Below are 57,671 nucleotides of genomic sequence, written 5' to 3' on the forward strand. Positions count from 1 at the left end.
CTTGAATCACCCCACTTTGCGAATCAACCGTAGGTTCGATTGTGGTAATTTTTCCTTTAAACCACTGTTCAGGGTAAGCGTCGGTATTCAGCTCAACTTCAGTCCCCACATCAATCAGCGAAATCTCTTTTTGTGGGACAATAAAGCGTAACAACATGCGATTCAGGTTTTCTAAGCGCGCGATGTCATTCCCTGGCTGCAAATACTCACCAAGGTTGATTTGGCGGATCCCCATCACCCCATCAAAGGGAGCGCGAATTTCACGAAGCTCAATGGTCGCTTTTAAAGATGCTATCTCACTCACCAAAGCTAAATAAGTCGCTTCCGAGTCATCGAACTGGGTTTGCGACACCGAACCTTTGGTTAACAACGTTTTATTACGCTCCATTTGTCGCTTAATCGCAGGTAATTTCGCTTCGGCACTAGCTAAGTTAGCTCTTTCTACATCCGCCTCTAAGCTCACCAAGCGTTGGCCCGATTTCACGGTATCACCCGATGAAAAATGAATGTCAGTCACCAAGCCCGATACCGAACTAGAAATATTAACGCCCTGATAAGGTTCAATAAAACCGATCGATTCAATTGCTGGATGCCAATCTTGCGCCTTAGCTGAAGCCACCTCAACAGGCAATTCAGGTATCGGTCTATTCGCCATAAATTGAGCAATCATTTTTTGTTTAAACAAGTAAAAACCAAACACACTACCAAACAGTACCACTGCGATAAGTAGCATGATCGCCATCCATTTCTTCATTTCCCAACTCCAGTCACTAAGGATGTAAAATAATAGCGTCCCAGCTAGCTAATTGAGCAGCATCCATATTTTGCTCACTAAATTGCACTTGCCGAAGCATCATAAAACGACAGATTTCATTAATTTGACCAAAGGCCAAAGCGTATAACAACTCTCCAGGTAAAGGTTTAAAGTAGCCTTGTTCGACACCTGAACTTAAAAAATGTTTCACCGGCTGAAACAAATCTTCAACCAATTGTTGATGACGATGACCCCTGGGTAAGGTCTCTAAGTGAACCCATAAACGATGTATCGTTGGATTCAGCTTATGATAATTTAGCGCATTTCGCCAAAGACGACGATGCTGACCCAGCAAGTCAGACTCATCTTCAACCCCCGCAACAAAAGCCTCGGCATACAAACGTAAGTTACGTTCATGCAGTTCAGCCATCAGGGTTTCTTTATTTTTGAAGTATAAATAAATCGTTCCGGTAGCCACCCCCGCCTGCTTTGCCACGCGATGGATAGAACAAGCGTCAACCCCAGAGCGACTAATTAAGACGCCAGCTGCGCTCAAAATACGCACACGTTTATCACTAGTCATAAAATGAACACTGATTCATAAAGTCGAAAAGTATAAAACAATGAACAATTTAATCAATGAATATGTGTTCAGTTCACAGTTTTTTCGTTCTCAATTCTAAAAACCACACGAACAGCAGCATAGATTGCCTTACGTCAATCAGCTAAAATAGTCGGCCAATTATTGAAGGACCTCCTTGTGAAGTTAAACCCCGCTCAATCAAAAGCTGTCAGTTATGTCTCGGGCCCCTGTTTAGTATTAGCTGGCGCAGGTAGCGGAAAAACACGAGTCATTACCAACAAAATTGCCCATTTAATTCAAAACTGTGGCTATAAGCCGAAACACATTGCAGCGGTGACATTCACCAATAAAGCGGCGAGAGAGATGAAGGAGCGAGTGGGGCAGACCCTAGGGCGCAAAGAAAGCCGCGGCTTACGAGTGTCGACTTTTCATACCTTAGGTTTAGATATTATTCGTCGTGAATATAAAAGTTTAAAACTAAAACCCAACTTCTCGCTATTTGATGATCAAGACCAAATGTCTTTACTCAAAGAGTTAACGGAACAACAGCTAGAAGGCGATAAAGATTTACTTAAACAACTGATTACCAGCATTTCCAACTGGAAAAATGACCTCATTTTGCCCACTCAGGCGCTACGCCACGCGCAAGGTGAACAACAGCAATTATTTGCCAGTCTATATGAAACTTACCAACGCCAACTCACCGCTTATAATGCCTTGGATTTTGATGACTTAATTTTAATGCCAACTCTGCTACTCACCCACGATTCAGCAGTTCGCCAACGTTGGCAAGACAGCATTCAATACCTACTGGTAGATGAGTACCAAGATACCAATACCAGCCAGTATCAACTGGTCAAGCTACTCGCCGGCAGCCGGGCTTGTTTTACCGTGGTTGGAGATGATGACCAAAGCATTTATTCTTGGCGCGGTGCACAACCGAAAAACTTGATGCAACTGCAAACCGACTTCCCGGCATTACAGGTCATCAAGTTAGAGCAAAACTATCGTTCAACTCAGCGGATCCTAAAATGTGCCAATATTCTGATCGAAAATAACGAACATATATTTGATAAAACCTTATTCTCCGAACTCGATTATGGTGAAGCGGTCAAAATATTGTTCGCCAAGAACGAAGAGCAAGAAGCTGAGCGTGTGGTCGCCGAATTAATCGGCCATCGCTTTATGAATGGTGCCAGCCATAAAGACTACGCTATTCTCTATCGAGGCAATCACCAGTCACGCTTATTAGAAAAGGTTCTGATGAACAACCGCGTGCCCTACAAAATTAGTGGTGGCACGTCATTTTTCTCTCGCGCCGAAATCAAAGATATCATGGCCTACCTACGCGTTTTAGTAAATCAGGAAGATGACAATGCCTTGCTGCGAGTGATTAATACCCCCCGCCGTGAAATTGGCCCAAGCACCTTGGAAAAAGTAGGCAGCTTTGCCAACCAGCAACAAATCAGTTTGTTTGCTGCAGCCAAACATTCTGAAATGGAAGGCATTTTACCCACCCGAGCACTCAAATCTGTCGGCCAGTTCAGCCACTGGTTACTCAGCCTCGCACAGCGGGTAGAACAGGGAGATGCACTGCAAGCGGTGCGTGATTTAATCCGTGATATTCACTACGAAGACTTCCTTTACGAAACCAGTCCCAGCCCTAAAGCCGCAGAAATGCGGATGAAAAACGTGTCTGAGCTGTTTCGCTGGGTGAGCGGAATGTTAGAAGGAGATGACGACAACGAGGCGATGAACCTGCCGCAAGTTGTGAATCGCCTAATGTTACGAGACATGATGGAACGAGGCGAAGACGATGAAGAAAGTGATCAAGTGCAATTGATGACCTTACATGCCTCAAAAGGTTTGGAATTTCCTTATGTTTACTTAATCGGAATGGAAGAAGGTCTGCTCCCCCACCAAAGCAGTATCGATGAGGAAAATGTTGATGAAGAGCGGCGCCTAGCTTATGTGGGGATCACTCGAGCGCAACGAGAACTCACCTTTACCTTAACCAAAGAACGCCGTCAGTTTGGTGAATTAATTAAGCCTGAGCCAAGCCGCTTTCTCTATGAATTACCTCAAAACGATCTCATTTGGGAACAAAGACGCCAAAAAGAAAGTGTAGAGCAACGCCAAGAAAAAGGCTCAATTGGTATTGCGGCACTTCGTGCAGCGCTAAACAAAGATAAATAAATCTTTATTTTTTAATCAATTAAAGGTCACTTATTGGACAAACCTCAAGCCTAAATTAGGTCGTAGATGTGATCCCAAGCGAATAATTTCTGCTGCTAGTGGAAGTTCTGTGACCGAAAAGGTTTTCATCTCTAAATTTTACCTTACTTGCTTCTGCGATCGGCATAGACTCAGCAAATTAGGATCAATGGATGTGAGGTCAATACGATGAACCCACTCGTGAAGCAACGCCAACAGACGCAGTTAAACTTTCAGCAGGGTGAAGCAAACATTATTGTTGGGCAAGCAGAGGCCTGCCCATTGCCCGTCGAAGAGTTAGCAAGCTTAAGGCTTGATTCCCCCTATGTCGTCGAAACCTTTGAAGACGGCTTAACCGCCATTGTGCTCCACTTGTATATTCATGGCCGTCACTACAATCTAAAGCGAAAGCGAGCGCAGGCTTTAGTGCATAATGTGGATGGTGAAACTTCATTTTTAAATGAAGTGCAACGCCGCCGAGACATCCAAGCCTTAAAAGATTCCCCCCGAACCGCTAAAGCTTTTGCACCTCTGGTAAGTACGCTCTACGCAAATTATCGGCTGGGATTCATTTTATCACCGTGGATCGACGGTAAACCTCTCGCCAGTTTTAGCCGGGAGATATTCCGTCAGATATTTGCCACGCTGTTCGCTCTGGAGCAAGCAGGTCTGATGGAATGGGATCTATGCCCAGGGAATATTTTATACGATGGCCGTAATATTCACTTATTCGATTTTGGCTATATGTATGCTTATAACCCCCTCGAACACTACAATAGTGACGGTCTCGCCTCACCCGCTTTTCATGCGGCAGAACGTCTAGAAACCCGTAACGTATTCGGTTACTTATTGCGTTATCAGGATGTGATGAGCCCAGCCGATCAACTGGCGCTATTTCGTGAATTGAAGGAAACCGCTCTCGACAGCTATACCCAAAAGCTCATTTGGCTAAAGCAAAACTACGCACAACCGCTTATTATTCAATGGCAAACTGAAATTATCGAGCGCTGGGAATATGCCTTAGATAACGAACGCTCCTTAAAAAACTTATTTATTAGCGAAAGTTTTCGCTCGCATTGTCTTGATATTGCCGATGACATTCACGGTAAGAGCTGCACGACAATGACCTTAAAGCGGATCGACAAAGTCATTACCATGTTAGCGACGGTGTTTCTGCAACTAGAAAACAACGGTGCCTTACTATTCGATAATGCTACACTCAGCCAAATCGAATTGATCAAAAAATATCAAGCTTATCGGCATTTAGCGAAGCAGTACCAACAGTCATAGCAGATCCAATGAAATGCTCAGCGCTCTGCTGGTTTACTGTTAGTTTTTTTGCAAATTTGCAAATGTTGATTAAAAGCAGCCATAAACCCAGGATGCTCTGCCAACCAAGTGTGACTGATATACACACCGATCGGTATGTATTTCATTAATTGGCTATATAACTTCTGACGAATATGCTGATCCGATAGCTCTTGCTGATATACATCTTCTGGTGCTAATACCGAATCGATACGCCCACGATCTAACATTTCAAACAAAATATGGTAGTTATAACGTGATTTAATATGAGGAAACTGCTGATCTAACAACCAGCGGTGCATCGCCGAACCATGCAATACACCCACCGTTAATTGTCTTATTTGAGCATCATTCATCGTTGGCAAGTGTTCATTGAGACCATATAACATCCGTCTGGCATAGGCAACTGGCTGACTAAACGCCGCCACCGCACTCCTTGCCGAAGTTTCACTTGCGATAAAAAACATGTCCATCAATCCCAGCTCCAGCTGCTGTTCAGCGCGAGACACTGGACGAACAGTCACCGAATAAGGTTGATTAAGAGAATTTAAAGTGCAATAAACCAAATCGACAGATGAACCACTAAGCCGTTGGTCTTCCAACACAGTGTAAGGGGGCAATACATGGGTGACCACCCGTAATTCATCAGCCAACAAGCAAGGGGTTAGATTCAAAAGAATAAGACTGAGCCATAACCGCAGCCAAACATAAAATTGCAAACAGCCTCCAATCTAAATCCAACAGGTCGTGGTTAAACTATAGCCAAGTCCCAGCAAACAACTAAATCTTGGCAGTCAAGTTATCTTTTCTAGCTGTCTACCCGTCGTTTAATACACAAGCGACAATTGGAGCAATTCGCTGCAGATTTTCTACAGCGAAGTCCACAATGAAAGATAGCCAGCAACTGACCCTTTGTATTGAATGCGTGACTCAATTAACAATTCGCTAAAATTTGCTGACGAGTTAATAGATAAGTGACTATTTTTAATACATAAATTATTATTGCAGGCCATCATTGCATGAAGAAAGTGACTGAAACTGAGTTGATCCGAGCCGCTAACCGTCGAGATATTTTGCGGACACTTCGCCAACATCAGGAACTAGCAAGAGTTGATATAGGTTCTTACAGTAAGCTAAGTCCAGCGACCATCACCGCAATTACTGCCGAATTACTTCAACAAGGTTTACTCAGCGAACAAAGAAGCGAATTAGATCCATCCGCAAGCCGGGGTCGCCCCAAAGTTAAACTAAAAATTGTAAGTGATGCTGCTTTTTATATTGGTCTTAAGCTATCCATCAATGAAATCCGACTATTCCTCGGTGACGCAACTGGAAAAATTGTTGGGCAAACAAAGTTGAATCCAGCCACTCTAGAATTCAATCAAATACAACTTCTTAACTGGTTGCATGATGTGGTTGAAGACTTCATTCAACAACAAGGTCTCGACCGCAGTAAGATCCGTGGACTCGGCATTGCTCAGCAAGGCGTCGTAAGAAGTGATGCTCGGGGAATTTTATGGAGCCCAGCGGTATGTGGTGAACATCCACAACTACTCGATCAACTCGAACAACGCTTGGAACTCCCTGTTTTTATGGCAAATGACGCCTATTGCTTAGCCGTTGCCATCAAGAATCAAGAGCAATACCGAGCAACAGATAACTTAGTTGCTATTCAACTCGGCTACGGGGTTGGCATGGGACTAATTGTGAACAATCCAAGCTATCAACCATCGATGATCGCTTCAACGGAATTTGGCCACACCAAATTCAGTCTCAATGGGCCACAATGCCGTTGCGGTAAACGCGGCTGTATCGAGGCTTACCTAGGCGATTACGCCATCTATCGAGATGCTTGCGCTATCTATAAATTACCACAAGATGATTTACTCCATCCTAGCGAACAACAAATGCAGCATTTAAATCAGTTAGCCAGCAATCCCAATGAGCCCATGACCCAAATATTTAATCAAGCAGGCATGGTGTTAGGTCTAGGTTTAGCCAATATCATGGCACTATTTAACCCACAGAAAATTGTTATCTCTGGCCCTGGGATCAGAGCATTTAGCCACATGCAAAGCGCCATGAATAACACTTTAGAAGCCAGTGTATTGCCTTATCATCATGTTGAAAACGTGGTTGAAACTTGCAATTGGAATGAAGACTTATCGGGGCTAGGGATCATTGCCATCATTCAGCAACACACCGACTAATCCCGCTCACCGAGCAAGCCATAAGAGGAAGCCCTGCTTCCTCCTGGTTTCTGGTTTCTGGTTTAAGTCTTAGCAAAAATCCACTGACTCGCGTAATGGCCAAACAACATGCTGGCAATAAACCAATAAATCATCATATCTCCACGTAACAGACCCGCGACAGCAGGACCCGGACAGATACCAACCATGCCCCAGCCAATACCAAATAACACGGAGCCTACAACCAGACGCCCAGTAATCGCTTGTTTAACCGATACACAGCGATACTCATCGCCATTTATAGCCAGCCGGCGAGGCTTGATAATTAAATGGTAAAAAGGAATGAAGACCAGCAAAGCACCGCCAATCACAAAGGCTAAACTCGGATCCCAAGCGCCAAATATATCTAAAAAATTAAGCACCTTATTCGGGTCAACCATTTGCGATATATTCATCCCCAGACCAAATAATAAACCGGTGACTAAACCCACGATAACTTTATACATGGACGAGTCCAAAATGGGCATTCAAGCCCACCACCAACACCGCAGTAAACATAAATATCGATGTGGCTAAAATAGACCGAGTGGAAAATCGGCCAATCCCACAGATCCCATGGCCACTTGTACAGCCATTAGCCAATTGTGTCCCCACGCCCACCGCCAAGCCAGCGATAATGGTCCAAGCCAAGGAATAATTAGGCAGCATCGGTAAACTCACCCCCAATGGCTGGGTAATCAATACGCTGACAGCCATCGCTGCAATGAAAGCAACCCGCCATGGCCATTCACTCTTAGCCGCGCCAAAAATGCCACCTAATACACCGCTAATCCCTGCAGTTCTACCCGTCAACAGTAATAACAAAGACGCAGACAGGCCCAATAACATGCCCCCCAACAGGGCGCTCCAAGGGGTAAAGTGACTCATAAATAACTCCAAGAAAAGAATAGAAAATGATGGCTGTAGGTGGGCTGTTAAAAATTAACCGCAGAAATTTTGTCGTAAACTACTAAGTAACTGCTTAATCCGAGGATCGGCTAAAGAGTAATAAACATTTTGAGACTCTTTACGCACCGACACCAACTGACTTTCTCTTAATACCTTTAAATGTTGAGAAAACGCAGACTGACTATTTTGACTATATTGGCGTAGTTCTGTCACCCCCATTTCACCATCACTAAGCAAACAAAGTACGACTAGGCGATCGGGATGAGCAATCGTTTTAAGCAACTCACTGACTAATAAAACATTGTTACGTAGCGCCAATACATCTTGCATAGTTCCCCCTATCAACATGGCGAAATTATACAAAAACACCTTATTTAGTCAAATCTAATTTAGAATATTTTAATTTAGACAGTTGCGAATTAGATAAAGCTAATATAAAGTTACTACAGTTTTTCAGGAGGTCGATTATGTCTTTAGAAAATGTGGTTCGGATTTTTGCTGGCAGTATGGTGTTGTGCTCACTGCTATTAACTTACTGGGTTCATCCTAACTTTGTTTGGTTTACCGTATTCATCGGAGTGAACCTAATCCAAAGTGCAGTGACTGGCTTTTGCCCAGCGGCAATGGTGTTTAAACGTCTAGGTTTTAAATAAACGGCGTTTGATATTTATCAATTTAGTCTTGAGTTTCAAGAGCGGTATTTGCCGATACCGCTATAGTTTAATTTTTGGAGAGAGTTATGCGTAAGATTGTTATTGTGGGGGGAGTTGCAGGCGGAGCTTCAGCTGCAGCGAGGGCGCGGCGTTTAAGTGAAAGCGCTGAAATTATTATGTTGGAACGCGGCCCCTATATTTCTTTTGCAAACTGTGGCCTGCCCTATCATATTGGTGGCGACATCGAACAACGTGATGCGCTGTTATTGCAAACTCCCGCAAGCTTTAAAGCCCGCTTCAATGTTGATGTCAGAGTGATGCATGAAGTACTGAGCATTGACCGAGAACACAAAACGGTAACGATCCGCGACTTACTGACTCAGCAAGATTATCAAGAAAGTTACGATGCTCTGGTGCTTAGTCCAGGAGCAGCACCAATTGTCCCCCCATTACCCGGTATTGATAATCAGCGCACCTTTTCACTGCGCAATATTCCTGATATGGACAAAATCATCGCCAGTATCGATATCAATCAACCCAAACATGCCACCGTAGTTGGCGGTGGCTTTATTGGCATCGAAATGGCTGAAGCATTGGTGCAACGTGGAATCAATACCAGCCTGATTGAACTCTCTTCTCAGATCATGGCACCGGTCGACCCAGAAATGGCCAGCCCACTTCACCAAGAGCTACGCCATCACGGTGTTGATTTACATTTAGGCGTCGCCTTAGAAGCGGTATTCCCCCCCGCGGCGGAACAAAAAGAAGAGCTGGCAAACCTCAATTCCGACGCGCTTTCTTTGCGCCTCAGCAATGGTGAGATGCTCGAAACAGAACTCCTCATCATGGCTATCGGGGTAAAACCAGAAACGAGCTTAGCCAAGCTTGCAGGGCTTGAGTTAGGAAAGCTCGGCGGGATTCAAGTGAATAGCCAACTACAAACTTCCGACCCATCTATTTATGCGGTGGGAGATGCCATTGAAGACCCTGAATTTGTCACCGGAGATGCCGCATTAATCCCACTTGCGGGGCCAGCGAATCGTCAAGGACGAATGGTTGCAAATAACATCTTTGGAGCCAACGAGCACTACCAACGCAGTCAGGGTACGGCTATCTGTAAAGTCTTCGATTTAGCCGTGGCCTCCACCGGCTTAAATGAAAAAAGCTTGCAAGCTAAGGGGCTTGAGTATCAAAAAGTATACCTGCACGCAGCAAGCCACGCCGGCTATTATCCGGGTGCTCAGCCAATAAATTTAAAACTATTATTTCATCCTCAAAGTGGCTTGATCTATGGCGCACAAGCGATAGGTAAAGAGGGGATCGACAAGCGAATTGATATCCTTGCGGTCGCCCAGCGAGCCGGTATGACCGTCTTCGACTTACAGCACCTTGAGCTAACTTATGCGCCACCTTTTGGCAGCGCGAAGGATATCATTAACCAAGCAGGCTTTGTCGCAGCGAATAGTATTGAAGGGCATACCCACCTTTGTCATAGCGATGAAATCAACCAAGCCTCCGAGCAACAACTTATCTTAGACGTGCGCAATCCCAACGAATTAGAGCAACTCGGTACGATCCCCGGAGCAATCAATATTCCAGTGGATCAACTTCGTGAACGCATTGATGAGCTCCCGAAAGACAAGGAAATACTCATTTATTGCATGGTTGGTTTACGTGGCAACGTTGCCTATCGTCAATTAGCCAATCTTGGTTTTAAGGCCAAAAATCTTACCGGAGGCTATAAAACTTGGCTCGCAGAGCAAGCTTGTCTTTAGCAGACTAGGACTATGGCGCTAGTACTAGCGCCTTCTTTACAAGGGAGATGTCAGATGCAAAGCTTAGCCACTGTTTTTTTCACCGGACTGCTAACGTTTGCAGCCAACACTGTTGATGCCGCTCCTGCAGACCTAGAAACGGTTACGGTCAGCTCGGCAATGACCCCCATTCATGTTGAACTCGACGCGGTCATCGAAGCTGTCGATGCGGCAACCTTAGCAGCACAGACCTCGGGGCGAGTATTAAGCCTTTATTATGATGTGAATGATTTTGTCGAGAAAGACGCCATCATTCTCGAAATCACCAGCACTCAGCAATCAGCCGCCTACGCCGCGGCGAACGCCCAACTCAGCAGTGCCATTGCGCAAAACAACGAAGCGCAACGCCAATGGTTACGCCTGCAAAAGCTCTATCCCCAAGGCGCGGTCTCTAAGGGTCAACTGGATCTGGCCGAAACAGAGGCAAAGGCAGCAACCAGTGCGGTAAAAGCCGCCAAGGCCGCCCTAGTACAAGCAAAAGAAACGCTTGATTACACCGTTGTTAAAGCACCTTTCTCTGGCGTTGTAACCGAACGCCATGTGCAATTGGGTGAGACAATTTCACAAGGCCAAGCACTTTATTCTGGCTACTCACTCGAACATATGCGTGCGGTGGCCAATGTGCCACAGCGTTATTTAGATGTGATTAATAATCAAACCTTGTTCTCGCTGATTATCGATGGACAAAATCCAATACAGTCCAAGGACTTTATTCTGTTTAGCCACGCCGATCAACAATCTCACACGTTCAAGATCCGGCTTAATCTACCCGCTGAACGCGCCAACATTTATCCCGGTAGCTGGGCGAAGTTAAGTTTTAGTTACGGCTGGCGAGAGCAAATCTGGATCCCTCAGTCTGCGGTATTACAGCTCAATGAACTCAGTGCGGTCTATTTAAAGACTGCCAAGGGCTTTAGCCTGAACCAAGTTCGCCTTGGAGAACGCAAACAACAACAGGTACAAGTGCTTTCTGGCTTACAAGAAAATGACCAAATCGCACTATCGGCTTACCAAGCGATGTTAGATGGGGAGCAGTAGTCATGGGAATTGCAGGACGCATTGGCGAGCGCTTCTTAAACTCACCGATTACCCCTTTATTAGCCTTAATTGGTCTATTACTTGGAATATTTTCGGTACTGATCACCCCCAAAGAAGAAGAACCACAAATTGATGTGACCTTTGCTGATGTCTATATTCCCTTCCCCGGAGCAAGTCCCAAAGAAGTCGAGAATTTAGTTACGCTACCAGCAGAAAAAATCATCTCCGAGCTGAATGGTATCGATACTCTGTATTCATTCTCACAACCTAATGGTGCGATGATTATTGTGGTGTTTGATGTCGGTGTAAAACGCAATGACGCCATCGTAAACTTATACAACCAAATCTATGCAAACTTAGACAAGCTCCCCAGTGGTGCGGGCGTCGGACAACCCTTAATTAAACCCAGAGCAATTGACGATGTGCCCATCGTAAGCCTGTCCTTATGGGATGAGAGTCTCACACTGAGTCCCTTCGACCTAACTAAAATCGCTCGCACTTTAGAAACTGAATTAAAACGGATCCCCGGCACCAAAGATGTCTACACCTTAGGTGAGCAAGCGACGGTCGCTTCAATCCGAGTTGATCCAGTGAAACTCAACGCCTATGGGGTCGAATTTGACCAGATCGCCCAGCAGTTACAAAGCAATAACCAACAATCAGGATTAGCCGATCTGATCCAAGATAACCGAGTCATCAAGGTGCAAAGCGGGCAATTCTTACGATCCGCCAGCGAATTAGAGAACTTGGTGATAGCAACCCACAATCAAAAACCGGTATTCTTGGCTGATGTTGCCAGCATCAAGGTTGGAGCTGAATTACCCAGTCAAAGCGTGTGGCTGGTCAACCAGCAAGGTAAATTTCCTTCCGTCACGATTGCTATCGCCAAACAAGCGGGTGAAAACGCGGTACAACTGGCGGAACGTATCGAACAACGGCTAAGCCAACTGGATAATGTACTCATTCCACATCAGGTGAAACACCAACTGAGCCGTAATTATGGCGCCACTGCCGCTGACAAAGCCAATACTCTGATTGGCAAACTGGTGTTTGCCACAATCGCCGTTGTACTGTTGGTGCTGCTGGCCATGGGCTGGCGAGAAGCTATTGTGGTGGGGATCGCGATTGTCATCACCCTCGCGATGACTTTATTTGCTTCCTGGGCTTGGGGCTTTACCCTTAATCGGGTCTCTCTCTTTGCACTGATTTTTTCCATCGGCATTCTAGTCGATGACGCAATTGTGGTGGTCGAAAACATCCACCGACATATGCGGCTGGCAGCCAAGCATGCCGAACCCGCCAAGCTAAGCCAAATTATCCCTCAAGCGGTAGATGAAGTGGGTGGGCCAACTATTTTGGCAACGTTTACCGTGATTGCCGCACTGCTTCCGATGGCCTTTGTTTCCGGTTTGATGGGGCCCTACATGAGCCCCATTCCAATTAATGCCAGCCTTGGCATGTTAATCTCTTTGTCGGTGGCCTTTATCCTGTCACCTTGGCTAAGCGCTAAACTACTCAAAAATACCCCTGATCATCCAGCCGAATCGAGCCAAGGCTCGAAATTACACCGTTTATTCGAACAACTAATGCGGCCGTTTCTAGACCCTCACCGAGGCGGCAAGAACCGGATCTGGTTGTGGTTAGTCGTACTATTGATGATTATTGCCGCCGTCGCCTTACCCATTAATAAATTGGTGGTTATGAAAATGCTTCCCTTCGACAACAAGTCAGAGTTTCAGGTGATGGTTGATCTACCTGAAGGGCGCAGTTTAGAGCAAAATCAAAGACTTCTCTTTGAGCTGAGCGATTACTTACTCACCATCCCCGAAGTTGCTGACTTACAACTATATGCCGGCACCACCGCCCCGATTAACTTCAATGGCTTAGTCCGTCACTACTTTACACGCAGTAGCCAAGAGCTCGGTGATATCCAGGTAAACTTAGTTGATAAAGCCCATCGGCAACGTGATAGTCACAGTATTGCCAGTTCGGTGCGACAACAACTGCAAGCGATCGGCGCCCCCTATCAGGCCAACATCAAAATCGTTGAAGTCCCGCCAGGGCCACCAGTTTGGTCACCAATTGTGGCAGAGGTCTATGGCCCCAGCGATGAAATACGCCAACAAGCCGCAAGTGCTTTAATGCAGCATTTTCATCATACCAACGACATCGTTGATATCGACATCATGCAACCCAGCCCACAAACTCAATGGCGAATTACGATTGATCGTAGTAAGAGTGCTCAGCTTGGGATTAGCTATGGGAACATTGTTACCCTCATTACCACCGCGATTGGCGGAAAAGATGTCAGCTTCTTACATCGAGAACAACAACTCTATCCGGTCCCGATCCGCTTACAGCTGGCAGAAAAAGACAAGTTTGATTTAGAGCAGCTGCTCAATTTACGACTGCATAACCCACAAGGCGATGCGATCCCCCTGAGTGAATTGGTAAGCATCAATCAAGGCAGCACTAACCTGCCGATTATGCATAAAAACGCCATTCCTATGATTATGGTCGTTGCCGACATGGCTGGTGATTTAGACAGTCCCTTATACGGCATGTTTGAGATGGCCTTCAGTGCCAAAGATGCCGGCTTGCCTTTTGCGCAACACTATATCGACCAACCTGATGGGCTGAGCGAGATTGCCATTTTATGGGATGGTGAATGGAAAATAACCTACGAAACTTTCCGCGACATGGGACTCGCCTATGCGGTGGGGATGATCATGATTTACCTATTAGTGGTTGCCCAGTTTCGTTCTTATTTGGTCCCCTTGATCATCATGGCTCCGATCCCGTTAACCATCATCGGGGTCATGCCGGGACACGCCCTATTAGGCGCCCAGTTCACTGCCACATCGATGATCGGTATGATAGCCCTCGCGGGGATCATTGTGCGTAACTCTATTTTGCTGGTGGATTTTATCAATCAGCAGGCAAGCGCTGGTATACCTTTTTCCAAAGCCGTAATAAGTTCGGGGGCGGTACGAGCCAAACCCATCGTGTTAACCGGACTAGCCGCGATGATCGGGGCTTTATTCATCCTCGATGACCCAATCTTTAATGGCTTAGCCATCAGCCTTATCTTTGGAATTCTGGTTTCTACGCTACTGACCTTAGTGGTTATACCAGTATTATATTTTGCCTTAATGCGTAAGCACTATCCTCAAGGATAATCACAATCCGTGGATGCCCGCTATCGCCTGCTTACAATCTTAAGATCGGGCCTATCTGGATCTGCAAAGGTGGGCCTGTTTCATTCATCCTGCAGTGTGCGGCAATGATGCACGGACGCCACCGAAGCGCGGAGCCTGACTCGCTTCGCTCTCACAAAGCCCTATGTGGTGCCGCTAAAAGTCCCTCACCGCGCCCAGCATAAAAAAGCCCGGCACAAGCCGGGCACAATCGAGACGCATGAATAAATGAAGGTTTGCTATGCGGTTAGTACAATCGTTTTACCGCCACGATTAAAGGTAACCCGCAAGCAAATTAGTCGCTGCAATAGCTTGACGCAACCCAGCTTCCAGAGGCGTAACAAAGCGCATCACCATCGGTACTCAAGTCACTACTTTGATTGGCGCCATTATCACTAAAAATCACATTTAAATGACTCAAGGGGGTACCAAAATCATAACAATAGTAATTCCCTTTTTGCTGCATCGCAGTACCAGGCCATTGGGCATCGTTCACAACCGTTTCAGCTTGAACTGACCAGTAATAAATGCTTGGATTAGTAAAGCCAACTTGGTTGTCATAACACACTTCACTGCCACCCACCGGCTGATCCGTGACGATAAAACCACAGTCGGTCAAACTCTTCCATTGTCCGCCTTGGTAACAGCTGGCACCTGCTACGGTTAAATCGGCAGTTTGCTTAGCACCATTATCACTAAAGATAACATTCACACGACTGAGGCTTGCCCCAAGATCATGACAGTAAAAACTACCATTTTTCTGCATGCTCACACCAGGCCAATTGGCATCGGCTAAGCTGCCCAAAGGTTGAGCCCCCCAATAGTAAAGACTTGGCGAATTAAATTGAGCCGCGTTGTCATAACAAATGGTGCTGGCGGTCACAGGAGTCAGGCAAGCACTTCCGCTACAACCACAATCATCCCCAGTACAAGGCTCAATTTTTGCGCCAACATGGATCGCCGCAGCATTATCGCCACTCACGCTGAAGTGGGCCATTCCACCACTCACGGTAATCACTCCAGGACCTTTCGCATCCGCCGAAACGATACACTCACCGCTCGTCTCATCGAAGTTAGCCTCAATAATATTACAGTAGTCACCGTCCGCCATACCAGTATTCAGATCTTGCTCTAGAGTACCGTCTGCGCGCTTGTTGATCACAACGAAACCTAGGCCGCCGCGACCAAAAGCAATTTGGTCGTTACCATTATCCCACCAATTGGTTAATTGCCACTGTGCCGCAGTGTGGTTACGGAATGCCACCATATTCGCGACACCACGCCACTTATGCTCACAAACCCAGTCCCCACCATCGAAACCACAGGCATTGCCAGTATGCACACCAGTACTTGGTGGACCCGCATCAAAGTCGCCATTAAAGTAATAACCCGACATGATTTTTGGATAACCATAAGGATAAGCAAGGGTGAAAATATTCGCTAAGAAGTAACCATCACCCGCTGTACCATGCCAAATCGGTCCGTTAGGATTATGTCGTTCCTCATCATGATTGGTAACAAAAGTCACGGCGTCAGCACTGGCTAGCTCCATCGAAGACGATAGATTTCTCAACCAGGCAATGTTGCTATTACGAAATGCCGGACCAATTTGGCGCGCAAAGGCAAATTCCGTCACGTTACCATTATAAGTATATTCGGTTGGACGAATCGGCTCGCCACCAGCACCGATCACTTCTTGGAAAAGATATGGATTGCCATTCAGTTTAGATTTTATCGCCGCGATATCTTCCGCAGGGATATGTTTTGCCGCATCAATTCGAAAACCAGCCACCCCCATACTCGTGGCATCATTCATATAATCGGCAATTTTTTGTCGTACGTAATCAGAACTGGTTTTTAAATCATTGAGGCCCACTAGATCACAATACTGTACCTGCCAACGATTGCCATAATCTATTTCGCTAGTACAAGAGTTGAAATCATTGGTGCCATAGGGAACATCGGGGAAATATCGGTCCCATGCTGCCATATGGTTAATCACCGCATCGACATAAATATCGACACCCGAAGCCTTACAGCGTTGTACCATATCTTGAAACTGCTCGCGGTTGCCACTGCGGCTATTGAAGCTATAACTCACTGGCTGATAACGAGCCCACCAAGCGGGATTGTCTACCCCCTCATTTGGTGGGGAGACTTGTACCGCAGCGAAGCCCTTAGGCCCTAAAAAGGTTTCACATTCGGTGGCAACATCTTGCCAACTCCACTCAAACAAATGAACAAAAGCAGTGCGAGGCACTGCCGTGGCGCTAGAGGCATAGCTCAGCGCCGCACCAGCTAGCAAGGCGCTAGTGGCGATTTTACTAAATTTTCTCATTGCTACTTTCCCGTGTAATCTTTGAGCGTCTCTTTAGACTAATGTTTCACCGCCACTCTTTGGTGGTTGATGGTGATAAGGTAAATAAACCGCAGGAAAGAACCACAAGTAAAATCCAAACTTACCCATCCTTGGCGATATACCTCGACGCTCAATTTACGCCGATTCAGCAAAGCATGCTGTAGTGAAACCGTGATTTGAGCAAACCGTCACAATAAATAATTAACCCGATAGTTACGGCATGAAGCGGATCATATTTTAGTAAAAAATTCTTAATTTTATGAGACGAAATGCGCCACATCAGCTACTGCTAACAAATAAATCACTATGAAAACGTTATCAAGCCAACAGCAAGCTAGGTCAGCATTTTTTAAAGCAGTACAATAGCGTCTACACGCTTTATTTCGGAGACCAAGATGGAAAAGCAGTGGTGGCATTCGGCAGTGGTTTATCAGGTTTACCCTCGTAGTTTTTGTGATAGCAGTGGGGATGGTAATGGTGATCTGCGTGGTATCATCAGCAAACTAGCTTATCTTGAAAAATTAGGGATTAACCTGATTTGGTTATCCCCGGTTTACCTTTCTCCGATGAAAGATAACGGCTACGACATCGCTGACTATCAAGCCATCGATCCCCGTTTTGGCAGCCTAAATGACTTACGAGAATTAATCGCCACTGCACGCCAACATCATATTGGCATCATCATGGACTTGGTTCTTAACCATAGTTCCGACCAACACCACTGGTTCCAACAAGCGAAGCAAAGCCTAGATAACCCTTATCGCGATTATTATATTTGGCGCGATCAGCCTAACTCTCTTCGTTCGATCTTTGGTGGGCCCGCTTGGAACTATGATGCCACCACCGATCAGTACTATTTTCACTTGTTTGCCGATTCTCAGCCCGATTTAAATTGGGAAAATCCTCAGGTAGAGAAAGAAATTCAACAAATGATCAGTTGGTGGGTTGCTCAAGGAGTGGCAGGGTTTCGCTTAGACGTAATCGATCTTATTGGCAAACAGATTGACCAGGGGATCACCGAGAATGGTCCTCGATTGCATCCTTTGTTACAGCAACTACATCAGGCCTGTTTCGCCAATCACAATTTAGTCACCGTTGGAGAAACTTGGGGGGCCACACCTGAAATAGCTAAACGTTACTCTGATCCTGCTCGCGAAGAACTATCGATGGTGTTTCAATTTGAACACGCCGCTTTAGACTGGCATCCACAACATGGTAAATGGCAAACTCAAAAATTTGATCTGGTGGCTTTGAAAAGAGTATTGAGCAAGTGGCAAACCGCCTTTCAAGGCGATGGTTGGAATGCACTGTTCTGGAATAATCACGACCTACCACGCATCGTGAGTCGCTGGGGGAATGACCGACAATATCGCCAACGCAGCGCCAAATTATTTGCCACCTTATTACATGGCATGCAAGGCACGCCCTATATTTATCAAGGTGAAGAAATTGGCATGACCAACGTCCGCTTTGAACATTTGGATGACTACCAAGACATCGAAATCAAAAATAGTTATCAGGAAAAAGTACTTGAACAGCAAAGCTTAAGTCATCAACAATTTATGCAGGGTGTATATGCCAGCGCCCGCGACAACGCAAGAACACCAATGCAATGGGATAATTTACCGCATGCTGGTTTCAGCAAGGTTCAGCCATGGCTTGCCGTGAATCCAAACTATCCAGAAGTGAATGTGAGTAAGGCCTTACAAAACCCTCACTCGGTGTTCTACCACTACCAGCGCCTAATTGCCTTGCGTAAGTCCGCCGACTACGGAGAGATCTTGATATATGGCAGCTTTGAACTACTACTCCCCGAGCATCCACAAGTATTCGCTTACCTGCGACGCTACCAACAACAAGCTTTGTTAGTCGTCACTAACTTAAGTGAACAAGCGGTCGCAGTGAGTCTGGATTATCAGATAAAGGCACTGATTCTAAATAATCTACAACAAGACGAAGCGCAAATTAGTCATTTACAAGGACTCAGCTTAGCGCCTTACCAAGCCTTGTTATACGCCTTGGACACAACTAACTAGGCCACGAATGTCATTCACCGGGGAGAGTGCGCTGAACACCATCAACACACGGTGAGTGCTCATACTGAAGTCAAGCTTAGCCCGAGTATGTGCTAGGCCGATTCGCTAAGACTGTACTGTTCCGACAAGCGATGGCATAACCATTTATACAAATTAAAAGCAGTTGGACTATTCACCGTGGGTAACAGCTCCTCATCCAGAAAAGCTTCGCCCTTAAAAGTGAGAACATCGTGATACTGAGTCACGTCACGTACTTCAATACCGGGAATATAGTCATCATGTTCACGCAACATTTGATTAGCAATATCAATCAAGGCTTGTTTAGTTATCGTTTGTTTGCTCATTACAGTAAGTTTGTTCCGATCCAAAGATAAACCTTAGCATACACACTTGGTCCACTACACCCTAATTTTTAGATCAAAACTTGTGGTGTTTTTCGCACCCTTAACGGTAAATCAGGGCCGCGCTTCGATGATCGTTTTTTTCGGCCGCCACTGCTGGATCAGTAAGCCTGCAATGATCAATAACAAGCCGAGGTAAGTTGCTGGTTCAATTTGTTCTGCCAGAAAATAGGAGATGAAAAACAACGACAGAAACGGCGAAATAAAAATTAAATTACTGATCCGTGCAGTATTGTCAGTCAATTTTAGCGCCAAAACCCAACAAACAAAAGCAACCCCCATCTCAAATAAACCCACATAGGCAGCGCCTAACCAAGCTTTAAAATGCCAGCTGGGTAAACCGTCGCTGAACCAGCAATAAGCGAATACCATTGGTAGGCTAAAACTAAAGGCTACCAATAAACTCGCCACTGCATCACCATGATTGCGAGTATTCATGATCCAATAACCTGCCCATAGCAGGGTGCTGAATAAGGCTAACAATACACCCGCCACGCTATCGAACTGCATCGCTAAAATGTCACCACGAGTGGCAATCACCAATACCCCAAAATAACCTAAAGCCATGGCAAGCAGATCCTGACGCCGCAATTGCTGCTGCAAAAAAGGCACCGCCAACAAGGCCAAGGTAATCGCCCAAGTATAATTCAGCGATTGAGCCTGCTGAGCGGGGAGCAAGTCGTAAGCCTTAAACAATACCAAGTAATAGGCAAAGGGGTTAATCGCTCCGACCAATAGGAAATACCCAGGGCGCTGGCGCGCATAACGAAAGGCCAAATGTAATTTTTGTTGCCAAAGCAATATCCCAGTCAACAGCAGCATCGAGCTGAAAGAAGCCAATAACACCAGTTGAATCGGACTCAGCCACTGTAACGCCAACTTAAATGCAGTCGCCACCGTTGACCACATCAACACGGCGCTAAGGCCAAATAAGTAAGCTCTAGTCTGGTTTTTCATTTTCGGTTCTATTTCAAGCACTCAAGCCTTTCAGTGTAAGGGGCTCCCGCCGCTATCACAAGCCTCAACGCCATTTCCAATAAACCCTTGCCAAACCAAGCTGAGCCGCTCTCCCGCGAGCTTACGCCGCGAAACCAATTTGAAGAAATAAAGCACGCTATGAACCAAAGACCAAGCAAGGGTACTGTACCCTTGGCGCTTAATTTGCTAACCTGCGCGGCCTTTTCTATCCGTGAGGCATGTTTTGTGAATCAATCAATCGCCGGTTTCGATTTTGGCACCTCTAACTGCGCTGTCGGTATCATGCAGGGGCAACAAGCCCATTTAGTAAAGTTACCAGCACATGGTCATTACATGCCCTCCACTCTGTTTGCCCCACAATCAGAGATGATTTGCGGTTGGCTCTATCAACAACTGGACGCCCAAGGCCAAGCCGAAGCCTATAAACATGCTCGCTCTCATCAGCTATCTGCCAGCTTACGAGCCTTACGCGAATTAAAACTAGACGGTTATGATGAACATTTGAGTTTTGGCCAACAAGCATTGCATGAATACCTCATCGATCCCGCCGACTGTTATTACGTGCGATCTCCGAAGTCATTCTTAGGCGCCAGTGGCATTCGCGAACGCCAACAACAACAATTTGAAGACATTGCAGCAGCGATGATGTGGCACATCGCCGAGCAAGTGAAGCAAACCGGTTTAGCCAACTTGGAAAAAGTGGTGATTGGTCGACCGGTCAACTTTCAAGGTTTAAATAGTGAGCTAAGCAACCAACAAGCACTCAACATCTTGCGCAATGCGGCTAAATACGTTGGTTTTAAGCATGTTGAGTTTTTGTATGAGCCAATGGCGGCGGGCCTCAGTTATCAACAACAACTCCACAAAGAGCAACGCGTTTTAGTCATCGATATTGGCGGCGGCACCAGTGATATATCGATGCTCACCATGGGACCAAACTACTTAGCAGAACGCGACCATCAAAGCTTAGTACTGGGATATAACGGTGAACGGATCGGCGGCAATGATTTTGATATCGCACTAAACTTTGAAACACTAATGCCTTGTTTAGGCGCCAAACTTCTATTGGCCAGTGGCCAACCAATGCCGATTAAACCCTTTTGGGATGCCGCTGCGATCAACGATTTCCCAGCGCAGGCTCGCTTCTATCATCAAGACACCAGCTTATTGTTGCAAAGACTACTCAAAGAACCACAACTCGCGCCTTTAAAAGCCTTAGTGCGACTAAGCCAAGGACGCTTAACCTACCAAATGAGCGCCTCGGCAGAGCAAGCCAAAATAGCCCTTAGTGAACAGTCTGAAACCGTGGTCGACCTAGGTTATTTAAGTGAACAACTACAGGCCGAAGTCAGCCAGACAAGCTACCGTCAAGCCGCAGAACGCTTGCTCACTAATATTGCCAAGTTAAGTGATGAAGTACTTTCCCAAGCAGCTTGCCAACCCGAAGTTATTTTCTTAACTGGTGGTAGCGCCAATTCTCCGATGATAAAAGACTTCTTAGCGAAACGTTACCAAGCGCCGTTGATTTGTGGAGATAACTTCGGCAGCGTGACCAGCGGCCTTACCCTGTGGGCTAATCATATTTTTCAGGCCACTTAAAGCAACAACCAACAAGCCGTCGCTTGAATTACAATTGATAAAATTGCGGCGCTAAGGCAACTTGGTTCTTGCCTCGCTGTTTCGCGATATAGAGCGCACTATCGGCACGCGCAATCAGCGATTCAGGGCTAGAGTCGTTCTCGGTCAACATCGCTAAACCAATACTAACCGACCAAAAATGATGCTGTCCATTGACCGTGATTGGTGATTGTTCCAGATGTTGACGCACCCGCTGTGCAATCAGCATCGCTGATGATTGAGCAGTATTGGGGAGTAACAGTAGAAACTCTTCGCCTCCCCAGCGAGCCAAAAAGTCACCATCACGTAATACCTTGAGGCTTTCAATAGCAAACATCCGCAATACGTCATCTCCAATGGCATGTCCATACTGATCGTTAATTTGCTTAAAATCATCAATATCTAATATCAAACAGCACAAAGGATTATCGCTGCGCTTACTCATTGCAAATTCAGTCACTAAAACTTGGTTCATCGAGCGTCGATTCATTAAGCCCGTTAGCACATCATGATTCGCCTGAAACTCCAAACGTTGTTGCTGCCGATGTAACTGAGTCACGTCCATCATCACCGACTGCACCGCAGGTTCACCTTCCCAACTGACTAAGCTTTCGCTAATATTTAGCCACACCGAGTCGCCATCTTGTCGCAAATACTCTGTCACTACGGAATGTGATTCCATCTCTCCAAGCAGCAAGCGCTCATGTAATTCAATAGCTTGTTGCTGGTTATCTTCAGGAATCAAGGCTAACAAACTTGGCAGAGCGAGAAGCGGTTCAACATGACTAAATCCCACTAAATCGGCTAGTGCTTGATTGCTATACAGCGGTTTAAAAAAGCGATGAACTAAAATACCTTGCAAGGAAGACTCGACCAACGAACGATAGCGTTGCTCGCTTTGTTGCAGTGCTTGTTTCGCGGCGACTTGCTGGGAAACATCAATTAGCGTAATTTGCAGCGCTGGTGCGCCCTGCCACTGGCAAAGATGATCAATACTAATCACCGAACAGAGCTGGCCAAATCTGTCTCTATTCTGATACCCCACCACTTTGGGACGCATTTTGCCAGCCATTATCGCCGCGTAATTTTGTAGGGCTTGCTGGCGATCATGTTCACAAAACAGCGTCAGTAACGATGGCAATGCCATCACCTGCGCTGCATTATCATAACCAAACATATGCGCATAACAATCATCAACAAACAACGGAACAAAGTCACGATGAATAGCGGTACCATAATTGCCGCAAATATTATTCTGCTTGCGCATAATTCGCTTCATCAGCATGCCATCTATATAGCTTAGTCAGACGGTTTCACTTACTCAAATCAGGCGGTTTAATTTCAACTAATCAAGCCCCAACACCTGCTTAACTTTAGCTTGATTAATATTTGAATGATCCACAAATAAAACCCCTGTATCCCATAACAAAGGCTGATCTTGCAATTCTGGTTGGTGACCTAACATGGCTTGATACGCCGCGTATACTGCGAGATACCCCATAGCAAAAGGCTGTTGTATCACCACCCCATAGATATCTTTATTGACAATCGCGGCATTAATACTTCGATTGGAATCAAAACCGATATGCACCATCGAGCCCTGCCGCTCCAATTGCCGAAGAGAAACCACGGTGGCAAGAGTCGTCAGCTCATTCGGAGTAAAAATGCCCTGCACATCTTGCATATGATTCAGTATCGATAAAGCTTTAAAGCGCGCCGACCCAACTGTGGTCCCAAGATACACATCAACCACGACCTCTAACCCGCCTTTCACTGCCTCATCAATGAACCCTTGCTCTCTCGCCGCGGTCGTCACCACACTTTTATCGAGTCGGAAAAGTGCAACTTTACCTTTCCCCCCCAGCGCTTTCGCCATTTTTCTTCCAGCCAAAGCACCTGCCATATAATTATCGGTTTTAATGATCAACATCGGTGCGCCACCAACATCTCTGTCGATATACACCGTGGCAATGTTGATACTTTTTAATAAAGCGACATCCACAGCTCGCTCTGGACTATTTGGAGCTAACACTAAAGCACCACAACCGCGATCTAATACCGTATTAATTAATGCCCCTTGACCTTCAACATTTAGTTCATTATTAGCGCCACGAACATAAACTTCAGTGCCAATTTTTGCGGCCGCACTTCTCGCCCCCCGCTCAACTAATTTCCAAAAATCAGCGCCACCACCAGCGGTCACCACACCGATACATTCGGCCGTAACAGAGCCCATTCCCAGGCAAAGGCTGAATAACAGCGTACTCGTCAGACTAAAAAATCTACGCATAGACAGGCTTCAACAACGTCAATCGCATAAGTGTAACCTTAGAAAAAACAATCATAATCAAGCTTATTGTTATCAATGGATTGCCCCTTTTACCTTTAACAATAGTCAAAAAATATGGGTTCGTGCACTTATCAGCCGCAGCCTCGCCCTTATTAGTTGACTTCAGCGGAACCTCCGAGCCCCATACAACACCCAATAAAAAAGGCCTGCGTGAATGCAGGCCTTAGGATGAAGAAAAGGTTCAGGCTTTATTCTCCGAGGAAACCGCCCGTTTGATGCGCCCATAATTGACTATAGATCCCATCACCTTGAATCAACTCGGCATGACTACCCTGTTCAATAATTTTTCCCTTATCTAATACAATTAGGCGATCCATCGCAGCGATGGTGGATAAACGGTGAGCAATGGCGATCACCGTTTTACCATGCATCAAGCGATTTAAACTGGTTTGGATCGCCGCTTCAACTTCCGAATCCAAGGCTGAAGTGGCTTCATCTAAGACTAAAACAGGAGCATCTTTTAATAATACTCGAGTGATTGCGATACGTTGACGTTGCCCACCGGAGAGTTTCACCCCTCGCTCACCGACATGAGCGTCATAACCGCAACGACCATCTTGATCACTCAAACCTAAAATGAATTCATGGGCTTTGGCTTGTTTAGCCGCAGCAATCATTTGCTCTTCACTGGCATCGGGACGACCATATAAAATATTGTCACGCACCGAACGATGCAATAGGGAAGTATCTTGCGTCACCATCCCAATTTGAGCCCGCAAGCTATCTTGAGTCACTTGACTAATATTTTGACCATCGATCTCGATTGAGCCGCCCTCAACATCATGAAAGCGCAATAATAAATTCACCAGAGTGGTTTTCCCTGCACCAGAACGCCCCACTAAACCAATCTTTTCGCCAGCCTTAATACTCAGATTGAGGTGTTCGATAACCCCACTTTTCTCACCATAATGAAAACGGATGTCACGATAATCAATCTGACCTTGATCCACCCGCAAAGGCTTAGCATCATGCTCATCAACCACCGTCTGTGGGCTTGTTAAGGTCGTCATCCCGTCGGCTACGGTGCCTATGTTTTCAAATAAAGAACCTATTTCCCACATGATCCACTGAGCCATACCATTCAAGCGCAGCACCAAAGCAATAGAAATAGCAATTGCCCCTACCGAGATGTCACCTAACATCCATAAGTACATAGACAGGGCCGCAATACTAAATGTAAGCAAATAATTTGACAGTTGCACACAAACATTGAGCCCGGTCACCAAACGCATCTGTTGATGAACGGTTTGTAAAAATCCTTGCATGCCTTCTTGAGCGTAATCGGCCTCGCGTTGATTATGCGAAAATAACTTCACGGTTGCGATGTTGGTATAGCTATCCACAATTCGACCACTCATTAAAGAACGAGCATCCGCTTGTTCGGTCGACACTCGCTTTAATTTCGGCACAAAACGGAACTGAATTGCGATGTAAACCACCAGCCATAGCAGCATCGGCCAAATGAGGCGTATATCAGCCTGTGCCACCAACAGCACCATGGAAGTGAAATAGACCAATACATAAACCATTAAGTCGAGTAATTTCATCACCGTTTCACGTACCGACAAGGCCGTTTGCATGACTTTAGTCGCGACACGCCCAGCAAAATCGTTAGCAAAGAAGGAAACACTCTGCCGCAATAAATAGCGATGCGCCGACCAACGGATCGCCATCGGAAAATTACCGAGCAAAGCTTGGTGAATTAACAGCGAATCGAGTAGGGTAAGCAGTGGCATCACCACCAACAGCGTGATGCCCATCAGCCACAAGGTGGAAGATTCTTCACTTAATATCGTATTTGGATCTTTGCTGCCTAACCAATCAACCAACTGCCCCATAAAGCCAAATAAAGCAACTTCACAGATAGCGATCAACGCAGCGATGACGGCCATGCATAACAGCGGTACCATCATCCCCTGACAATAATGGAGACAAAACTGATATAAGCCCTTAGGGGGTTGCTCAGGCTCTTGCGTGGGGAAAGGCGCAGTTAAGCGCTCAAAAAAACCAAACATTTGAAATTCCTTGCGATAAAACCAGTGTTTCGAACGATCAACAAACCATTATACTTTACGAAATATATTAAAAATTGTGCAACATTGAGCGCCATACCAAGACCATTCAGGCCTCAATGCCAGTTAACATAGAGATCCGTTTGAATACGCAGCGCTTATTCAGCCGCTTGCTGCAAACTATAGGGAGTAGAGGGTTCGGTAATCCCTAATAGGCTTTCCACTTGACGGATCTGCTGCAATGCCGCCGAATCCTTCCGATAACTAAGATATACCGGACGTAACCAAGGCTCTGAACATTCCACCAAATGAAGTTGCTGCGATTCGAGAAAAGGCTCAACCATCGACACTGGCAAATAACAGGCTCCACCTTTTTCTAAGATGAAATCCAAAGCAATTCGTCCCGTCGAGGTGCGCAAAAATGGCGGTGGCATTTTACTATGACGAAGCGCATGCTCGGAAGCAAAACGGGTGCCCCAGTCAACATAAATATACGAGTTTTCTAGCGCCAATTGCTGAGTTTGGTGGCGAGTAGAAACAAATACAAGCTCTAAATCGACAACTTTTTTACAGGCCAACTCTTCAGATTTTAAAGGGTCAACGCCCACCCCAATGTCTAGCGTTCGCTCGATTAAGGCGCGATGCATTTGTTCACGGCTTAAGGTCTCAGCACGAAAGGCATAACCGCTAAATGCTTCGGTCACCACACTCAAACAATGCTGCAAATAAGCATCCCAAACGTTAGGCGTGCCAGCAATGGTCAATTGAATGGCATGCGCTTTGGTGAGTAATAACTCTGCCTTCGCTTGCTCAAGAGTACGCACCATATTTTCAGCATAGGAGGTTAAACGTTCGCCAGAACTAGTCAACTTAATGGCATTCCGGTCACGAATAAATAACTGAGCGTCAAAGAAGCTCTCTAATTGCTTAATGCGTGCACTAACCGCCGCTTGAGTGATATATAAATTTTCTGCCGCTCGCCCAAAGTGCTTCTCTTTTGCCACTTCTAAAAACGTTCGAAATACTTTTACGTCCATTCTCTCACCCCTATAACAGCAGCAACGAGAGTAACAAACAATTTTTACGCTTACGACAAATAATATTTTTAACGTCGTCAAGAAGGAGGCTCAAAAAAACCACAAAAAACACCCACCATGAGCCATTCAGTGAAATAAAAGCTAAGCACTTTTCTGTTTAAATATCACACACGAATAACAGCACCAACCCAGCAATTCTCATTCAGAATTTTTAAGGAGAAAATCATGCATGAAACCGCAAATGAGACAAAGCAGGCTTGGAGTGAGGTTTTGGGAAAAAATCGACAACAAACAATATTTACTCTAACGACAAAAACAATTCGTTTTCATATTCAACGAATACTCTCTACCTTGCCGTCAAGCTAACAGCAAGCGCCGATTAGTCTTTTTCTCATCACCAGGAATCGTTGCAATGAATACTGAGTTTCGCTTTGGAAAAAAACGTTTCTACGATGACCAAAAATTTAAACGTGGCTTTAGTAAATCAGGCAATTTTACTTTATTAGAAGCGGAGTTATTGAGCCTTTATGGCGAAACCATGAAAGCGATAAATAGTGGCGAATTACTTCCCGAAAGCAATCAAGAGCAGCGCTTCCTTTTAGTTTGTAGCCAACAACTCGAAGCCAGCACTAAACTAGAAAAAGTTTGGCTTAAATATAAGACTTTGACTAATGCTCGACGCCGTTTCCATACGCTCCATAGCAGCCATGGCAACACATTAAATCCGAGTGAAGATGAAATCTTCATTCATGACGAGTAGCCCAATAAAGCAAGATCTCAGCACTTTTATTCTAGGAACATGACAATGCGTATAGCCATTTTATCTCGTGGAGAAAACCTCTACTCAACTCGTCGCTTAAAAGAAGCAGGTGAGGCTCACGGTCACGAGATTGATATTATCGATACCCTACACTGCTACATGGATATTACCAGCAGTAATCCAACCGTGCGTTACATGGGTAAAGTATTACCCAGTTATGATGCGGTTATCCCTCGGATCGGCTCCTCAATTACTTTTTATGGTACGGCGGTCGTGCGTCAATTTGAAATGATGGGCACCTTTTGTGTCAACGAATCGGTCGCGATTAGTCGTTCACGCGATAAACTGCGTTCGCTACAACTATTATCGCGGAAAGGCATTGGCTTGCCACGTACTGGGTTTGCCAACAAACCGGATAAAATTCAAGATGTGATTAAAAACGTCGGTGGCGCACCTTTAGTCATTAAGTTATTAGAGGGGACACAAGGTATTGGGGTAGTTTTGGCCGAAACCAATAAGGCAGCAGAAAGCGTCATTGAAGCTTTTATGGGCTTAAAAGCGAACATTTTAGTACAGGAGTTTATCAAGGAAGCGGGAGGGGCCGATATCCGTTGTTTAGTGGTAGGCGGTAAAGTGGTCGCGGCAATGAAACGTCAGGCTGCGGAAGGTGAGTTTCGCTCTAATTTGCATCGCGGAGGGGCCGCACAGTTAGTACGTTTAACTAAGGAAGAGCGCGCGACCGCCGTTAATGCAGCTAAAATCATGGGGCTGAATTTGTGTGGCGTTGATATTCTACAATCACATAATGGCCCTGTTGTGATGGAAGTCAATTCTTCCCCGGGTCTAGAAGGCATCGAAAATGCCACCGGTAAAGATGTGGCTGGCATGGTGTTCGAATTCATCGAAAAAAATGCCAAACCCTTTGCAACCAAAACCCGTGGTAAAGGCTAAGTCCGAGTACAAGAACCAAGCAAAGGCGAACCATGAAGATAGGTGAAATAGAAATTAAAGCTGGCGAACAAAAGCAAATAAAAATACCGGTAGCAAAATTATACACCGATACTGAGATTTCGATCCCGGTGCATATCACTCGAGCCCGCAAGGCTGGGCCAACAGTATTCATTAGCGCGGCGGTGCATGGCGATGAGTTAAATGGTATCGAAATAATTCGCCGAGTAACACGTTCACCAAGCTTTAAGCTCACTAAGGGCTGTTTAATTGCAGTGCCAATGGTAAACATTTATGGGGTACTCAACCAAAGCCGTTATATGCCAGATCGACGCGACTTAAATCGTTGCTTCCCCGGCTCCCCTAAAAGCTCGCTTGCCGGAAGACTGGCCTACACCTTTTTGAATCAAATTGTAGAACATTGCGATTATGGTATCGATTTACATACTGGAGCGATTCATCGCTCCAACCTACCGCAAATTAGAGCAAACTTAGAGGATCCTGAGACCAAACTCTTAGCCGAGGCCTTTGCGGTTCCAGTTCTCATCAATGCAAATCTACGAGATGGTTCATTACGCGAAGCTGCGGTGAATAAAGGGACCAAAATTTTGCTTTATGAAGCAGGTGAAGCGCTACGCTTTGATGAGCTTTCAATCCAGACCGGGGTACGCGGAATCCTCAAGGTACTGTCGCATTTAGGGATGATCAAGAAACGTCGTAGTAAGAAAAAATTTGAACCTTATGTTGCCTATAGCAGTGCTTGGCTACGGGCTTCGGCCAGCGGGATTGTGAATGAATATACAAGGTTAGGCGATCACGTAGAAGCGGGGGATTTATTGGCGGATATTAATAGTCCGTTTGGTGAGTTAATTAATCAGGTGAAGGCGCAACGCTCTGGTATCGTGATCGGTAAACAAAATATTCCCTTGGTTCAAGAGGGAGATGCGATGTATCACCTGGCGCATTTTGGTGCTGAACAAGAAGAAGTTGCGGAAAACATTGGGGCGATGCAAGAGTCGATAAAACTTATCGAACCTGCTGCAAACATTGCGGAGAATAGCCAAGGATGAAGTCCTCTTCGAGCATAAATTTATTGACGAGTGAGCGAAGCCTATGAGCAAAATGATTATTGGTAACTTGGAAACTTGCCATTTGCCAGATTTAGGGATCCATGATTTACCGATCCGAGTGGATACAGGTGCACAAACCTCTTCCTTGCATGTGGATAATGTCGAGCGAATTAAGGTGAATGGGAAACCCCACATCAGTTTCGACTTACACCCAGACATCTATAACCTAAAACAAGTATGCCGCTGTACCGCGCCAATATTCGATACTCGACGGATCAAATCATCCAATGGCGTGGTGGAACAGCGCTATGTTATCCAAACCAATTTTCAACTGGGTGACTTAACTTGGCCAATAGAAATCACCCTTACCAACCGTCAAGACATGAGTTATTTGATGTTATTTGGCCGCCAAGGAATGGCAGATAAGGTCTTAGTCGACCCTTCACAAAGTTTTTTGGTCAACTCCATTAGTTAAACCTAAGCGAGCGAAGCAATATGCTAAGCTCGCTGTTCACTGATAGCTAAATACGCAGCAGATAGCGCAATAAGTTCAAGTAAATCTAATGAATTAAATTGAAATCAATAGAGTATTCGACGCGCTAAATATTGACCCTAAAATTTAAAAGGAAAGTCATATGACATCTGAGCCAATATTAAGCTCCAACCAGCAAGTTTTTGATGGTCATCATGACGAAGTACTAAGCGCAGTATTGCTGGCCATTGCCGAAAATGCTGAACAGGCCGATTTAAGTTTTGTTAGCCAATATGATAATGCGGTACTTGCCAATCTCATCGAATCCTTACCCGATGCTTACCGCCAGCAAATATGGCCCCTGGTCGACAACGAGCGCTACTGGGACATCTTACATCTACTACAATATGAAACCGTTAAACATCTTTTCGGCTATTTCTCAGCCGAGCATTTAGCCGAGTTACAGCGCCATATTAGCGAAACAGACATTGTTGAATGGGCCGATATTCTGCCAGAGCAGATGGTCGATGCCTATTTAGATCAACAAGATGAACTGACCACCAGCCAAATCCAGCATGCCCTGAGTTACGAAGAAGAGCAAATAGGGCGCTACCTCACACCGCATATCCTGCGAGCGAGGCCTAGCGCTACCGTTCAACGAATTAAGCAACGACTCAACACCAAAAGCGAGAAGCAAGTAGCCATCTATTTAGTTGATGCCAACGGGCAATTTCAGGGTGCCTGCAGTATGACCGACATCATCAACGCCGATGACACGACTCGGCTCAGTGAATTCGCTCAGGCTATCGAAGTATTTGACCACCAGCAGCTACTCGCCGATATTGCGCTTTCATTTAATGTCGTGGCTGGACATGCTTGGCACCCGATCCAAAAAGACGGCAAAATTATTGGTGCGATCCCACTGGCGGTGATCATCGAGTGGTTACAAGAAAAGAGCCTTGAGGTGGTCATCAACGATGCCCCCTCTGATGAAGAAGACTTATTCACCCCAGTGCCCACAGCGGCAAAAATGCGGGCAATTTGGCTAACCACTAACTTAGCCACCGCATTTTTAGCCTCTTGGGTCATCGGTTTATTTGAGGGTGCCTTACAACAGTTGGTCGCCTTAGCGATCTTAATGCCAGTGGTCGCCAGTATGGGCGGTATTGCTGGCAGCCAAACCTTAGCGGTGGCGCTACGCGGTATTGCTCTAAATCACTTACAGCAGAGTAACCTTAAGTTACTACTCAACAAGGAGCTCAAGATCGCAGTCTTTAACGGACTGATGCTCGGCTTAGTAATCGCAGCGGTTGTGAGTTATTGGTTTAATTCTTGGTCCTTGGGTTTAGTGATCTGCATTGCCATAGTATTAAATAGCCTCGCTGCCGCTGCCTCGGCAACCATGATCCCATTTATGCTCAAGAAAATGAAAATCGACCCGGCGGTTGCAGGTTCAGTGATCTTAACCACCGTGACTGATATCGTCGGTTTTGTCGCATTTTTGGGCCTCGCCTCGCTATTCTTAATCAACTAGTCATAGACTTGCCAAAGGAATACTCAATGATTAGAACCTGGTTATCAAACAAACTACTCAGCGCACATCCTGGCGATGAGAGCCAAATAACCTGCTGGTCGGCTGATCCCGACAGCTATATTTGGATCGATATTGACCTTGCCCACAGCAAACAAGTCGAAGCAGCCATGTTACTGGAGCAGTTTCAATGTCACCCCTTAACTATTGTGGATGCATTTCGCGAGCGACACCCACCTAAAATAGAAGTCTTCGATGATCAGATATTTATGATTTACCGCGGGATTGAACAGATCCTTGGTGAGCTCAAATTTGCTCATATGCAACTGGTCATATTAGTAGGTAAAAACTATTTGATTACCCTACACAAAGGACGCTCCCAAGGCATCGAATCATTACTAAAGGATAGCTTTAGCAAGGACTTACTGGCACCACTGAACTTAGCCTGTCGGATCATGCATACCGCCTCTGGCTTATACCTCAACCAATTACTCGAATTCGAGACCCAACTCAGCGAAGTAGAAGAACAGATTAGCGTTCACGGTGATGACCAACTACTTGCCGATATCACCCGCAAAAAAGCCAATATTGTGCGCCTCAGCAGAGTGTTCAATTACCATCTCAGCCTCAGCAGTAAATTACTACATCTTTGCCAACAAAATGCATTTCAGCAAATTGCCGTCGATCCACCGGTGATCCAAGACTTACAGGACCGTTTTGAACGCTTGCACAGCTTAAATCAAATGTACTACAACATTTGCGGCGATCTGGTCGATGGCTACCTATCCATTAGCTCGCACAAACTCAACAATACCATGCGCATGCTCACTTTAATTACCGCGATATTTGTGCCCTTAAGTTTTTTAGCTGGGATCTACGGAATGAATTTTGAATTCATTCCGGAATTGCATTATCGCAATGCTTATTTCATCTTACTTGGCACGATGTTAAGCATCGCTTTGTCCTTAATCGCTATATTTAAATGGAAGAAGTGGTTCTAAAAACAAAAAGCAGAGTCCTTTCACTCTGCTTTTTTATCGATTGACTTTGTTTCTCATACGCTCAAGTTTGGCTCAACTCAGCTCGATGAACACTTTTTCTAACAGCGACATAGCCAAATTATTATCATAATAAGCGGCTTCGTTAATAAACGCGGGATAAACCATGGTGTCACCTTGATAGAAAATATCTTCACCATCGAAACTACGGAAGATCGGATCTCCAGGCTTGATTGGTTTGAAATCTTGATCCTGAACATGGCTGTGCACCATGGCGACTCGCTCACCTTGTTCATTCAAGGGTAAACTAATGGTATCCAAATATTGGAAGGCTTCCACTTGCTGAGGTAGCACTGGCAAGCACTGTTGATTATACAACTCGACAAAGTCCAAAATATGCCCAGTCATGCTTTCCATTTGTTCCAATACATCTTGTCGTAGTACTGATTGCGGCTGTGGCCCAACCTCGATCAATACACCATACTTTCCGCAGCTTGCCAAAAACATGTGCTCGGCCATATCTTCCTCAACTTCATCGAGAAAAATCACCGCCTCAGGCATTTTCATTTTTACGTAAGCCGCTAAGTGATTATAGAAAGCGTTCTGCTCCAAGAGGATCAGACAAGGCCCCATATTGGAAGTGGTATTGTGTAAATCAATCACTAAGTCAGTTTTTGGTGCCGACTTTGGACCCAGCTGTTGGTGTAATACTTTGGCTCGAGACTGCTCATAATTACTCAGCTGAAAATCGGCTAAGTCTTTACAGGCAAACTGACGGTTAAGATCGACGTCAATATAACGTTGGTTTTCTGCATGGGCCTTCGGATTGGCAAACACGGTGCTCACCTCGAGGCTAGGGCGAGCCACCAACTGTGGCTGTTGCTGCCACTTGTTCAGCAGATAAATACCGCTAAATTCATTTCCGTGAGTACCACCAACAATGGCGACTTTAGTGAGCTTTGACAACTGCATTCTCCTTAAGCGCAAACTAATATAAGCAGCTGCGAGCTTAAAAGGAAAGTAACTCAAACTCAAGCTTGGCGACAGTTGACCTTCTGCCGCTTCACTGTCGTTTAGCGCGAATGATATTGATCGTTAATCCGCGATATCTTGTTTGCTCAAGCGGTAAGCCTTTGGCGTTAATTCTAAATCCTTTTTAAATACCGCATACATGTATTGCAGCGAAGGATAACCGCACAATTCGGCAATATCGCTGGTCGAAAGCTCAGTATTTCTCAGTAAACTCATCGCTTGACCTAACTTAGCATGATGGATTTCTTGATGAACCGAATGGCCAATATCATCTTTAAAACGGGTTTCTAAATTCGAACGAGATACCTTCACGTAATCCAAAACTTGATCCACCTTGATGCCCTTACAAGCGTTATGCCGAATAAAGTGCATCGCCTGGATCACAAAGGGGTCTTTTAAGGCTTTAAAATCCGTTGATTGCCGTTCGACTACCTGTTCTGGCCCCACCAACTGGCGTGTATGACTCAACTCTTGTCCTTGGAGTTGGCGATGTAACAACTTGGCAGCCTGAAAACCCATTTTGCGACAGCCCTGGGCCACCGAACTCAAAGATACGCGGCTCAAATAGCGAGTTAAATCTTCATCATCGATGCCAATCACCGACACCTTATCCGGTACAATAATCCCCAAATGATCACATACCTGCAACAAATGGCGGGCTCGTGCATCTGAAACCGCTAAGATCCCCACCGGTTTAGGAACCGACTGCAACCAATCGGCCAAGCGATTCATAGCATATTGCCAAGACTCTGGTTGGGTATGTAAACCGCGATATAAAGCGCACTCATAACCATCGGCAGCCACTAATTGCTGAAATATCTGCTCCCGCTCGCTGGCCCAACGATTACTCGGGTCGGGCGGCATGCCATAGCAAGCAAAGTATTCCAAACCTTTAGCTTTTAAGTGTTCGTAGGCAGCGCTAACCAAGGCGCGATTATCTGTGGCCACGTAAGGACACGCTGGATACTGTTGCGGGTTATCATAAGAACTCCCCACCGCCACCACTGGCACCTGAATACCGCTTAAAGCTTGTTCGATTTGCGGGTCATCAAAATCCGCAATGATGCCATCCCCAACCCAATGTTGAAGTTTATCGATTCGGCAACGAAAGTCTTCCTCAAGGAAGATATCCCAGTCGCATTGCGAAGCCTGCAAATAGTCCCCGATGCCCTTAATAATTTGTCGGTCATATACCTTATTCGCGTTAAACAATAGAGTAATTTTGAAGCGCTTATCAAACATTCCGGTTCCCATAGAGCAATCGCAAATACATTAAATTTACTATCTAAAAAAAGCGGCCTAAACGCCACCACTATAAATTGTAATGTGACTGCGATCATCCATGGCACCAAGCAAACTGTGAACTTAAGCACGCAGCAGAAAAACGCTACCCAGCAAGCAGTTTTCGTAATTGAGGCCCGCTTAAAAATAACGGCAGGATCGAGAAGATGATTTACCCAAATACCAAGGTCAATTGAACTTGGCTAGTTATTTTTACAAGCGCGAGTTGTTTATTAAAATGAGTCAGACCCAATGCAGTGACGTCATCGACATCAATCATCAGACAACAAACAATAAATCAACCAGCGTTAAGACCCGCAGCGTCGACTCAAAGGTGTTACGCCTGCAGCTTTATCTTAAGGATTCAGGCGTATCGGCTTCGCGAACCAAACGGCAGACTGCTGACTGTAATTTAAAAGCGATTATTTTGAATAAACCGACCGTCAACGTTCCATCAGTTTTATTTAGCGGCAAAACGCATAAGGAAAAGCCATGTATATCGGAATTGATTTAGGTACCTCGGGAGTAAAGGTTGTTTTGCTTGGAGAACAAGGTGAGCTGTTAAGCCAAGCCAGCGCCAGTTTAGAAGTATCACGACCGCAAGCGCTTTGGTCTGAACAAGCCCCGCAAGACTGGTGGCAAGCGTGTCAGCAGGCTCTGGACAACTTAAGCCAGCAACACGATCTCGCAACCGTCAAAGCGATAGGCCTGAGTGGTCAAATGCATGGTGCCACCCTACTCGATAAAAACGCACAAGTATTACGACCAGCGATCCTATGGAACGATGGCCGTAGCGCTCGCCAATGTACTGCCATCGAACACAGCGTGGAAAATTCGCGAAGCATCGTTGGCAATCTAATGATGCCCGGCTTTACCGCACCCAAACTGCTTTGGGTGCGCCAACATGAACCGGAAATTTTTGCCCAAATCTATAAAGTTCTGCTACCCAAAGACTACCTCCGTTATTTACTTTCGGGCAACTTTGCCTCTGATATGTCCGATGCCGCAGGTACGATGTGGTTAGACGTGGCAAAACGAGATTGGAGTGATGTCATGCTGGCTGCAACTGGCTTAAACCGTAGCCAAATGCCAAAACTATTTGAAGGCTGTGAAATCACCGGCCAGTTAAAAGCTGAGTTGGCAGAACGCTGGGGCATGGGATCGGTCCCCTTAGTGGCTGGCGGGGGCGACAATGCCGCGGGAGCCATCGGAGTCGGGATCACTAAACCCGGCCAGGCCATGTTGTCGTTGGGCACCTCTGGAGTCTATTTCGCGGTGAGTGATGGTTATCTCAGTAATCCTGAGTCGGCGCTACATAGCTTCTGTCATGCTCTGCCCAATACTTGGCATAATATGTCGGTCATTTTAAGTGCCGCTTCCTGCCTTGATTGGGTTGTTAAACTCACCGGGCAAAGCGATGTCGCTAGTATGCTCGCCGCTGTAGAGGCAGCGCCACCCGTAGACAATAAGCTTATCTTCTTACCCTATCTCAGTGGCGAACGCACGCCTCACAACAACCCCGAGGCAAGCGGCGTATTCTTTGGGCTCACTCATAGTAGTGGCCCACTCGATCTTTGCCGCGCAGTCTTGGAAGGCGTAGCATTTGCCTTCGCCGACGGCTTAGACGCCCTGCATGCGACCGGATTAAAAGCCAATGACATCACCCTCATTGGTGGTGGTGCTCGCAGCCCTTATTGGCGGCAAATGCTGGCCGATATCCTCGGACAAAAACTTAGCTATCGCTTAGGGGGAGAGGTGGGGCCCGCCTTGGGTGCCGCTCGCTTGGCGCAATTGGGAGTGAGTCACAAGGCAGATTTAGATGTTATCTGCCCGGTTCCGGAATTAGTCGAAGTGCATCATGTAGATGCCAAACGACAAGCCTACTACGCCCAGCGACGCGAAACCTTTAAGGCCCTATACCAGCAGCTAAAACCGATATTTTAAAAGCTTGTAAATAACTGAGCACAAAATCTAAACCGAATGGCGAAAAACCATTTATCTGGCCCTTATTCGCCACGTGAACTAGCAACGATGATCGAATAGCTATGTACGACATGAAGCCATCGCCTGGTGATGGCTTCAGTTCCTGGTCATGCTAACCAGACCGAAAATAGCCAATAAAACTTGATATTGTCTTCGCTGCTTTAGCTATCGACCTTGAGAACAACATATAAGGTAAGCATAGATGGACATTTTCGCTGTTGTTTTCACTCCACGCGCTAAGCATATTTATTTCTTTAACAAATCGGCGCACCATGCTTAAGGAGTGTTTACCAAGACTTGATAGCCGACTTTTGTAGCAAAAAAAAATTCTGCAAATGTGAGCTGGGTCGAGGCAATGAAAATTCAGCATTTCTACGCGAAAAACAGTAATTGCACTCAACTGCCGATATGGCATTTTAATAAGGACAAAAGCTTCGCTTTGGTCTTCGAGCCTCAAGCAATCATGAGGAATCAAGGCCATTCTCAACTTAAGCTTGAATGACAAGGGTATATGCATCTTATGAGTTCTCTACTAAGCCAATTAAAACAATACACTACCGTTGTCGCCGATACCGGCGATTTAGAAACCATGCGTAAATTCTCCCCTGAAGACGCGACGACTAATCCTTCGCTGATTGTTAAAGCGCTTGGTTTAACAGAGTATTCGAGTTTACTAAAAGACGTTGCCACATGGGCAAAGACCCAAAGTGAACAACTCAATGAGCAGGTCAATCTGGCTGCAGATAAATTAGTCGTCACCATTGGTTGCAAAGTTCTAGAATTGGTTCCTGGCCGCATTTCTACAGAGGTTGATGCACGTTTATCTTTTGACACCGAAGCGACGATTAACAAGGCTCGTCGACTCATCGAATTGTATCAAGCCGCCGGCATCGATAAGCAACGAGTACTGATCAAAGTCGCCGCTACTTGGCAAGGGATCCGCGCAGCCGAAGTATTAGAAAAAGAAGGCATCAACTGTAATTTAACCTTGTTGTTTTCCTTTGCCCAGGCCCGAGCTTGTGCCGAAGCGGGAGTATTTTTAATCTCTCCCTTTGTCGGCCGTATCTTGGACTGGTACAAAGCCAAACAACCGGAAGCGGACTTCAGCGGCACAAGCGATCCTGGAGTGATCTCGGTCACCGAGATTTACAACTACTACAAACAGCACGGCTATTCGACCGTGGTGATGGGTGCCAGTTTTCGCAATACCAGTGAAATCCTTGAACTCGCGGGTTGTGACCGACTCACCATTGGCCCAGCCTTATTGGAAGAGTTGGCCCAGAGTGAAGCCAATCTCAGCCCTCGCTTAGTCGATAAAGGCGTCAGCGCCGTTCGCCCAGAGCCACTAAACGAAGCCGCGTTTTACTGGGGACATAACCAAGATGCAATGGCCACCGAGAAACTTGCCGAAGGGATCCGTACCTTCGCTCTTGATCAAGAAAAACTCGACAAGATGCTGATTGAAGCGCTTCAGGCTTAAGCCTTTGCAAGCAAATTAAAACCACAGGGCAATCAAACTTAGTAAGTTTGATTGCCCTGCCTCTATTCAATAAAAACGAAGCATCGCGTCCTATTTACAGAAAACAGAATAAAAACACTCACATTCTGTCTCCAAAGCCCATTCCAAATATTAACTCACGGTCTATACTCGTAGGCATAACCATCTAAAAAGGAATGCTAAGTGAGAGATATTTGGAAGCTGATATTCTGGCTAAGCATCAGCAGTCTGAATAATGTTCAAGCGCATGAGCTGCGCCTAATTTACCCCGACTTCCCTCCTTTTACTTATGCCAAGAGTGGAGAGCCAGCCGCGGGAAATTTTTTGCTCGATCAAATCATGAAAAAGCTCAAGCAACCTTATCATAGTCGTCAAGTACCTAACTATAAACGAGCACTTAACGATATCGAGAGAAACTTAGCCGACGGTTTTTTCTTTGCTTCGCAAAACCAAAAACGCGATCAAGTTGCCCAATTCTCCAAACCGCTATTAGTCAATAACTGGAGTTGGTTTTTCCGCCAAGAAAATTTTCTAGACCCACACTCTAAAGACTTTAAAGCGAAGGCCAAAATAGCTTCCCTTGAAGGAACCAACACCTTGACCTGGCTAAAAAACAACCACTACAAAGTGGTCGGCAAACAAAACGATGTAGTCAAGTTAGCCCAGTTACTCTTTGATTTAAAAAGAATTGATGCGGCTTTCTTGTCTGCAGAGGTATTTAAATATAAGGCCATTCACAGCAACATGCGCAATGGCCAGTACATCGAGGTCGTGCAGCGTTCCGCCCCCTTTGGGATCTATATTTCCAAAGCCTACATAGAGGAACACCCTCAATTTATGCCAAGGCTCAATCAAGCGATTGACCAAGTACAAAAACAATATTTGCCTAAAACCCACACCCTGTCAGAACTAAAACGCTAAAACGATCGCCAACAAACACACTACATCACTCGCTTGGTGCTACCGTATTACGCCAAACTCGATTACAATCGAAGCAAGCTTTAAGCTTGCTAAAGCTACATACTCATGACAGTAAGCACTTATTCTAAATACAATTTATGCTCACTATTACTGACATAGCTCAGCAAGTATATTCAAATGGTAATAATAATTGATATCATGTGAGCAACACTGTCCAATCAAACCCCGTCGCGCTCACAACAAGGAGTTAAGTCGTTGAAAACCATCTCCGATATTGCGGAAATAGCCGGCGTATCGAAATCTACCGTTTCCCGGGTATTAAACAAACGACCAGGCGTTAATGCTGTGGTGAGGGCCAAAGTACAAGCTTTAATCGACGAAACCAATTTCACCGCCAATATCGCCGCCAAAAACTTAAAGGCCCGCAACTCTGATACGATTGGCGTGATCGTCCCCTTGCTTACCTCTAAGTCAGTCGCCGCGATGGTACAAGGTTTGAGCGAGGTGATTGAAACAGAAGGTATGCAAACCCTGTTAATGAATGCGGGCATGCAGATAGAGAAAACCAATAACCATATCAAAACCCTGAATTCAAAGGGGGTCGACGGTATTATTGTATTCATGGCTGGCTACAATCAGGAGTTACTCTCTACCCTAAAACAATCTGCGGCGCCGGTGGTGATCGTTGGCCAGGATCTTTCTTTACATGGTCTCACCAGTGTATTTTTCGATGATTATCGCAGCGGATTTATTGCTGGCAGTCAATTACTCAAACTAGGCTGTAAACAGTTAATGTTTGTTGGCGTGCCTCAGAGTGATGTGGCGGTGGGTCGACAGCGTTTACGAGGATTTGTCGATGCGCTCGATCTTGCAGATGTTGATTGCCGCTATCAAACCGATTGTGATTTTAACCTGGAGTCTGGTTACCAACAGGCCAAACTGGCACTCAGCACTGGATATCGACCCGATGGTGTGTTTGCAGTGACCGACCGCCTCGCTGCAGGTAGTATTAGAGCCTTACGCGAACAGGGCTTACTCATCGGTCAAGATGTGGCAGTAATTGGTGTCGGCGATGACGAGCTATGTACTGTCTTAGAGCCACCCTTGGCATCCCTGCATTATGACTACCAGCTGGTGGGCCAAGAAGCGGCCTCGGTATTAATCAAGCAATTGCGAGAGAAGCCCTTAGCTGATGTAGCTTTTTCCTACCAAGGGCTTTTTACTGAAAGAGAATCCTACGCATTAAAAAAGCAGCCAAAGAAGCAGGCTGCTAAAAGCGAGTAAAACTTGAGGTAACGGCGACTCATCACCGCTCCCCTTATTATTCTGCTACCAATCTCAATCGATAAAAACCAATGCTCTTGGTATCAAATTACCTCATTGCATCGCCACCAAGGTAGGGAATTGTTTACCTTAATCGTGGCGGCACAATGAGGTAGGCCTCACAGGAAAAACCAAAAACTGACGGCGGGCGTTGCCGCCATCCTCAATTAAGCATCTGCTTTTTCAGTCGTGCTAAAGTAAGAACCCGCAAAGGCCACACCAAAGGCTAAGGCAAAGCCAATCATATAGTGAACCACAGAGCCCGTCTGAACAATTGCAATTCCTGGAATACCAGTTAAACCAACCGCAGTCATACCCACTTTAGCAAATACCACATAAGCACCACCCACCGCACCACCGGCTAAGCCAGCGAAAAATGGGGTCATGTAGCGTAAGTTAATCCCAAAGATTGCCGCTTCGGTAATCCCAAACAAAGCCGATACACCCGATGGCATCGCCAAAGCCTTGGTTTTAATATTCTTAAATTTCAGACCAATTGCTAAACAAGCTGCGCCTTGGGCAACATTCGCCATCGACCAGATAGGAAGTAAGAAGTTAACCCCGATGTTAGGGTCACCCAGTAAACCCGCTTCAATGGCATGGAAACTGTGGTGAATACCGGTAATCACAATGGCTGAATAAGTACCACCAAATAGTAAACCAGCTAAAATACCCACATTTTCATACAAGTAGAGTAGTAGAGTTGAGATCCCATCACCCAGCATCCGTCCGCCGGGGCCAATCGCGACCAAAGAAACAAAACCAGTGACCACTAAGATAATAAACGGACTCAAAATCACATCTAAGGAGTTAGGCACCCATTGGCGAACTCGTTTTTCTACTTTACACATGAACCAAGTCGCAATCAGCATCGGGAAAACCGTTCCCTGGTAGCCAACTAAACCCACTTCCATGCCGAATAGTTCGGTCGATTGAAAACCGCTGGCAACTGTCCAAGCATTAGTTAAAGCGGGGTGGGTTAATACGCCACCAAGCGTCGCCCCCAGGATCGGCGTTCCGCCAAAAGTTTTGGCCGCCACAAAACCAATCAAAATCGGCAGAATAATGAATGCTGAACTGGATACCATGTCTAAGATTAAGTACCAGATACTGTCGGTGGCAATCATTTCATTGGTACGTAAGAAGCCAAGTAGCCCCATGCATAAACCACTGGCCACAATCGCCGGAATGATCGGTACGAATACATTGGATAAAGTACGCGCTAAAGCTTGGAAAGGGTTCTGCTTAGCACCCTGCGCGGCAACTTCAGCAGTTGACGCTTCACTAATGCCTGCCAATTCAGCCAAGGCACTAAAGACTCGGTTTACGATACCAGAGCCAATAATAATTTGGTATTGGCCACTGTTGGTGAACACACCTTTGACCAGATCGAGCTCTTTGATTGCAGCGGTATCTGCAAGCTCGGTATCATTGAGAACTAATCGTAGGCGAGTTGCACAATGCGCCGCACTTGCGATATTTGATTTGCCGCCAATCAGCTCTAAAATCTTCTTGGCTGTATCTTGTTCAGACATTTTGGATCCCTCTATTCCACTTCGTCATAAAACGGTTCCTCGCATTCAACATAGCGCATGGAACCGTTTGCAGTTTAGTTCAAATTAAAACAAGTATTTAAAGCGTACTCGGCCACCGAAGTTATTATCATCTTCAGTTGTTTTCGGATTATCGAGTTTACTTATATAAGCGCCAAGATAAATCGAGAACTCTGGGACAACCACGTTATCAAACTGATACGAGCTATAGATAGTGCTAACTTTTTTCTTATAAGCGGTAACGCCTGAATTGTCAGTACCTTTAAGAGTAACGTTTGACACATCGTTGATACCATGGATATAACCTAGACCGAACTTATGCCAAAGCACATTCGCACCATAGGTGGTATCCGTTTCATCTAAAGCATCCATTCTGGCAACATTTAAGTTCACCGCCAGACCATCTTGATTATAGCCAGCGGTTAAGCCATAACCGGTACGCTCGGATACATCGTTACCATTGGCATCTAGAGTTGAGTCGCTAACCAAGTTGGTTTCCAGGGCTGCGGCCACTTTAAAGGCGCCCTGCTGGTAGGCCACCACTGGACGAACGATAAAGACATTTTTATTGTTCTTCTTCGTTAACTCAACGCCATGGTATTTATTACTCTCGAAGAAACCACTGTTATCACCAAAGAGAGTCGAAACTTCTACATAAACGTTACCAAATGTCTGGTTGTACATCGCTTGGCCAGCACTGCCAGAACGACCGCGAGCTTCTAACATCCGGTAAATATATACGCCATCATCTTTGAATTGACCGTCAGCAGTATCACCCGAGTGATTCACAAATACATCTTGACCCAGAGGGTTCATGTCATAAGCTTCATAACGACCGAGACGTAGGGTCCAACTGTCATTCTTAGCAACTTCAAACCAAACATCATCGGTGCTCACGCCACCATCGGTGCCGTAGGTTGGTTGTGCTAAGGCGCGGATCATATAATCGCCTTGCTGACGCTCGCCCAAAAATGAAATCAAGAAACGACCGTCCTGATCCCAAGATTTATCATCAGAGGTAGTATTCACATCATTGTCGACATAGTTGACGTTGAATTCGACGTCACCACCGATAGTCAGCTTGCCTTGCTCACCTTCGATAGTCACCGCAGCCTGTGCTTGGCTGGCGGCTGCGAGTGCAGTTGTAATAGTAAGTGCAGCGAATTTATTCATGGTTATTCCTTCCATTTTTATATTCCGTAGTTGAACCATTATATTTTTCGGAGTTAAACCAAACTGAAATCGGTTCCATTTGGTTCGAAATAAGAATAGATGCAAAACTGATACATACAAGTAACAATCTCGCTATATGTGAGCAAAATCTAACAAAAATAGAGATTAATGGCCTATTTACGTGATTTCGATCACGTATAAAGCATAACAAACGTGGAACCGTTTGCGGTTTTACGCTCTTCATTCATAGAATGAATATTATCGAATCAGCATTATCAAATTACTTGGAGTAAGCATGCCAAAATCATGTGGATGGACGACGAAACAATTTACCGCAGATCCTTGGCGTCCTTACTACCATATCGCCGCCAAAACGGGCTTGATTAACGATCCCAATGGCTTTAGCTTCCATCAAGGACGCTTTCAACTGTTTTACCAATGGAACCCCTTTGGCTGCGAACATAAAAACAAACACTGGGGCCACTTCAGCAGCAGCGACCTGATACATTGGCAAGCACATCCAGCCGCTTTAGCCCCTACGGATTGGTTCGACAAAAATGGCTGCTATTCCGGCACAGCAGTGAGTGAGGGCGAGATCCTTAACCTTTATTACACTGGCAATGTCCGCCAAGGTGAGCAACGCCTCAGTTACCAATGTAAAGCGGTGCTGCATCCTGATGGGCATGTTGAAAAACTGGGGCCGATGAATATCGAAGCACTCAGAAATTACACTGGCCACGTCCGTGACCCGAAGTATTTATCTTGGCAAGATCAATCTTGGCTCATTCTGGGAGCTCAAACGCTGGGTCAACGGGGTGGAATCTGTCTACTACAGCAGCAACAAGAGCAATGGCTTGAACGTCGCTTCATCAGCCAAGAAATTAATCTCGGTCGCCCACAGCAAGCCTATATGTGGGAATGTCCTGATTTATTTGAGCTCGACCAACAATGGTTATTATTGGCCTGCCCGCAGGGCATCGAACTTGATCAAGCCGAATACACCACCACCAATCTGAGTGGTTACTTCACCGTTGACATGAGCGCTGGCCCGGCAGAACTGACCATCAACAGTGAATTTAATTTACTCGATCATGGTTTCGAATTTTATGCGCCGCAAACCCTGCAACATCAAGGCACCACCCTGTTAATCGGTTGGCTTGGGCTACCCGATGATGGTGAGCACCCAAGCGTTCGCCACAATTGGACACAAATGCTCGGCTTACCTCGTAGCCTAAGTTGGGAAAACGGCTGCTTACGGCAGCGCCCCATCCCAGCGTTCAAGGCGCTCGCCCAAGCTCAACAAGGCGACTCTTATGGCAGTGGAGAGCATCAACTTAAGGGTTTCAGCAGAAGCTGTATGCTAGACATTGAATTCACCGAGTGCAGCGCTTTTCAACTCAGTCTACCCAGTGCGGACGATAGTTTCAGCCTCCATTGGAGCAAAGGAACACTCGTGGTTGAGCGAGGCGAACTCGGTCCGCTCAACAGTGATACCAAGCGAACTTATCAAAGTCGTAATGGCAACTTAAGGCAGCTACAATTATTTATCGACAGCTCCAGCTTTGAACTATTTGTCAATGATGGCGAAGCCGTGTTATCGGGCCGACTATTTCCTCAGCAAGCCTGGCACACAGGGCAATTCAAGTTGGAAAGTGGGCAAGCCAAGCTTCAGCTGACTCAGCTGAGCAATAGCTGGATCGAGGAGGATCTAGATGCATAAAGTACAAGTATGGAATTTGGGCGATGCCGTTATCGACCTGCTCCCAGAAGACAATGGTCTACTCAAAATGTGCCCCGGTGGTGCGCCTGCCAATGTCGCTGTCGCCTTGGCACGCCTCGGCATCAATAGTGGTTTCATTGGCCGAGTGGGTAACGACCCCATGGGCAAGATGGTCAGCGCCACTCTGGCAGACGAAGGCGTTGATATCAGTAGTTTAAGCTTCGATCAACAGCAGCGAACCTCTACCGTATTAGTCTCTTTAGATGCCAGTGGAGAGCGTGAATTTACCTTTCTGGTACAACCCAGTGCCGATCAGTTTTTAAGCACTGAGCAGCTCCCCGCCTTCCAAACAGAACAATGGTTGCAATTAAGTTCCATCGCCCTTGCCGCAGCGCGCTGTCGCGAAACCGCCATCGAAGCGGCTAAACGCTGCCGCACTGCTGGTGGTTGGGTATTCTTCGACCTCAATTTACGACCTATGTTATGGTCTAGCCCCGAGCAAATGCGTCAGCAGATTGAAGCATTTTTACCCTTGTGCGATTTAGTTAAATTTTCCGAAGAAGAAGCATTATGGCTTAGCAATTGTGAACAAATTGAGCAAGCGGTCGAGTATTTACAAGCGCAACTTCAGGTTCCTTTTATCTTATCGCTAGGCGAATTAGGGAGTGAATTAGTCTATGCGGGGAAAATCCAGCGAGTCCTTGCCGAGCCCGTAGCCAAGGTGGTGGATACCACCGGCGCTGGTGATGCTTTTGTAGGAGGGGTCTTGGCTTACTTGAGCCAGTTTAGCCAATGGCAAGACCAAGCCTTATTACTCGAGGCCTTGGCCCGTGGTAATAAAAGTGGCGGTTTGGCGGTTGGCGAAAAAGGGGCGATGTCGGCCCTACCCTATATACATCGTTAATCACAACGCAACCCAGAGCGCGCCGAGAGCTCTGGGTTGTGGATTTCTAAATTATCCAAAGCCTTGAGCCAAGCTTGGCCGAATGTTTCCCTCCACTTTTTATCTCACTTTACTCACATCAGCGTCTCAACGTGGTCTTGAATGCCCAAGGAAATGGCAAACCGCTGTTATGAAATTTATTATTGCTAGCCACTTATCGACTATTTTGTTAAAAAACCTAAAAAATACCTTTTTAAAACGAGATTTAGCGCACGAAAAGCAAATTGCTGAAAATCGTCCGCATTTTTCGTAATTGAGTCATCCCAGAAGCAGACTAACAATGAACTTAGGATCGGAAGATTGGCACTGTGACGCTTTGGCAATGCAACCCATTGACTCGCTCAAGCCCAACGGACACTAATTCTTCGATAAATATGCTTTCTTAAGGAGTAATGCCATGGCTCAGTATTTTGATCAAATTGAAAAAATCACTTTCCAAGGACCAGAATCTAATGACCCTTTAGCCTTTCGTCACTATGACGCCAATCAGCTGATCTTAGGTAAGACCATGGCAGAACATCTGCGCTTTGGTGCCTGCTATTGGCACAATCTCTGCTGGGATGGCTCTGACATATTTGGTTCAGGTACCTTTGATCGCCCTTGGCAGCAAGCAGGCAACGCCTTAGAAATGGCCAAAGTGAAAGCCGACGTCGCCTTCGAACTATTTACAAAATTAACCATTCCTTACTATTCCTTCCATGACATCGACGTTGCGCCGCAAGGCAACTCGCTCAAAGAATATAGCGAGAACATGAAGGTGATGATGGACGTGCTTGCCGAGAAGCAACAACAAACGGGGATGAAGTTACTCTGGGGTACCGCCAACGTATTCTCTCATCCACGTTTCATGTCAGGCGCAGCTTCAAATCCCAATCCCGAAGTATTTGCCTATGCGGCGACCCAAGTATTTAGCGCGATGAACGCCACCAAAATGCTGGGCGGTGAAAACTATGTATTGTGGGGAGGTCGAGAAGGTTACGAAACCTTACTCAATACCGATTTACGCCAAGAGCGTGAGCAATTGGGTCGTTTCTTCCAAATGGTGGTAGAACATAAACACAAAATCGGCTTTAACGGCACCTTATTGATCGAGCCTAAACCTGCTGAACCCACCAAACATCAGTACGACTACGACACCGCCACTGTCTATGGCTTTCTCAAGCAATTTGGCTTAGAAAATGAAGTCAAAGTAAATATTGAAGTAAATCACGCAACTTTGGCGGGGCACTCCTTCCATCACGAAATCGCCACCGCGATCTCACTGGGCTTATTTGGTTCGATTGATGCGAACCGCGGTGACCCGCAACTGGGTTGGGATACCGACCAATTCCCCAATAGTGTGGAAGAATGGACACCGGTGATGCACGATATCTTAAAATCAGGAGGGTTCTCTACCGGAGGTTTGATGTTTGATACCAAATTGCGTCGTCAAAGCATCGCCAAGGCGGATTACTTCCACGGTCACATTGGAGCCATGGATACTTGCGCCCTCGCCCTGAAAAAAGCCGCCAGTTTACTGGAAAGCCAAGAACTCAACAAAATAGTGGCCGAACGTTACGCGGGTTGGAGTGGTGATCTTGGCAAAGCGATTATGACCGGAGACTACAGTCTTGAGTCCTTAGCCAAACAAGCGCTGAGTGACAACATCCAGCCAACTCATGTCTCGGGTCGCCAAGAACAATTGGAAAACATCATCAATAAACACATCTTCAGCAGATAAGGATAAAGTTTCAGCAAGCCATAAAACCGACGCTTGAGCGTCGGTTTTTGTAACTCAAACAGCCGTCGTGGATAACACCGTCAACCCAGACTCGCTATCATGATTTGCATCTGATTAAGACTCCAGCGATAGCGCTGCCCCATTCACAACTTGATATTCCATCGTCAAAGGATCAAGCCCCTCCAAACAACCAGCGTTTACCCGAGTCAATTCAGGCGCGCTTCGCGGACGATGGAAGGTATAAATACCACAATGTTTACAAAAATAATGCTTGGCCACATGACTGTTCCACTGATACAAGGTCAACGCATCCTGGCCAGTGAGTAGCTCAAAGCTATCATCTTCGGCGGTGACCATCATAATTCCCTTGCGCTGGCATAGGCTACAATTACAGCGCACCGCCGGCACTAGGCTGGACTTTAATGAAAATGTTACCGCGCCACAATGACAACTTCCCTGATGAACTTGACTCATTTGCACTCTCCTTGACGATTGATTCGACCTTGGGCCGATTTGCACTATCATTAATAATATTTATATCATTAATGGTGATTTATGAATGCCTCATTTAATAAGACCTTAAGCCTAAGTCTACTGTTATTCAATAGTGTTGAGCATGAGGTCTACGCCGCCCCGCCGCCGCCTTTGGTATTAGCCAGCGAATACCAGCAAGGCTTGCAACTCGAACGCTACTGGGTTTGTGAAAAATATGACGGCGTTCGGGCCTATTGGAACGGACAGCAATTACTGAGCCGCAGTGGCCGAACCATTTCCATCCCTCACGAGTTACAACAGCAACTCCCGGCCTTTGCACTAGATGGCGAACTATGGCTTGGTCGGGGCAAGTTTAGCGAATTGGTGGGCTTAATACATCGACAGCAGAGCAAGTTCGAGCAATGGCAAAAGGTACAGTTTATGGTCTTTGACCTTCCCCATCATCCGGGTAACTATCGAAGCCGCTATCAACAACTACAAGGCTTAGCCAAGCAGGCTAATTTTATTCGAATACCTGAATATCATAACTATCCCGGCCGAACTCAATTAGCGCAAGAGCTACAAAAAATCAGCGCCGAAGGCGGCGAAGGCTTAATGTTACGCGATCCAAACTCGTTTTATCTGGCGACCCGTAGTCACGCCTTAATCAAATATAAAGCTTACCAAGACGGAGAAGCCGAAGTTGTGGCTTATAGCGCTGGAAAAGGTAAGTATCAAGGTATGCTGGGTGCCTTAGTGGTACAAGATCGACAAGGACAACGATTCAAAATAGGCAGCGGCTTAACAGATCAGCTCCGAGTTTCACCACCGCCGCTTGGTAGTCTGATTGAATACCGCTACAACGGTTTGAGCAGTCATGGTAAGCCACGTTTCGCACGCTTTATACGGCTTCATCAAACGCTCTAACAGCTAAGTATTGGTATCACTAAGCTGACTGCGGGATCCCGAGCTCAAACCTGAGCAGTAAGGGCAAACGGCTCTAGTATCCCAACTTAAGCTCTAGCCAAAGAGTTTAAGGCAGCTGTTTATTTCGCTCAACATCCACCAGATAATCACCTTCCAGCCAATCCCTGCCGATCAGCAACTTATAGTCCATTTTGCTGCGATCGCGTAAGTTAACATCAACTGTTTTCTGTTGGCCCTGCCATTCAATGGCCAGCGCCACTTTATAACGGATCTCTAAGCCTTGAGAATTACGTACCGCCACCACATCGCTGATCCGTGCCTTGCCCTGATGCTGCTCACCCTGCTCATTAATGGTGGTGAATTCCAGATACTTACCAATGTTGGCACGCATTTTAGGTTTCACCAGCGATTTTTGCTCGGCTTCTGAGTAATCCGCTGGCAGAATATTATTACCATCGATAACCCGTATATGGTCGGCATGCAATGAGGTGCTGGCCGCGCCGGTATCAATCCGGGTTAAATAACGAAGATCAGCTTCCACGACACGAATATATTCTAAGGCTCCCACCGTTGCTTTCTCGGCCCAACAGCTGCTGGCGGAAGCCAGCGTAAACACCATCGCGAACAATATCTTCTTCAACACCTAACTTTCTCCTACTTGGTCGCAGGGGAGCTCTACCATCAGCCTTGTCTGATCACGACAGACTCAGCTTCCCCATAAATTTACTGTAGTTTAGCTGATGCTCGCTCAGGTCGAAACCTGCTGCCATTCGATAATCCTCAAATTCGTTTAACCGAGCACCCGATCCCAATCCTTCCATACCACTTGATAACCAGCTTTTTGCACCGCTGCGGCAACTACTTCAGGTCGGCGCTCATCGCTAATTTCAAACTGCTCCAGCGCTGTCTGACTAGTTTTAGCATAACCGCCCGGCTGGGTGCTGGAAAAGGCACTCATGGTGGTGATCCCCAGGGGAATCGCATGATTACGAAAATGTTCTGACTCACGAGTTGATAACGACAACTCCACATCGGGATTAAACAAACGATAGGCGCAAATCAACTGAACTAACTGCTTGTCCGTCATCACCGATACCGGCTGAAAACCGCCTTCACAGGGCCGCAAGCGCGGAAAGGAAATAGAAAACTTACTCTGCCAATAGCGACGCTCTAAATACTGCAAATGCGCAGCCGCGTAAAAACAATCGTTACGCCATTGATCCAGACCAATTAAAGCCCCTATACCAATCTTACGAACCCCGGCGGCACCGAGACGTTCAGGGGTAGCTAAACGATAATCAAAATCACGCTTCCGTCCCTTGGGATGCACCTCGGCATAACGCTGCCGATTATAAGTTTCTTGATAAACCATCACCGCATCTAAACCGAGTGGAATCAGCTCTCGGTAGTCCGCTTCATCCAAGGGTTGAACTTCCATCGACACATGTGAGAACCGCGCCTTAATTAAGGGCATCACTTGACGAAAGTAGGCCATGCCGACCTTGCGTTCCGACTCACCAGTCACTAACAAGATGTGGTCAAAACCAAGGGCTTTAATGGCATCTAATTCTGCATCGATTTGTGCCATATCTAAGGTGAGGCGACGGATCTTATTACCCATCGAGAAACCGCAATATTGACAAACATTACTGCACATATTGCTCAGATATAAAGGTATGTAAAACTGCTGTGTCTTACCAAAACGCTGCTGAGTTAAACGCATGCTGCGCTGGGCCATCGGTTCCAAATAGGCTTCGGCTGCGGGCGAAATGAGCGCCTGAAAATCGTCCAAATCTAACTTATCTTTGGCCAGTGCTCGCTCGACATCAACAGTGGTTTTACTGTAAATCGACAAATGTACTGCTGCGTGATCATAAGTCGCTAAGTGCTCGGCAAAACTCATTCGCTTGCCCTCCTATAAATTATCTAAAAACGCCGTTAAAGGACTCGATGCTTCCGCATGGCGTAATTCGCGACCTAAACCAGCAAGATAAGCATTGCGCCCCGCTTCAACGGCCATCGCAAAAGCTTGGGCCATCGCCACCGGATCTCTGGCCACGGCCATCGCGGTGTTGACCAATACCGCATCGGCGCCCAACTCCATCGCCAACGCCGCATCGGAGGGGGCTCCAATGCCCGCATCCACCACCACCGGCACGCTGGCTTGCTCAATAATAATTTCTAAGAAATCGCGACTGCGCAGGCCTTTATTAGTACCAATTGGAGCGCCCAGCGGCATCACCGCAGCACAACCCACATCTTCCAATCGTTTACACAACACCGGATCTGCATGCACATAAGGCAGCACCACAAAACCTTGTTGCACCAGGGTTTCGGCGGCGGCAAGCGTTTCGATAGGATCCGGCATGAGATATTTCGGATCGGGATGAATTTCCAGCTTCAACCAATTGGTTGCCAACGCCTCACGCGCCAGATGAGCGGCAAAAACTGCCTCCTCAGCGTTGCGTGCCCCAGAGGTATTGGGCAGCAGCTGCACCCCCGCTTTGAGTAAGGGAGCTAAAATATCATCCTGTTGATCGCTGGCATCAATCCGTTTCATCGCCATGGTCACCAGCTGACTAGCACTGGCTTGAATACTGGCAGTCATTAACTCCGCACTGGCAAATTTGCCGGTCCCGGTAAATAAACGACTGGTAAAACTCTTATCTGCAATCTGTAACACAGGAACTCCTTAATTTATCCACCGGCAATCGCCCGAAAAATTCGCACCTTCGTGCCATTCACCAGCTGGGTTACCGGCCAATGAGTTCGCGGCACAATCCGACCATCGACGACCACCGCAACCCCATTCAACGATTGCTGCTGTTGCTCTAGTAACTGAGTAATGTTCAAGGGCTCAACTAGCGCGGTACTCAAGCCATTCAACTCAATTGTTATGTACATTATTTTTCACCCTTCAGCGCATACCGGACAGGCCGGATCGGCCTGTATGCTTAAATGAAACCACTCGAGGCTGTGCGCATCGAAGCTGGAGAAGCGCCCAAGCTGAGCGGAAGCAAGGCCCACCAGCAACTTAATGGTTTCCAAGGCTTGCAGGCTACCGATGGTGCCCACCACTGGCCCAAGGACCCCGGCATTACTGCAATTAAGTTGCTGCTCACTGGCATTCGGAAATAAGCAGTGATAACAGCCCTGAGCTGAACGGCGAAAATCAAACACCATCAACTGCCCGTCAAAGGCGACTGCTGCACCACTCACCAAAGGCACTTTGGCTTTTACACAGGCCTGATTCACCGCATAACGGGTGCTGATGTTATCGCTGCAATCCAGCACCACATCGGCTTGCGCCACCTCCATCGCCAGTAACAAATCATCCATCTTGCGATTCACGGTTCGCACTTGGATCTGACTGTTAAGCTGCTGCAGGCGCTGTTTCGCGGCAGTGACTTTGGCACTGCCAATATCCGCTTCGGTGTATAGCACCTGGCGCTGTAAATTGCTGCTATCGAGCTGGTCAAAATCGGCTAAAACCAATTTCCCTACACCTGCTGCGGCTAAGTACATACTCGCCGGCGCGCCCAAGCCTCCCACCCCAATCAACAATACCTGAGCCTGCTTGAGCTTTAATTGCCCGGCTTCACCCACCTCTTTGAGTAATAGGTGGCGACTATAGCGTTGGTATTCTTGGTCCGTTAATTGGTTGAAGTTCATGTTGACTCCTATCTGCTCATTTCAGTTGATTGACTGACAATCGCTTCGAGCTCGGCCAGCGCATTCGCGGGATCGGCTGCCTCGGTAATCGCTCGGACCACCGCCACACTGCCCACGCCACACTGCCACACCTGCTTGGCTCGCGGCAAATCGATGCCGCCAATCGCGACTAAGGGGTAATCGCTCATTAAGCTCGCGTAACGACTTAATTTCGCCAAACCTTGCGGCTTGGACGGCATATCCTTAGTAGTCGTGGGAAAAATATGACCCAGTGCAATATAACTAGGGCCTAGCTGACTGGCACGTAATAATTCGTAATAGCCATGGGTGCTAATGCCTAAACGCAAACCAGCAGCGGCAATTTGTGGTAAATCGGCCAAGGCCAGATCTTCTTGCCCCAAATGCACCCCATAGGCACCATGTTTTAGCGCCAATTGCCAGTAGTCATTAATAAACAAACGCGCCTGATATTGACGACCCAGTTGGATGGCTTGACGCACATCGCTTTCCACTTCCGCATTACTTTTATCTTTGATCCGCAGCTGTAGGGTTTTCACCCCCATCGCTAATAGACGCTCTATCCATGCCACGCTATCCACCACTGGGTAAACGCCAAGTTGATAGCTATCACAGCTCGCGAAGGACTGCTGCTCTGGCCAACTTTCGCTGAGGCCAAACAGCTTTCCTAGCGGCGTTTGTGCCGACTCAACCCGTGGAAAATATTGCCGCTGACTGGGCCAGCCCAAGTGCGCCAGATTGCCACAACCCTGCTGCTGCGAAAGTCCCTGATAGACATAAGCTTTAGCCAGCACCAGTGCATCTTCCATGGCAAAATCGAGCGCTAAACCAGCCGCCAGGGCGGAGGCCAGAGTACAACCAGTGCCGTGGGTATGCGAGGCTTCCAGTAACGGACTGGAGAGCAATATCTCGCGCAGCCCATCACAATAAAAATCCACCGCTTGTCCGGGCGTGAAATCTAAGTGTCCCCCCTTAGCCCACACGGCTTTGACGCCCTTGGCTAGCAACGCTGCGCAGGCTTGTTTCACGGCAACGGGACTGCTGAGCCCAATGCCCGTCAAACTGGCTAACTCACTGGCATTGGGCGTGAGCACATCAACTTGAGCCAATAGCTTGGGTAAAGCCGCTAGCAGATCGTCAGCCGCCAGCTTCGCTCCAGAACTCGCAACCAGTACAGGGTCGTACACCACCAGCGGTGGTTCCGACCAAGTCGCCTTATAGCTGGCTAACTTATCTGCCACCAAAGTCACTAACTCGGCGCAGCCTAACATGCCAATTTTAATCACCTTGGCCGGATTCGTTGCAGCCAAAGCATCCAACTGCGCGGCCAACATCGCGCCCGTGACCGTCTCCATGGCGCTCACTCCGCGAATATTTTGCGCAGTCAACGCGGTCACCGCAGTGGCACACTCAACGCCCAAATCATGGGCGCTCAGTAAATCGGCCTGCAAACCCGCTCCTGCACAGCTGTCACTCCCCGCGATCGTCCAAACTTGTGGGCGTAAGGCCGCGTCAAGGCAAGCGCTAGGCTTCATGGCTAGTCTCGGCAGTTAACGGAGAGTGGTAAATTTCGGCCCCCTTACTACGAAACTCAGCAGACTTTTCCGCCATCCCTTCAACCACTGCGGCAGGCTGATATCCAAGATCGGCAAGCGGTTCATCTAACAACTTAATCTCTAAGTCATTGGCATAATCTCGCACCTCTTGAGAGATCTTCATTGAACAAAATTTCGGGCCACACATCGAACAGAAGTGCGCCACCTTGGCAGATTCTTGAGGCAGCGCCTCATCATGGTAGGCACGGGCAGTATCGGGATCTAAAGCAAGATTGAATTGATCTTCCCAGCGGAATTCAAAACGCGCTCGACTCATGGCGTTATCTCGAATTTGCGCGCCAGCATGACCTTTGGCCAAATCGGCGGCGTGAGCGGCGATTTTATAGGTAATCATGCCCTGTTTTACGTCATCTTTGTTGGGTAGACCCAGATGCTCTTTGGGCGTCACATAACACAACATGGCGCAGCCAAACCAACCAATCATCGCCGCGCCAATGCCCGAAGAAAAGTGGTCGTACCCCGGAGAAATATCGGTAATTAGCGGTCCTAAAGTATAAAATGGGGCCTCGTCACAAACTTCGAGCTGCTTCTCCATATTCTCTTTGATCAGCTGCATCGGGACGTGGCCCGGGCCTTCGATAATCACCTGTACATCGTATTCCCAGGCAACTTTGGCCAACTCGCCAAGGGTTTCCAATTCGGCAAACTGCGCCTCGTCGTTGGCATCGGCAATCGAGCCCGGACGCATTCCATCCCCCAATGACAACGACACATCATAGGCGGCACAAATTTCACAGATGTCGCGAAAACGCTCGTAAAGGAAACTCTCCTGATGGTGGGCCAGACACCACTTGGCCATGATCGAGCCGCCACGCGAAACGATGCCAGTAATCCGCTTGGCGGTCATTGGCACATAACGCAGCAATACGCCAGCATGAATAGTGAAGTAGTCCACGCCCTGTTCTGCCTGCTCGATCAAAGTGTCGCGAAAGACTTCCCAGTTGAGATCTTCAGCCACTCCATTTACCTTTTCCAGAGCTTGATAAATCGGCACGGTGCCGATCGGCACAGGCGAGTTACGGATCACCCATTCACGGGTCTCGTGAATATAACGGCCAGTCGACAAGTCCATCACCGTATCGGCACCCCAACGGGTCGCCCAAACTAACTTCTCAACTTCTTCTTCTATCGAAGAGGTCACCGCCGAATTCCCAATATTGGCGTTCACTTTGACCAAGAAATTACGACCAATGATCATCGGCTCGGTTTCGGCATGGTTAATATTGGCAGGAATAATCGCCCGACCTCGCGCGACCTCATCGCGAACAAACTCACCAGTAATATGCGCCGGCAAGGAAGCACCAAAGGAATGGCCCGCTTGTTGTTCGGCCAGTAAATCTTCACGGATCTTGTCCCGTCCCATGTTTTCGCGGATCGCGATATATTCCATTTCCGGGGTGATAATACCTTGGCGAGCATAGTGTAATTGAGTCACTCGTTTACCAGGCTTGGCTTTTCGTGGTGTTGGCAGGCTGTCGAAACGAATATGATCGAGACCTTCATCGGCCAAACGTTGCTGAGAAAAGTTTGAGCTGTGTCCGGCTAAAGCCTCGGTATCGCCGCGCTCTTCGATCCAAGCCTGACGCTGTTGGGGCAAGCCCTTACGCACATCCAAATCGGCTTGTTGGTCACTATAAATTCCTGAGGTATCATAGACCCGAACCGGTTCATTGGCGGCAAACTTCGGATTTTCTTTACTACCGCCCACGAGGCTATCGGCTAAGTTAATTTGGCGCATCGCAACTTGAATATCGTCACGACTACCTTGAATATATATTTTTTCTGAATTTGGAAAAGCTTGACCCTGCAGATTATTAATATATTGCTCTGCAGCGGCTCTGGTTTCGCGTCTTGACATGACTTGCCTCTCAATAAAGTTATTAACAATGAGGCTTGTCGGATGTAGGAAAAGTAAGCAAAGCTAAGGGCGCAATATACGCCGTCGCAACGGTCCATTGGCACTTTCACAAAAAACTTACTCATCTTGTTCCCTGCGCAGGCATTATCCTGATCAGGTCATACGGATCCCACACAACAGTAGCAATACTACCCGTGGTCTCAGCCTTTCGGCACTCCGACAAGAGAGCCGAGTATAGGGCTGATAAATACAAATCACAAGCGGCAGATCAAAAACCAAACTGAGCAACACCGCTCAATACCCGCCAAGTAAGGTTGAGAAAGATGACAACCACAACTGATGGACTAAAGCTGAAATTGCAGACCGAGACTAAACAGGACACTCAACAAGAAACTCCATTTCGCCGTCGCTTGCAGTTGTTGATCTAAAACTTGGTGTTGGTACTGACAAAACACCGTAGCACTCACCTTGAGCAAGGCGAGCGCGGCCAACAGGTACAACCAAGCAAAACTGCTGGCAGCATTCAGCAATAGGTAGCTGGCGAACAGTCCCAAAGCGACCAATATTAATAACAGATGATAATAGCGCGCTCGGCGCTCCCCAAGACGCACCGCCAGAGTCAGCTTTCCAGCCGACAAATCGGGTTTAAAATCGCGAATATTATTGATATTAAGCACCGCCGTCGCCAGTAA

General features: G+C 46.6%; 50 protein-coding genes and 1 riboswitch (2 of these 51 only partly in view). Of the genes, 24 read left to right on the plus strand and 26 right to left on the minus strand.

Annotation, left to right across the window (positions count from 1 at the left end; genetic code table 11):
* Both ACRRS0_RS21300 and ACRRS0_RS21305 read right to left on the minus strand, forming a co-directional pair.
* On the minus strand, window positions 1-754 hold the 5' portion of the coding sequence (locus ACRRS0_RS21300; protein WP_432455597.1) for an efflux RND transporter periplasmic adaptor subunit. The gene continues 368 nt to the left of window position 1, outside the view; only the first 754 of its 1,122 coding nucleotides appear in the window; the start codon lies at window positions 752-754; its stop codon lies off the left edge, out of view.
* Between the two features lie 16 nt (window positions 755-770).
* Window positions 771-1,337, minus strand: a complete 567-nt coding sequence (locus ACRRS0_RS21305) for a TetR/AcrR family transcriptional regulator (protein ID WP_432455596.1) — start codon at window positions 1,335-1,337, stop codon at window positions 771-773.
* A 177-nt stretch (window positions 1,338-1,514) separates the two neighbouring features.
* On the opposite strand from ACRRS0_RS21305, the gene rep reads away from it, so the two are divergent.
* Both rep and ACRRS0_RS21315 read left to right on the plus strand, forming a co-directional pair.
* On the plus strand, window positions 1,515-3,533 hold the full coding sequence (gene rep, locus ACRRS0_RS21310) for a DNA helicase Rep (RefSeq protein WP_432455595.1): 2,019 nt from the start codon (window positions 1,515-1,517) through the stop codon (window positions 3,531-3,533).
* A 207-nt stretch (window positions 3,534-3,740) separates the two neighbouring features.
* The gene (locus ACRRS0_RS21315) at window positions 3,741-4,841 is read left to right on the plus strand and encodes a phosphotransferase (protein WP_432455594.1); all 1,101 of its coding nucleotides are present in this window, start codon (window positions 3,741-3,743) and stop codon (window positions 4,839-4,841) included.
* Window positions 4,842-4,858: 17 nt separating this feature from the next.
* Here ACRRS0_RS21315 and ACRRS0_RS21320 read toward each other — a convergent pair whose 3' ends face one another.
* Window positions 4,859-5,578, minus strand: a complete 720-nt coding sequence (locus ACRRS0_RS21320) for a substrate-binding periplasmic protein (protein ID WP_432455593.1) — start codon at window positions 5,576-5,578, stop codon at window positions 4,859-4,861.
* A 300-nt stretch (window positions 5,579-5,878) separates the two neighbouring features.
* Here ACRRS0_RS21320 and ACRRS0_RS21325 point away from each other — a divergent pair, with 300 nt between their 5' ends.
* Window positions 5,879-7,069, plus strand: a complete 1,191-nt coding sequence (locus tag ACRRS0_RS21325) for an ROK family protein (RefSeq protein ID WP_432455592.1) — start codon at window positions 5,879-5,881, stop codon at window positions 7,067-7,069.
* Window positions 7,070-7,131: 62 nt separating this feature from the next.
* On the opposite strand, the gene ACRRS0_RS21330 is transcribed toward ACRRS0_RS21325, so the two are convergent.
* Genes ACRRS0_RS21330 through ACRRS0_RS21340 form a run of 3 tightly spaced genes read right to left on the minus strand, consistent with a single transcriptional unit; the run spans window position 7,132 to window position 8,326 of the window.
* Window positions 7,132-7,554, minus strand: a complete 423-nt coding sequence (locus ACRRS0_RS21330) for a DUF6691 family protein (protein WP_432455591.1) — start codon at window positions 7,552-7,554, stop codon at window positions 7,132-7,134.
* On the minus strand, window positions 7,547-7,975 hold the full coding sequence (locus ACRRS0_RS21335) for a YeeE/YedE family protein (RefSeq protein ID WP_432455590.1): 429 nt from the start codon (window positions 7,973-7,975) through the stop codon (window positions 7,547-7,549). Before ACRRS0_RS21335 ends, ACRRS0_RS21330 begins: the two co-directional genes overlap by 8 nt.
* A gap of 54 nt (window positions 7,976-8,029) precedes the next feature.
* Window positions 8,030-8,326 (minus strand): ArsR/SmtB family transcription factor, encoded by a 297-nt coding sequence (locus ACRRS0_RS21340; RefSeq protein WP_432455589.1) that lies wholly within the window; start codon window positions 8,324-8,326, stop codon window positions 8,030-8,032.
* A gap of 137 nt (window positions 8,327-8,463) precedes the next feature.
* Here ACRRS0_RS21340 and ACRRS0_RS21345 point away from each other — a divergent pair, with 137 nt between their 5' ends.
* From ACRRS0_RS21345 to ACRRS0_RS21360, 4 genes are all read left to right on the plus strand, one after another.
* Window positions 8,464-8,649, plus strand: coding sequence for a YgaP family membrane protein (locus ACRRS0_RS21345; RefSeq protein ID WP_432455588.1), 186 nt, complete (start codon window positions 8,464-8,466; stop codon window positions 8,647-8,649).
* Window positions 8,650-8,735: 86 nt separating this feature from the next.
* On the plus strand, window positions 8,736-10,424 hold the full coding sequence (locus ACRRS0_RS21350) for an FAD-dependent oxidoreductase (protein ID WP_432455587.1): 1,689 nt from the start codon (window positions 8,736-8,738) through the stop codon (window positions 10,422-10,424).
* A gap of 54 nt (window positions 10,425-10,478) precedes the next feature.
* Window positions 10,479-11,501 carry an efflux RND transporter periplasmic adaptor subunit gene (locus tag ACRRS0_RS21355; RefSeq protein WP_432455586.1) on the plus strand — a complete coding sequence of 341 codons (1,023 nt, stop codon included), beginning with the start codon at window positions 10,479-10,481 and terminating at the stop codon, window positions 11,499-11,501.
* A gap of 2 nt (window positions 11,502-11,503) precedes the next feature.
* Entirely contained in the window at window positions 11,504-14,680 is a 3,177-nt protein-coding gene (locus ACRRS0_RS21360; RefSeq protein ID WP_432455585.1) for an efflux RND transporter permease subunit, read from the plus strand.
* A 313-nt stretch (window positions 14,681-14,993) separates the two neighbouring features.
* On the opposite strand, the gene ACRRS0_RS21365 is transcribed toward ACRRS0_RS21360, so the two are convergent.
* A complete protein-coding gene (locus tag ACRRS0_RS21365) occupies window positions 14,994-17,036 on the minus strand; it encodes a starch-binding protein (RefSeq protein WP_432455584.1) in 2,043 nt (680 codons plus the stop codon).
* 416 nt (window positions 17,037-17,452) lie between these two features.
* On the opposite strand from ACRRS0_RS21365, the gene ACRRS0_RS21370 reads away from it, so the two are divergent.
* Complete coding sequence (locus tag ACRRS0_RS21370) at window positions 17,453-19,093, plus strand: glycoside hydrolase family 13 protein (protein ID WP_432455583.1); 1,641 nt, start codon at window positions 17,453-17,455, stop codon at window positions 19,091-19,093.
* Between the two features lie 92 nt (window positions 19,094-19,185).
* Here the strand turns inward: ACRRS0_RS21370 and ACRRS0_RS21375 are convergent, their stop codons facing one another.
* Both ACRRS0_RS21375 and ACRRS0_RS21380 read right to left on the minus strand, forming a co-directional pair.
* Window positions 19,186-19,437: a DUF2498 family protein gene (locus ACRRS0_RS21375; RefSeq protein WP_432455581.1), complete on the minus strand. Its 252-nt coding sequence runs from the start codon at window positions 19,435-19,437 to the stop codon at window positions 19,186-19,188.
* 111 nt (window positions 19,438-19,548) lie between these two features.
* Window positions 19,549-20,451: a DMT family transporter gene (locus tag ACRRS0_RS21380; RefSeq protein ID WP_432455580.1), complete on the minus strand. Its 903-nt coding sequence runs from the start codon at window positions 20,449-20,451 to the stop codon at window positions 19,549-19,551.
* Between the two features lie 246 nt (window positions 20,452-20,697).
* On the opposite strand from ACRRS0_RS21380, the gene yegD reads away from it, so the two are divergent.
* The gene (yegD, locus tag ACRRS0_RS21385) at window positions 20,698-22,071 is read left to right on the plus strand and encodes a molecular chaperone (protein WP_432455579.1); all 1,374 of its coding nucleotides are present in this window, start codon (window positions 20,698-20,700) and stop codon (window positions 22,069-22,071) included.
* 28 nt (window positions 22,072-22,099) lie between these two features.
* On the opposite strand, the gene ACRRS0_RS21390 is transcribed toward yegD, so the two are convergent.
* From ACRRS0_RS21390 to ACRRS0_RS21405, 4 genes are all read right to left on the minus strand, one after another.
* Entirely contained in the window at window positions 22,100-23,368 is a 1,269-nt protein-coding gene (locus ACRRS0_RS21390) for a sensor domain-containing diguanylate cyclase (RefSeq protein ID WP_432455578.1), read from the minus strand.
* A gap of 66 nt (window positions 23,369-23,434) precedes the next feature.
* On the minus strand, window positions 23,435-24,379 hold the full coding sequence (locus tag ACRRS0_RS21395) for a substrate-binding domain-containing protein (protein ID WP_432455577.1): 945 nt from the start codon (window positions 24,377-24,379) through the stop codon (window positions 23,435-23,437).
* 248 nt (window positions 24,380-24,627) lie between these two features.
* Window positions 24,628-26,454 carry an ABC transporter ATP-binding protein gene (locus ACRRS0_RS21400; RefSeq protein ID WP_432455576.1) on the minus strand — a complete coding sequence of 609 codons (1,827 nt, stop codon included), beginning with the start codon at window positions 26,452-26,454 and terminating at the stop codon, window positions 24,628-24,630.
* 155 nt (window positions 26,455-26,609) lie between these two features.
* Window positions 26,610-27,488, minus strand: coding sequence for a LysR family transcriptional regulator (locus tag ACRRS0_RS21405; RefSeq protein ID WP_432455575.1), 879 nt, complete (start codon window positions 27,486-27,488; stop codon window positions 26,610-26,612).
* Window positions 27,489-27,900: 412 nt separating this feature from the next.
* On the opposite strand from ACRRS0_RS21405, the gene maoP reads away from it, so the two are divergent.
* The 6 genes from maoP to ACRRS0_RS21435 all read left to right on the plus strand — a co-directional run bounded on the left by maoP (window position 27,901) and on the right by ACRRS0_RS21435 (window position 33,270).
* Window positions 27,901-28,248, plus strand: a complete 348-nt coding sequence (gene maoP, locus ACRRS0_RS21410; protein WP_432455574.1) for a DUF413 domain-containing protein — start codon at window positions 27,901-27,903, stop codon at window positions 28,246-28,248.
* Window positions 28,249-28,293: 45 nt separating this feature from the next.
* Entirely contained in the window at window positions 28,294-29,199 is a 906-nt protein-coding gene (gene rimK, locus ACRRS0_RS21415) for a 30S ribosomal protein S6--L-glutamate ligase (protein ID WP_432455573.1), read from the plus strand.
* A 32-nt stretch (window positions 29,200-29,231) separates the two neighbouring features.
* Window positions 29,232-30,266 carry a succinylglutamate desuccinylase/aspartoacylase family protein gene (locus ACRRS0_RS21420; RefSeq protein WP_432455572.1) on the plus strand — a complete coding sequence of 345 codons (1,035 nt, stop codon included), beginning with the start codon at window positions 29,232-29,234 and terminating at the stop codon, window positions 30,264-30,266.
* Window positions 30,267-30,309: 43 nt separating this feature from the next.
* Complete coding sequence (locus tag ACRRS0_RS21425; RefSeq protein WP_432455571.1) at window positions 30,310-30,741, plus strand: ATP-dependent zinc protease family protein; 432 nt, start codon at window positions 30,310-30,312, stop codon at window positions 30,739-30,741.
* 160 nt (window positions 30,742-30,901) lie between these two features.
* On the plus strand, window positions 30,902-32,272 hold the full coding sequence (locus ACRRS0_RS21430) for a magnesium transporter (RefSeq protein ID WP_432455570.1): 1,371 nt from the start codon (window positions 30,902-30,904) through the stop codon (window positions 32,270-32,272).
* A gap of 26 nt (window positions 32,273-32,298) precedes the next feature.
* Window positions 32,299-33,270: a magnesium transporter CorA family protein gene (locus ACRRS0_RS21435; protein ID WP_432455569.1), complete on the plus strand. Its 972-nt coding sequence runs from the start codon at window positions 32,299-32,301 to the stop codon at window positions 33,268-33,270.
* 72 nt (window positions 33,271-33,342) lie between these two features.
* Here the strand turns inward: ACRRS0_RS21435 and ACRRS0_RS21440 are convergent, their stop codons facing one another.
* Both ACRRS0_RS21440 and ACRRS0_RS21445 read right to left on the minus strand, forming a co-directional pair.
* Complete coding sequence (locus ACRRS0_RS21440) at window positions 33,343-34,233, minus strand: aspartoacylase (RefSeq protein ID WP_432455568.1); 891 nt, start codon at window positions 34,231-34,233, stop codon at window positions 33,343-33,345.
* 129 nt (window positions 34,234-34,362) lie between these two features.
* Complete coding sequence (locus ACRRS0_RS21445; protein WP_432455567.1) at window positions 34,363-35,541, minus strand: XylR family transcriptional regulator; 1,179 nt, start codon at window positions 35,539-35,541, stop codon at window positions 34,363-34,365.
* 238 nt (window positions 35,542-35,779) lie between these two features.
* On the opposite strand from ACRRS0_RS21445, the gene ACRRS0_RS21450 reads away from it, so the two are divergent.
* The 5 genes from ACRRS0_RS21450 to ACRRS0_RS21470 all read left to right on the plus strand — a co-directional run bounded on the left by ACRRS0_RS21450 (window position 35,780) and on the right by ACRRS0_RS21470 (window position 41,266).
* Complete coding sequence (locus ACRRS0_RS21450; protein ID WP_432455566.1) at window positions 35,780-36,094, plus strand: hypothetical protein; 315 nt, start codon at window positions 35,780-35,782, stop codon at window positions 36,092-36,094.
* Window positions 36,073-37,524 (plus strand): xylulokinase, encoded by a 1,452-nt coding sequence (gene xylB, locus ACRRS0_RS21455; protein WP_432455564.1) that lies wholly within the window; start codon window positions 36,073-36,075, stop codon window positions 37,522-37,524. Before ACRRS0_RS21450 ends, xylB begins: the two co-directional genes overlap by 22 nt.
* A 559-nt stretch (window positions 37,525-38,083) precedes the next feature.
* Entirely contained in the window at window positions 38,084-39,043 is a 960-nt protein-coding gene (gene tal, locus ACRRS0_RS21460; RefSeq protein ID WP_432455563.1) for a transaldolase, read from the plus strand.
* Between the two features lie 201 nt (window positions 39,044-39,244).
* A complete protein-coding gene (locus ACRRS0_RS21465) occupies window positions 39,245-39,982 on the plus strand; it encodes a substrate-binding periplasmic protein (protein WP_432455562.1) in 738 nt (245 codons plus the stop codon).
* 255 nt (window positions 39,983-40,237) lie between these two features.
* Window positions 40,238-41,266: a LacI family DNA-binding transcriptional regulator gene (locus tag ACRRS0_RS21470; RefSeq protein ID WP_432455561.1), complete on the plus strand. Its 1,029-nt coding sequence runs from the start codon at window positions 40,238-40,240 to the stop codon at window positions 41,264-41,266.
* A 206-nt stretch (window positions 41,267-41,472) separates the two neighbouring features.
* Here ACRRS0_RS21470 and ACRRS0_RS21475 read toward each other — a convergent pair whose 3' ends face one another.
* Both ACRRS0_RS21475 and ACRRS0_RS21480 read right to left on the minus strand, forming a co-directional pair.
* The gene (locus ACRRS0_RS21475) at window positions 41,473-42,840 is read right to left on the minus strand and encodes a sucrose-specific PTS transporter subunit IIBC (protein WP_432455560.1); all 1,368 of its coding nucleotides are present in this window, start codon (window positions 42,838-42,840) and stop codon (window positions 41,473-41,475) included.
* A gap of 84 nt (window positions 42,841-42,924) precedes the next feature.
* Complete coding sequence (locus ACRRS0_RS21480; RefSeq protein ID WP_432455559.1) at window positions 42,925-44,031, minus strand: carbohydrate porin; 1,107 nt, start codon at window positions 44,029-44,031, stop codon at window positions 42,925-42,927.
* 295 nt (window positions 44,032-44,326) lie between these two features.
* On the opposite strand from ACRRS0_RS21480, the gene ACRRS0_RS21485 reads away from it, so the two are divergent.
* From ACRRS0_RS21485 to xylA, 3 genes are all read left to right on the plus strand, one after another.
* Entirely contained in the window at window positions 44,327-45,751 is a 1,425-nt protein-coding gene (locus ACRRS0_RS21485) for a sucrose-6-phosphate hydrolase (protein WP_432455558.1), read from the plus strand.
* Entirely contained in the window at window positions 45,744-46,655 is a 912-nt protein-coding gene (locus ACRRS0_RS21490; protein ID WP_432455557.1) for an aminoimidazole riboside kinase, read from the plus strand. Before ACRRS0_RS21485 ends, ACRRS0_RS21490 begins: the two co-directional genes overlap by 8 nt.
* Window positions 46,656-47,091: 436 nt before the next feature.
* Complete coding sequence (gene xylA / locus ACRRS0_RS21495) at window positions 47,092-48,414, plus strand: xylose isomerase (protein WP_432455556.1); 1,323 nt, start codon at window positions 47,092-47,094, stop codon at window positions 48,412-48,414.
* Between the two features lie 114 nt (window positions 48,415-48,528).
* On the opposite strand, the gene ACRRS0_RS21500 is transcribed toward xylA, so the two are convergent.
* Window positions 48,529-48,888 (minus strand): GFA family protein, encoded by a 360-nt coding sequence (locus tag ACRRS0_RS21500; RefSeq protein ID WP_432455555.1) that lies wholly within the window; start codon window positions 48,886-48,888, stop codon window positions 48,529-48,531.
* Window positions 48,889-48,969: 81 nt separating this feature from the next.
* On the opposite strand from ACRRS0_RS21500, the gene ACRRS0_RS21505 reads away from it, so the two are divergent.
* Window positions 48,970-49,815 carry a DNA ligase gene (locus ACRRS0_RS21505; RefSeq protein ID WP_432455554.1) on the plus strand — a complete coding sequence of 282 codons (846 nt, stop codon included), beginning with the start codon at window positions 48,970-48,972 and terminating at the stop codon, window positions 49,813-49,815.
* A gap of 106 nt (window positions 49,816-49,921) precedes the next feature.
* Here the strand turns inward: ACRRS0_RS21505 and ACRRS0_RS21510 are convergent, their stop codons facing one another.
* The 8 genes from ACRRS0_RS21510 to ACRRS0_RS21545 form a co-directional block, all read right to left on the minus strand.
* On the minus strand, window positions 49,922-50,458 hold the full coding sequence (locus ACRRS0_RS21510; protein ID WP_432455553.1) for an ATP-dependent zinc protease family protein: 537 nt from the start codon (window positions 50,456-50,458) through the stop codon (window positions 49,922-49,924).
* Window positions 50,459-50,605: 147 nt separating this feature from the next.
* Complete coding sequence (gene thiH, locus ACRRS0_RS21515; protein WP_432455552.1) at window positions 50,606-51,718, minus strand: 2-iminoacetate synthase ThiH; 1,113 nt, start codon at window positions 51,716-51,718, stop codon at window positions 50,606-50,608.
* A gap of 12 nt (window positions 51,719-51,730) precedes the next feature.
* The gene (locus ACRRS0_RS21520) at window positions 51,731-52,498 is read right to left on the minus strand and encodes a thiazole synthase (RefSeq protein WP_432455551.1); all 768 of its coding nucleotides are present in this window, start codon (window positions 52,496-52,498) and stop codon (window positions 51,731-51,733) included.
* 14 nt (window positions 52,499-52,512) lie between these two features.
* Window positions 52,513-52,719: a sulfur carrier protein ThiS gene (thiS, locus tag ACRRS0_RS21525; RefSeq protein WP_432455550.1), complete on the minus strand. Its 207-nt coding sequence runs from the start codon at window positions 52,717-52,719 to the stop codon at window positions 52,513-52,515.
* A 6-nt stretch (window positions 52,720-52,725) separates the two neighbouring features.
* Window positions 52,726-53,487, minus strand: a complete 762-nt coding sequence (locus ACRRS0_RS21530) for a HesA/MoeB/ThiF family protein (protein WP_432455549.1) — start codon at window positions 53,485-53,487, stop codon at window positions 52,726-52,728.
* 8 nt (window positions 53,488-53,495) lie between these two features.
* A complete protein-coding gene (gene thiE, locus ACRRS0_RS21535; protein ID WP_432455548.1) occupies window positions 53,496-55,040 on the minus strand; it encodes a thiamine phosphate synthase in 1,545 nt (514 codons plus the stop codon).
* Window positions 55,030-56,979 (minus strand): phosphomethylpyrimidine synthase ThiC, encoded by a 1,950-nt coding sequence (thiC, locus tag ACRRS0_RS21540; RefSeq protein ID WP_432455547.1) that lies wholly within the window; start codon window positions 56,977-56,979, stop codon window positions 55,030-55,032. Before thiC ends, thiE begins: the two co-directional genes overlap by 11 nt.
* Before the next feature lie 113 nt (window positions 56,980-57,092).
* A riboswitch (TPP riboswitch) is annotated at window positions 57,093-57,208 on the minus strand.
* 115 nt (window positions 57,209-57,323) lie between these two features.
* Window positions 57,324-57,671, minus strand: the 3' end of a protein-coding gene (locus tag ACRRS0_RS21545) for a 1,4-dihydroxy-2-naphthoate polyprenyltransferase (RefSeq protein WP_432455546.1). Its footprint extends 564 nt past the window's final position; only the last 348 of its 912 coding nucleotides appear in the window; its start codon lies beyond the right edge, outside the window; it ends in the stop codon at window positions 57,324-57,326.

It is taken from the genome of Agarivorans sp. QJM3NY_29, from assembly GCF_050870835.2.
Classification (GTDB): domain Bacteria; phylum Pseudomonadota; class Gammaproteobacteria; order Enterobacterales; family Celerinatantimonadaceae; genus Agarivorans.

Excerpts from the sequence above, each read along its gene's own strand:
- ACRRS0_RS21305 (WP_432455596.1), bottom strand. The coding sequence starts at position 1,337 with ATGACTAGTGATAAACGTGTGCGTATTTTGAGCGCAGCTGGCGTCTTA.
- ACRRS0_RS21315 (WP_432455594.1), top strand. The coding sequence starts at position 3,741 with ATGAACCCACTCGTGAAGCAACGCCAACAGACGCAGTTAAACTTTCAG.
- ACRRS0_RS21325 (WP_432455592.1), top strand. The coding sequence starts at position 5,879 with ATGAAGAAAGTGACTGAAACTGAGTTGATCCGAGCCGCTAACCGTCGA.
- ACRRS0_RS21330 (WP_432455591.1), bottom strand. The coding sequence starts at position 7,554 with ATGTATAAAGTTATCGTGGGTTTAGTCACCGGTTTATTATTTGGTCTG.
- ACRRS0_RS21335 (WP_432455590.1), bottom strand. The coding sequence starts at position 7,975 with ATGAGTCACTTTACCCCTTGGAGCGCCCTGTTGGGGGGCATGTTATTG.
- ACRRS0_RS21340 (WP_432455589.1), bottom strand. The coding sequence starts at position 8,326 with ATGCAAGATGTATTGGCGCTACGTAACAATGTTTTATTAGTCAGTGAG.
- ACRRS0_RS21345 (WP_432455588.1), top strand. The coding sequence starts at position 8,464 with ATGTCTTTAGAAAATGTGGTTCGGATTTTTGCTGGCAGTATGGTGTTG.
- ACRRS0_RS21350 (WP_432455587.1), top strand. The coding sequence starts at position 8,736 with ATGCGTAAGATTGTTATTGTGGGGGGAGTTGCAGGCGGAGCTTCAGCT.
- ACRRS0_RS21355 (WP_432455586.1), top strand. The coding sequence starts at position 10,479 with ATGCAAAGCTTAGCCACTGTTTTTTTCACCGGACTGCTAACGTTTGCA.
- ACRRS0_RS21360 (WP_432455585.1), top strand. The coding sequence starts at position 11,504 with ATGGGAATTGCAGGACGCATTGGCGAGCGCTTCTTAAACTCACCGATT.
- ACRRS0_RS21365 (WP_432455584.1), bottom strand. The coding sequence starts at position 17,036 with ATGAGAAAATTTAGTAAAATCGCCACTAGCGCCTTGCTAGCTGGTGCG.
- ACRRS0_RS21370 (WP_432455583.1), top strand. The coding sequence starts at position 17,453 with ATGGAAAAGCAGTGGTGGCATTCGGCAGTGGTTTATCAGGTTTACCCT.
- ACRRS0_RS21375 (WP_432455581.1), bottom strand. The coding sequence starts at position 19,437 with ATGAGCAAACAAACGATAACTAAACAAGCCTTGATTGATATTGCTAAT.
- ACRRS0_RS21380 (WP_432455580.1), bottom strand. The coding sequence starts at position 20,451 with ATGAAAAACCAGACTAGAGCTTACTTATTTGGCCTTAGCGCCGTGTTG.
- ACRRS0_RS21390 (WP_432455578.1), bottom strand. The coding sequence starts at position 23,368 with ATGAAGCGAATTATGCGCAAGCAGAATAATATTTGCGGCAATTATGGT.
- ACRRS0_RS21395 (WP_432455577.1), bottom strand. The coding sequence starts at position 24,379 with ATGCGTAGATTTTTTAGTCTGACGAGTACGCTGTTATTCAGCCTTTGC.
- ACRRS0_RS21400 (WP_432455576.1), bottom strand. The coding sequence starts at position 26,454 with ATGTTTGGTTTTTTTGAGCGCTTAACTGCGCCTTTCCCCACGCAAGAG.
- ACRRS0_RS21405 (WP_432455575.1), bottom strand. The coding sequence starts at position 27,488 with ATGGACGTAAAAGTATTTCGAACGTTTTTAGAAGTGGCAAAAGAGAAG.
- maoP (WP_432455574.1), top strand. The coding sequence starts at position 27,901 with ATGAATACTGAGTTTCGCTTTGGAAAAAAACGTTTCTACGATGACCAA.
- rimK (WP_432455573.1), top strand. The coding sequence starts at position 28,294 with ATGCGTATAGCCATTTTATCTCGTGGAGAAAACCTCTACTCAACTCGT.
- ACRRS0_RS21420 (WP_432455572.1), top strand. The coding sequence starts at position 29,232 with ATGAAGATAGGTGAAATAGAAATTAAAGCTGGCGAACAAAAGCAAATA.
- ACRRS0_RS21425 (WP_432455571.1), top strand. The coding sequence starts at position 30,310 with ATGAGCAAAATGATTATTGGTAACTTGGAAACTTGCCATTTGCCAGAT.
- ACRRS0_RS21430 (WP_432455570.1), top strand. The coding sequence starts at position 30,902 with ATGACATCTGAGCCAATATTAAGCTCCAACCAGCAAGTTTTTGATGGT.
- ACRRS0_RS21435 (WP_432455569.1), top strand. The coding sequence starts at position 32,299 with ATGATTAGAACCTGGTTATCAAACAAACTACTCAGCGCACATCCTGGC.
- ACRRS0_RS21445 (WP_432455567.1), bottom strand. The coding sequence starts at position 35,541 with ATGTTTGATAAGCGCTTCAAAATTACTCTATTGTTTAACGCGAATAAG.
- xylB (WP_432455564.1), top strand. The coding sequence starts at position 36,073 with ATGTATATCGGAATTGATTTAGGTACCTCGGGAGTAAAGGTTGTTTTG.
- tal (WP_432455563.1), top strand. The coding sequence starts at position 38,084 with ATGAGTTCTCTACTAAGCCAATTAAAACAATACACTACCGTTGTCGCC.
- ACRRS0_RS21475 (WP_432455560.1), bottom strand. The coding sequence starts at position 42,840 with ATGTCTGAACAAGATACAGCCAAGAAGATTTTAGAGCTGATTGGCGGC.
- ACRRS0_RS21480 (WP_432455559.1), bottom strand. The coding sequence starts at position 44,031 with ATGAATAAATTCGCTGCACTTACTATTACAACTGCACTCGCAGCCGCC.
- ACRRS0_RS21485 (WP_432455558.1), top strand. The coding sequence starts at position 44,327 with ATGCCAAAATCATGTGGATGGACGACGAAACAATTTACCGCAGATCCT.
- ACRRS0_RS21490 (WP_432455557.1), top strand. The coding sequence starts at position 45,744 with ATGCATAAAGTACAAGTATGGAATTTGGGCGATGCCGTTATCGACCTG.
- xylA (WP_432455556.1), top strand. The coding sequence starts at position 47,092 with ATGGCTCAGTATTTTGATCAAATTGAAAAAATCACTTTCCAAGGACCA.
- ACRRS0_RS21500 (WP_432455555.1), bottom strand. The coding sequence starts at position 48,888 with ATGAGTCAAGTTCATCAGGGAAGTTGTCATTGTGGCGCGGTAACATTT.
- ACRRS0_RS21505 (WP_432455554.1), top strand. The coding sequence starts at position 48,970 with ATGAATGCCTCATTTAATAAGACCTTAAGCCTAAGTCTACTGTTATTC.
- thiH (WP_432455552.1), bottom strand. The coding sequence starts at position 51,718 with ATGAGTTTTGCCGAGCACTTAGCGACTTATGATCACGCAGCAGTACAT.
- thiS (WP_432455550.1), bottom strand. The coding sequence starts at position 52,719 with ATGTACATAACAATTGAGTTGAATGGCTTGAGTACCGCGCTAGTTGAG.
- ACRRS0_RS21530 (WP_432455549.1), bottom strand. The coding sequence starts at position 53,487 with ATGAACTTCAACCAATTAACGGACCAAGAATACCAACGCTATAGTCGC.
- thiE (WP_432455548.1), bottom strand. The coding sequence starts at position 55,040 with ATGAAGCCTAGCGCTTGCCTTGACGCGGCCTTACGCCCACAAGTTTGG.
- thiC (WP_432455547.1), bottom strand. The coding sequence starts at position 56,979 with ATGTCAAGACGCGAAACCAGAGCCGCTGCAGAGCAATATATTAATAAT.